Origin of the sequence: Paractinoplanes aksuensis (genome assembly GCF_024137025.1) — a bacterium.
GTDB classification, from domain to species: domain Bacteria; phylum Actinomycetota; class Actinomycetes; order Mycobacteriales; family Micromonosporaceae; genus Actinoplanes; species Actinoplanes aksuensis.
In genome coordinates this window covers 1-57,289 of record NZ_JAMYJR010000058.1, presented here as the reverse complement: position 1 = coordinate 57,289, position 57,289 = coordinate 1, and the positions used below count along the sequence as shown (strand labels likewise).

General features: G+C 70.5%; 52 protein-coding genes and 1 pseudogene. 37 read left to right on the top strand and 16 right to left on the bottom strand.

What is annotated here, in order from left to right; all coding sequences use genetic code 11:
- Positions 1-237: 237 nt before the first annotated feature.
- The 3 genes from M1L60_RS43425 (at position 238) to M1L60_RS43415 (ending at position 3,546) form a co-directional block, all read left to right on the top strand.
- Positions 238-1,089, top strand: coding sequence for a menaquinone biosynthetic enzyme MqnA/MqnD family protein (locus M1L60_RS43425; RefSeq protein ID WP_253243462.1), 852 nt, complete (start codon positions 238-240; stop codon positions 1,087-1,089).
- A gap of 66 nt (positions 1,090-1,155) precedes the next feature.
- Positions 1,156-2,637, top strand: a complete 1,482-nt coding sequence (locus M1L60_RS43420; protein WP_253243461.1) for an LPXTG cell wall anchor domain-containing protein — start codon at positions 1,156-1,158, stop codon at positions 2,635-2,637.
- Positions 2,638-2,730: 93 nt separating this feature from the next.
- Positions 2,731-3,546: a class I SAM-dependent methyltransferase gene (locus tag M1L60_RS43415; protein ID WP_253243460.1), complete on the top strand. Its 816-nt coding sequence runs from the start codon at positions 2,731-2,733 to the stop codon at positions 3,544-3,546.
- Here M1L60_RS43415 and M1L60_RS43410 read toward each other — a convergent pair.
- Positions 3,535-4,425 carry an AraC family transcriptional regulator gene (locus M1L60_RS43410; protein WP_253243459.1) on the bottom strand — a complete coding sequence of 297 codons (891 nt, stop codon included), beginning with the start codon at positions 4,423-4,425 and terminating at the stop codon, positions 3,535-3,537. The two genes, M1L60_RS43415 and M1L60_RS43410, sit on opposite strands and share 12 nt — an antisense overlap.
- Before the next feature lie 110 nt (positions 4,426-4,535).
- Between M1L60_RS43410 and M1L60_RS43405 the strand changes: the two genes are divergently transcribed.
- Entirely contained in the window at positions 4,536-5,309 is a 774-nt protein-coding gene (locus tag M1L60_RS43405) for an SDR family NAD(P)-dependent oxidoreductase (protein ID WP_253243458.1), read from the top strand.
- Here M1L60_RS43405 and M1L60_RS43400 read toward each other — a convergent pair.
- Positions 5,304-6,254 carry an aldo/keto reductase gene (locus M1L60_RS43400; RefSeq protein WP_253243457.1) on the bottom strand — a complete coding sequence of 317 codons (951 nt, stop codon included), beginning with the start codon at positions 6,252-6,254 and terminating at the stop codon, positions 5,304-5,306. The genes M1L60_RS43405 and M1L60_RS43400 overlap by 6 nt on opposite strands.
- 143 nt (positions 6,255-6,397) lie before the next feature.
- On the opposite strand from M1L60_RS43400, the gene M1L60_RS43395 reads away from it, so the two are divergent.
- The 3 genes from M1L60_RS43395 (at position 6,398) to M1L60_RS43385 (ending at position 8,881) form a co-directional block, all read left to right on the top strand.
- Complete coding sequence (locus M1L60_RS43395; RefSeq protein ID WP_438862218.1) at positions 6,398-7,990, top strand: beta-1,3-glucanase family protein; 1,593 nt, start codon at positions 6,398-6,400, stop codon at positions 7,988-7,990.
- A 61-nt stretch (positions 7,991-8,051) separates the two neighbouring features.
- Positions 8,052-8,657, top strand: a complete 606-nt coding sequence (locus M1L60_RS43390) for a Type 1 glutamine amidotransferase-like domain-containing protein (RefSeq protein WP_253243456.1) — start codon at positions 8,052-8,054, stop codon at positions 8,655-8,657.
- Positions 8,651-8,881: a hypothetical protein gene (locus M1L60_RS43385; protein ID WP_253243455.1), complete on the top strand. Its 231-nt coding sequence runs from the start codon at positions 8,651-8,653 to the stop codon at positions 8,879-8,881. Before M1L60_RS43390 ends, M1L60_RS43385 begins: the two co-directional genes overlap by 7 nt.
- 222 nt (positions 8,882-9,103) lie before the next feature.
- Here the strand turns inward: M1L60_RS43385 and M1L60_RS43380 are convergent, their stop codons facing one another.
- Positions 9,104-9,907 carry an alpha/beta fold hydrolase gene (locus tag M1L60_RS43380; RefSeq protein ID WP_253243454.1) on the bottom strand — a complete coding sequence of 268 codons (804 nt, stop codon included), beginning with the start codon at positions 9,905-9,907 and terminating at the stop codon, positions 9,104-9,106.
- A gap of 72 nt (positions 9,908-9,979) precedes the next feature.
- Between M1L60_RS43380 and M1L60_RS43375 the strand changes: the two genes are divergently transcribed.
- On the top strand, positions 9,980-10,624 hold the full coding sequence (locus M1L60_RS43375) for a winged helix-turn-helix transcriptional regulator (protein WP_253243453.1): 645 nt from the start codon (positions 9,980-9,982) through the stop codon (positions 10,622-10,624).
- Positions 10,625-10,636: 12 nt separating this feature from the next.
- Here M1L60_RS43375 and M1L60_RS43370 read toward each other — a convergent pair whose 3' ends face one another.
- Positions 10,637-11,467, bottom strand: coding sequence for an SWIM zinc finger family protein (locus tag M1L60_RS43370; protein WP_253243452.1), 831 nt, complete (start codon positions 11,465-11,467; stop codon positions 10,637-10,639).
- A 1-nt stretch (position 11,468) separates the two neighbouring features.
- Positions 11,469-14,534 carry a DEAD/DEAH box helicase gene (locus M1L60_RS43365; protein WP_253243451.1) on the bottom strand — a complete coding sequence of 1,022 codons (3,066 nt, stop codon included), beginning with the start codon at positions 14,532-14,534 and terminating at the stop codon, positions 11,469-11,471.
- Between the two features lie 110 nt (positions 14,535-14,644).
- On the opposite strand from M1L60_RS43365, the gene mqnC reads away from it, so the two are divergent.
- The 18 genes from mqnC (at position 14,645) to nuoN (ending at position 34,584) form a co-directional block, all read left to right on the top strand.
- Positions 14,645-15,886, top strand: coding sequence for a cyclic dehypoxanthinyl futalosine synthase (gene mqnC / locus M1L60_RS43360; protein ID WP_253243450.1), 1,242 nt, complete (start codon positions 14,645-14,647; stop codon positions 15,884-15,886).
- A gap of 277 nt (positions 15,887-16,163) precedes the next feature.
- Positions 16,164-16,859, top strand: coding sequence for a demethylmenaquinone methyltransferase (locus M1L60_RS43355; protein ID WP_308208631.1), 696 nt, complete (start codon positions 16,164-16,166; stop codon positions 16,857-16,859).
- A 57-nt stretch (positions 16,860-16,916) separates the two neighbouring features.
- Positions 16,917-17,186: a hypothetical protein gene (locus M1L60_RS43350; RefSeq protein WP_253243449.1), complete on the top strand. Its 270-nt coding sequence runs from the start codon at positions 16,917-16,919 to the stop codon at positions 17,184-17,186.
- 97 nt (positions 17,187-17,283) lie between these two features.
- Positions 17,284-18,579, top strand: a complete 1,296-nt coding sequence (locus M1L60_RS43345) for a geranylgeranyl reductase family protein (RefSeq protein WP_253243448.1) — start codon at positions 17,284-17,286, stop codon at positions 18,577-18,579.
- Between the two features lie 70 nt (positions 18,580-18,649).
- Positions 18,650-19,015: an NADH-quinone oxidoreductase subunit A gene (locus M1L60_RS43340; protein WP_253243447.1), complete on the top strand. Its 366-nt coding sequence runs from the start codon at positions 18,650-18,652 to the stop codon at positions 19,013-19,015.
- Positions 19,016-19,021: 6 nt separating this feature from the next.
- Positions 19,022-19,693 carry a NuoB/complex I 20 kDa subunit family protein gene (locus M1L60_RS43335; protein WP_253243446.1) on the top strand — a complete coding sequence of 224 codons (672 nt, stop codon included), beginning with the start codon at positions 19,022-19,024 and terminating at the stop codon, positions 19,691-19,693.
- A gap of 77 nt (positions 19,694-19,770) precedes the next feature.
- Complete coding sequence (locus tag M1L60_RS43330; RefSeq protein ID WP_253243478.1) at positions 19,771-20,388, top strand: NADH-quinone oxidoreductase subunit C; 618 nt, start codon at positions 19,771-19,773, stop codon at positions 20,386-20,388.
- A complete protein-coding gene (locus M1L60_RS43325) occupies positions 20,385-21,710 on the top strand; it encodes an NADH-quinone oxidoreductase subunit D (RefSeq protein WP_253243445.1) in 1,326 nt (441 codons plus the stop codon). The genes M1L60_RS43330 and M1L60_RS43325 overlap by 4 nt, the downstream gene beginning before the upstream one ends.
- Complete coding sequence (gene nuoE / locus M1L60_RS43320; RefSeq protein WP_253243444.1) at positions 21,710-22,735, top strand: NADH-quinone oxidoreductase subunit NuoE; 1,026 nt, start codon at positions 21,710-21,712, stop codon at positions 22,733-22,735. The genes M1L60_RS43325 and nuoE overlap by 1 nt, the downstream gene beginning before the upstream one ends.
- Positions 22,732-24,048 carry an NADH-quinone oxidoreductase subunit NuoF gene (nuoF, locus tag M1L60_RS43315; RefSeq protein WP_253243443.1) on the top strand — a complete coding sequence of 439 codons (1,317 nt, stop codon included), beginning with the start codon at positions 22,732-22,734 and terminating at the stop codon, positions 24,046-24,048. The genes nuoE and nuoF overlap by 4 nt, the downstream gene beginning before the upstream one ends.
- 1 nt (position 24,049) lies before the next feature.
- Positions 24,050-26,578, top strand: coding sequence for an NADH-quinone oxidoreductase subunit G (locus M1L60_RS43310; RefSeq protein WP_253243442.1), 2,529 nt, complete (start codon positions 24,050-24,052; stop codon positions 26,576-26,578).
- Entirely contained in the window at positions 26,575-27,942 is a 1,368-nt protein-coding gene (gene nuoH, locus M1L60_RS43305; RefSeq protein WP_253243441.1) for an NADH-quinone oxidoreductase subunit NuoH, read from the top strand. The genes M1L60_RS43310 and nuoH overlap by 4 nt, the downstream gene beginning before the upstream one ends.
- A 1-nt stretch (position 27,943) precedes the next feature.
- Positions 27,944-28,537, top strand: a complete 594-nt coding sequence (gene nuoI, locus M1L60_RS43300) for an NADH-quinone oxidoreductase subunit NuoI (RefSeq protein ID WP_253243440.1) — start codon at positions 27,944-27,946, stop codon at positions 28,535-28,537.
- Positions 28,537-29,280, top strand: coding sequence for an NADH-quinone oxidoreductase subunit J (locus M1L60_RS43295; RefSeq protein WP_253243439.1), 744 nt, complete (start codon positions 28,537-28,539; stop codon positions 29,278-29,280). The genes nuoI and M1L60_RS43295 overlap by 1 nt, the downstream gene beginning before the upstream one ends.
- On the top strand, positions 29,277-29,576 hold the full coding sequence (gene nuoK / locus M1L60_RS43290; protein ID WP_253243438.1) for an NADH-quinone oxidoreductase subunit NuoK: 300 nt from the start codon (positions 29,277-29,279) through the stop codon (positions 29,574-29,576). Before M1L60_RS43295 ends, nuoK begins: the two co-directional genes overlap by 4 nt.
- Positions 29,577-29,588: 12 nt before the next feature.
- Entirely contained in the window at positions 29,589-31,511 is a 1,923-nt protein-coding gene (nuoL, locus tag M1L60_RS43285; RefSeq protein WP_253243437.1) for an NADH-quinone oxidoreductase subunit L, read from the top strand.
- Complete coding sequence (locus tag M1L60_RS43280) at positions 31,508-33,049, top strand: NADH-quinone oxidoreductase subunit M (protein ID WP_253243436.1); 1,542 nt, start codon at positions 31,508-31,510, stop codon at positions 33,047-33,049. Before nuoL ends, M1L60_RS43280 begins: the two co-directional genes overlap by 4 nt.
- Positions 33,050-33,051: 2 nt before the next feature.
- On the top strand, positions 33,052-34,584 hold the full coding sequence (gene nuoN / locus M1L60_RS43275) for an NADH-quinone oxidoreductase subunit NuoN (RefSeq protein ID WP_253243435.1): 1,533 nt from the start codon (positions 33,052-33,054) through the stop codon (positions 34,582-34,584).
- 55 nt (positions 34,585-34,639) lie between these two features.
- Here nuoN and M1L60_RS43270 read toward each other — a convergent pair whose 3' ends face one another.
- The gene (locus tag M1L60_RS43270) at positions 34,640-35,674 is read right to left on the bottom strand and encodes a polyprenyl synthetase family protein (protein WP_253243477.1); all 1,035 of its coding nucleotides are present in this window, start codon (positions 35,672-35,674) and stop codon (positions 34,640-34,642) included.
- A gap of 188 nt (positions 35,675-35,862) precedes the next feature.
- Positions 35,863-37,041: an MFS transporter gene (locus M1L60_RS43265; protein ID WP_253243434.1), complete on the bottom strand. Its 1,179-nt coding sequence runs from the start codon at positions 37,039-37,041 to the stop codon at positions 35,863-35,865.
- A 152-nt stretch (positions 37,042-37,193) separates the two neighbouring features.
- Here M1L60_RS43265 and M1L60_RS43260 point away from each other — a divergent pair, with 152 nt between their 5' ends.
- Together M1L60_RS43260 and M1L60_RS43255 are read left to right on the top strand one after the other, a co-directional pair.
- Positions 37,194-37,988: an IclR family transcriptional regulator gene (locus M1L60_RS43260; RefSeq protein WP_253243433.1), complete on the top strand. Its 795-nt coding sequence runs from the start codon at positions 37,194-37,196 to the stop codon at positions 37,986-37,988.
- 125 nt (positions 37,989-38,113) lie between these two features.
- On the top strand, positions 38,114-38,800 hold the full coding sequence (locus M1L60_RS43255) for an anti-sigma factor family protein (protein WP_253243432.1): 687 nt from the start codon (positions 38,114-38,116) through the stop codon (positions 38,798-38,800).
- A 15-nt stretch (positions 38,801-38,815) separates the two neighbouring features.
- On the opposite strand, the gene rarD is transcribed toward M1L60_RS43255, so the two are convergent.
- The 4 genes from rarD to eccE all read right to left on the bottom strand — a co-directional run bounded on the left by rarD (position 38,816) and on the right by eccE (position 42,755).
- Positions 38,816-39,757: an EamA family transporter RarD gene (rarD, locus tag M1L60_RS43250; RefSeq protein WP_253243431.1), complete on the bottom strand. Its 942-nt coding sequence runs from the start codon at positions 39,755-39,757 to the stop codon at positions 38,816-38,818.
- 51 nt (positions 39,758-39,808) lie between these two features.
- Positions 39,809-40,258 (bottom strand): GNAT family N-acetyltransferase, encoded by a 450-nt coding sequence (locus M1L60_RS43245; RefSeq protein ID WP_253243430.1) that lies wholly within the window; start codon positions 40,256-40,258, stop codon positions 39,809-39,811.
- 196 nt (positions 40,259-40,454) lie between these two features.
- On the bottom strand, positions 40,455-40,835 hold the full coding sequence (locus M1L60_RS43240; RefSeq protein WP_253243429.1) for a phage holin family protein: 381 nt from the start codon (positions 40,833-40,835) through the stop codon (positions 40,455-40,457).
- A gap of 69 nt (positions 40,836-40,904) precedes the next feature.
- Positions 40,905-42,755, bottom strand: coding sequence for a type VII secretion protein EccE (gene eccE / locus M1L60_RS43235; RefSeq protein ID WP_253243428.1), 1,851 nt, complete (start codon positions 42,753-42,755; stop codon positions 40,905-40,907).
- Positions 42,756-43,063: 308 nt separating this feature from the next.
- Here eccE and M1L60_RS43230 point away from each other — a divergent pair, with 308 nt between their 5' ends.
- The 4 genes from M1L60_RS43230 (at position 43,064) to M1L60_RS43215 (ending at position 47,568) form a co-directional block, all read left to right on the top strand.
- Positions 43,064-43,393, top strand: a complete 330-nt coding sequence (locus M1L60_RS43230) for a WXG100 family type VII secretion target (RefSeq protein WP_308208630.1) — start codon at positions 43,064-43,066, stop codon at positions 43,391-43,393.
- Positions 43,394-43,410: 17 nt separating this feature from the next.
- Complete coding sequence (locus M1L60_RS43225) at positions 43,411-43,707, top strand: WXG100 family type VII secretion target (protein ID WP_253243426.1); 297 nt, start codon at positions 43,411-43,413, stop codon at positions 43,705-43,707.
- A 337-nt stretch (positions 43,708-44,044) separates the two neighbouring features.
- Positions 44,045-47,206, top strand: coding sequence for an SseB family protein (locus M1L60_RS43220; protein WP_253243425.1), 3,162 nt, complete (start codon positions 44,045-44,047; stop codon positions 47,204-47,206).
- Positions 47,203-47,568: a UCP033725 family protein gene (locus M1L60_RS43215; protein ID WP_253243424.1), complete on the top strand. Its 366-nt coding sequence runs from the start codon at positions 47,203-47,205 to the stop codon at positions 47,566-47,568. The genes M1L60_RS43220 and M1L60_RS43215 overlap by 4 nt, the downstream gene beginning before the upstream one ends.
- Here the strand turns inward: M1L60_RS43215 and M1L60_RS43210 are convergent.
- The 3 genes from M1L60_RS43210 to acs form a co-directional block, all read right to left on the bottom strand.
- Positions 47,565-48,488 carry an alpha/beta fold hydrolase gene (locus M1L60_RS43210; protein ID WP_253243423.1) on the bottom strand — a complete coding sequence of 308 codons (924 nt, stop codon included), beginning with the start codon at positions 48,486-48,488 and terminating at the stop codon, positions 47,565-47,567. The genes M1L60_RS43215 and M1L60_RS43210 overlap by 4 nt on opposite strands.
- A gap of 47 nt (positions 48,489-48,535) precedes the next feature.
- Positions 48,536-49,030: a hypothetical protein gene (locus M1L60_RS43205; RefSeq protein ID WP_253243422.1), complete on the bottom strand. Its 495-nt coding sequence runs from the start codon at positions 49,028-49,030 to the stop codon at positions 48,536-48,538.
- A gap of 119 nt (positions 49,031-49,149) precedes the next feature.
- Positions 49,150-51,135, bottom strand: coding sequence for an acetate--CoA ligase (gene acs / locus M1L60_RS43200; RefSeq protein ID WP_253243421.1), 1,986 nt, complete (start codon positions 51,133-51,135; stop codon positions 49,150-49,152).
- A gap of 214 nt (positions 51,136-51,349) precedes the next feature.
- Here acs and M1L60_RS43195 point away from each other — a divergent pair, with 214 nt between their 5' ends.
- Positions 51,350-52,081 carry a Fic family protein gene (locus M1L60_RS43195; protein ID WP_253243420.1) on the top strand — a complete coding sequence of 244 codons (732 nt, stop codon included), beginning with the start codon at positions 51,350-51,352 and terminating at the stop codon, positions 52,079-52,081.
- A gap of 68 nt (positions 52,082-52,149) precedes the next feature.
- Positions 52,150-52,623, top strand: a complete 474-nt coding sequence (locus M1L60_RS43190; protein WP_253243419.1) for a PH domain-containing protein — start codon at positions 52,150-52,152, stop codon at positions 52,621-52,623.
- A 370-nt stretch (positions 52,624-52,993) separates the two neighbouring features.
- Here the strand turns inward: M1L60_RS43190 and M1L60_RS43185 are convergent, their stop codons facing one another.
- Both M1L60_RS43185 and M1L60_RS43180 read right to left on the bottom strand, forming a co-directional pair.
- A complete protein-coding gene (locus M1L60_RS43185; RefSeq protein WP_253243418.1) occupies positions 52,994-53,794 on the bottom strand; it encodes an HAD family hydrolase in 801 nt (266 codons plus the stop codon).
- Between the two features lie 338 nt (positions 53,795-54,132).
- A complete protein-coding gene (locus tag M1L60_RS43180; protein WP_253243417.1) occupies positions 54,133-54,486 on the bottom strand; it encodes an STAS domain-containing protein in 354 nt (117 codons plus the stop codon).
- Between the two features lie 217 nt (positions 54,487-54,703).
- Here M1L60_RS43180 and ssd point away from each other — a divergent pair, with 217 nt between their 5' ends.
- The 3 genes and pseudogenes from ssd to M1L60_RS43165 form a co-directional block, all read left to right on the top strand.
- On the top strand, positions 54,704-55,777 hold the full coding sequence (gene ssd, locus M1L60_RS43175; RefSeq protein ID WP_253243416.1) for a septum site-determining protein Ssd: 1,074 nt from the start codon (positions 54,704-54,706) through the stop codon (positions 55,775-55,777).
- Between the two features lie 47 nt (positions 55,778-55,824).
- Positions 55,825-56,997: a TadA family conjugal transfer-associated ATPase gene (locus M1L60_RS43170; RefSeq protein WP_253243476.1), complete on the top strand. Its 1,173-nt coding sequence runs from the start codon at positions 55,825-55,827 to the stop codon at positions 56,995-56,997.
- Positions 56,994-57,289, top strand: a pseudogene (locus tag M1L60_RS43165) (hypothetical protein); the annotation flags it as partial. The gene M1L60_RS43170 and the pseudogene M1L60_RS43165, both read left to right, overlap by 4 nt.

Below are 57,289 nucleotides of genomic sequence, written 5' to 3'. Positions count from 1 at the left end.
CCGAATTACCGCCGTTGGAGATGAGGGCATGGCGGATGAGGGTGGTCGGGGTGGGGGCGGATCTCGGATCCGCAGGTTCTGCGGGCGCTGGCTCATCCGGCCCGGATCGCGATCGTTGAATACCTGAACAACATTCGGCCTGGTCGCGGCCGTGGTGGGCCGGTTCGTGGTGCGACGTGAGCCACCTTCGGATCCGGTCATGAGCGGTTCCCGGTCGGCCCGGGATAGCGTCGGGGCATGAGCGACAGCGCCGGTCGGCCCCGGGTCGGGCACATCCAGTTCCTCAACTGCCTCCCGATCTACTGGGGCCTCATGCGGTCCGGCGCCCTGCTCGATGTCGACCTGCGCAAGGACACGCCCGATAGGCTCAGCGCCGACCTCGTGGCCGGGGATCTCGACATCGGCCCGATCACGCTCGTCGAATACCTGCGGCATGCCGACGAGCTGCTGCTCCTGCCCAACCTCGCGGTCGGCAGCGACGGGCCGGTGCTCAGCGTCAACCTGATCTCGACCCGGCCGCTGGCCGAGCTGGACGGCCGGCCGGTCGCGCTCGGCTCGACCTCGCGGACGGGTGTGCTGCTGGCCCAGATGTTGCTGGCCGAGCGGTACGGCGCCGAGCCGGAATACTTCCGCTGCCCGCCCGAGCTCACCCAGATGCTGATCGAGGCCGACGCCGGCGTGCTGATCGGCGACCCGGCCCTGCGCGCCCTGTACGAGGCTCCGCGCAACGGCCTGCACGTCACCGACCTGGGCGAGGCGTGGAAAGAGTGGACCGGCCTGCCGATGGTCTTCGCGGTCTGGGCCGTCCGTAAGGACTTCGCGGCCGCCCACCCGGGCGTGGTCAAGGACGTGCACGAGGCGTTCCAGCGCTCCCGCGACCTCAGCCTGACCGAGCTCGACGAGGTCGCCACCGCCGCCGCCCGGTGGGAGCCGTTCGACGCGGCGACGCTGGCCAACTACTTCCGGGCCCTCGACTTCTCGCTCGGCGAGCGGCAGATCGCCGGAATCCGGGAGTTCGCCCGGCGTGCGGCGGCTCGCGGTGAGGTGCCCCCGTTGCCCGCTGAAGGCCCGCTTTTCGCCGAAGTTTGATCTTCGGGCGCGCAGACGCTACGTTCCGCGAACCTCTCAGCTGGTTCATAGGAAAACGGGGATCACATGCGCCTGCGCCCGATCGCTCTGCCGGCGGCCATCGCCGCTCTGGCTCTAGGCGGCCTGGCCGCCCCGGCGCAGGCTGCGCCCGTCGACGACGAGGAACAGTTCGTCGGCGTGCTGATCCCCGAGCAGATCGCCGTGATCGACGGCAAGACCAAGACCGTCCGGGCCGACGTCCTCAACATCGGGCCGGAGGCGGTCAAGGACGTCGTCGTGAGCTTCACGAACGTCGACCCGGCGGTGAAGCTGACGCTGCCCGCGGGCTGCGATGCCACCTCGTGTCAGATCGACGAGCTCAAGGCCAACGGTAAGAAGACCCTCTCGATCACTGTGGCGGTGACCAGCGACAAGCTCGTCTCCGGGTTCGACGTCACGATCGGTGCCTACACGACTGAGGTCTCCGTCGTGCGCTCCGAGGGCGGTGTCGACCTCGAGCTCGAGCCGATCGACGACCTGAAGCTCGAGCGCGGCCAGTCCGCCGCCCTGCCGATCACCGTACGGAACACCGGCAGCGAGCCGGTCGACTCGGTGGGTCTGCTGGTGCTGGGCGAGGAGGGGCTGACGGCGTACGGCGACTACCGCAATTGCCTCTCCCTCGAGGAGGTCGAGGAGGATCTCGCGCTGCCGGGCGTCCTCTGCAAGTTCGACGAGGAGTTCACGCCGGGCTCGACCTTCCAGGTGCCGGCGGACAGCCCCATCAAGGTCGGCCTCGACAAGGACGCGGGCGGCCCGTACACGTACGTCGGGGCCGTCCTGGCCGTCGGGGTGAACGACGCCGACGCCGCGCTGCTGGCCAAGCGCAAGGCCGGCAAGGTGCTCTCGCTCGACGCGGTCAGCAAGGCCACCGGCATCGAGGACGGCGATGCGCCGGAGGACATCAACGAAGAGGACAACGTCGCCGAGTTCGGCGTGGCGGTCGGCAAGTCGGCGGCGGACAGTGCCGCGGTCGGCGCCACCATCTCCGGGGCCGGCGGCGATCGCAAGACCTTCGAGGTCGGTGTGCGCAACCTCGGCCCGACCACGGTCATCCCGATCAGCCAGGACTTCGACTGGTTCCCGAGCGCGCGGGTCTCGATCCCGGCCGGGGTCAAGCTGACCGAGGTCGACGAGAACTGCATGCCGGCCGGTGGCGAGGGCGACGACTTCCCGAAGCCCGGCACGGTGAACGGTCAGGACTACGTCTGCATCCCCCTGCTCGGCCTGCGCGTCGGTGAGACCAGCAAGTTCACCTTCACCGGCACGCTGACCGGCGACAAGTCCGAGGCGGGCTCGGTCGTCGTCGACGGCGGGGTGCAGGACGGCAACGCCAAGAACGACAAGGCCGCGATCACCGTCGCGCTGACCGGCGACGGCGGCGAGGGCGGCGGGCTGCCGGTCACCGGCACGCCGACCGGGCTGGTCGCGCTGGGTGGCGCGCTGCTGCTGCTCGCGGGGGGCGTGGCGGCGTACGTCTTCCGCCGTCGCCGGATCGTCACCACCCTCTGATCCACCTTCATCAGGACCGTCCGGATGCCCGGGCGGTCCTGATCTGTGTGTGCCCCCATGGGGTTGCCGGTCCTTACTAGGATCCGACGGATCATGAAGAGTCCCGAGTTCGACGGGCATGAGCGCGCTCGCTGGGCCGGCCGTGCCGCCGCCTACGACCGCAGCTTCGCCCGTCTCTGCGCCCATCCGGCGGCCGCCCTGCTCGAGGCGGCCGGGGTCGACAAGGGGCACCGCCTGCTCGACGCGGGCACCGGCACCGGCACGGTGGCCGCCCTCGCGGCCTCGCAGGGCGCCTCGGTGCTGGCCGTGGACGCCGAACCCTCCATGCTCGACATCGCCGCGACCCGTCTCCCCGAAGGGGCGACCGTCCTGGCCACGCTGCCGGTGCTGCCGTTCCCGGCCCGTATCTTCGACGCCGCGGTGGCCAACTTCGTGATCAACCACGTCGGCAACCCGGCGTCGGCCGTGGCCGAGCTGGCCCGGGTGACCCGCCCCGGCGGACGGGTCGCGGTCACCGTCTGGCCGTCTCCGCCGCCGACGGCCCAGCGGCTGTGGAGTGACATCTTCGACGCCGCGGGCGCGGAACGACCGGCTGGTCTGCCCCGCCTCGACCCGGGCAACGACTTCCCGCGTACGCCGGAAGGGGTCTCGGCCCTGCTCGACGAGGCCGGACTGACCGAAGTGACCTGCACCACCCTGTCGTGGACGCTGCGCATCGATCCGGAGGACTGGTGGGCCGGTCCCGCGGCCGGCCTGGCCACCGCCGGCCTGATCCTCGACCACCAGCCACCGTCCGTCGTGGACGAGGTGCGGGCCGCGTTCGACGAGGTCACGGCCCCTTACCGCGGCGACGACGGCTTGCTCGCACTGCCCGCCTCGGCCCTGCTGGCGGCCGGGTCAAAGCACTGACAACGCCGGGGCGGCCGATGCGGAACGTAGGCGGGCGGCGTCGCGGCTCGGGGGTTCGCCGAACTGACGGCGGTATTCGCGGCTGAACTGCGACGGGCTGTCGTAGCCGACCCGGTGGCTGACCCCGGTGACGTCGTCGGGCCGGGCGGCCAGCATCAACCGCGCCTCCTGCAGCCGGATCCGTTTCTGGAACTGGATCGGGCTCATCGCGGTGACCGCCTGGAAGTGGCGGTGGAAGGCCGAGACGCTCAGGCCGGAGCGCCGGGCCAGGTCGTCGATGCGGAACGACTCGCGATAGTGGTCGCGGATCCAGCGCACCGCCTGCGCGACCTGGGTGACGCTGCTACCGGTCAGACCCAATTGGCGTACGGCGGCGCCCTGTTCCCCCGTGACCAGCCGCCACAGGATCTCGCGGCGGATCAGCGGCGCCACCACCGGGATGTCGCGCGGGGTCTCGAGTAACCGCAGCATGCGCACCGCAGCGTCGACCAGCTCGTCGGGGGCGTCACTGACCGCGATGGCCGAGGTCGGGCCGGTGGTCGGCGGGAGCGTGCCGGCCGGCGCCCCCACCAGCACGTCGGCGATCTCGGACGGGTCGAGCACCAGGCCGAAGCCGAGCGCCGGGGCCTCGGTGTAATGGCCGCTCACGGGCAGGTCGACCGAGGCCACAAGGTATTGGCCGGCTCGGTATTCGTAGACACGGTCGCCGAGGGCAAGCGTCTTGGCGCCCTGGGCGATGAGGGCAAGCACGGTGCCCGACATCGAGGCCGACGACTCGAAGGCCCGGGTGGCCCGGCCGATCAGGACGCCGTCGATGGCCGTGGTGACGCCGGACCGGGCGTGGCGGTCCAGCAGCGTACGCAAATCCTCGAGCGACACCCTTTGAGAGTAATAGGCAAGGATCGGCGAGGCTCGTTCTACTGACCGGGTCGGTGAGCTGGTGCCATGGAGAGGAGCAAATTTCACCGTACGAAACGAGGGGTTGAATCATGCGAGTCGCGATCGTGCTCGGGGGCAGTTCCGGTATCGGCCAGGCGACGGCGGTCGAGCTGGCGCGGCGGGGAACCGGCGTCATCGTCACCTACAACGGGAATCCGGCCGGCGTGCAGCAGACGGTCGCGCTGGTCGAGAAGGAGGGCGGCACGGCCGTCGCGCTGCGTCTCGACATCGGCCGCACCGAGGGTTTCGCGGCGTTCCGGGATCAGGTCGTCGTCACGCTGCGCGAGACCTGGCAGCGCGACACGTTCGACTACCTGGTCAACAACGCCGGCTTCGGCGGCAGCGCCATGTTCGCCGACACCACCGAGGAGCTGTTCGACCGCTTCCTGCGGGTGCTGCTCAAGGGTCCGTACTTCCTGACCCAGAGGTTGCTGCCCCTGCTCGCCGACGGCGGCGCGATCGTCAACGTCAGCAGCTCGTCGGCGCTGCCCACCGGTCATGTCGACGTCGGCTACTCGGCCTACGGGACCATGAAGGGCGGGCTCAACACGCTGACCCGGTTCTTGGCCAAGGAACTCGCGCCGCGGCGCATCCGGGTCAACGCGGTCTCGCCCGGGCCGACCCGCACCCGGCTGGCCGACGCCGACGGCGTGGTCGGCTTCGAGGCGTACCCCGAGGTCATTCCGATGCTGGCCGAGAAGACGGCGCTGGGCCGCCTCGGTGAGCCCGATGACGTCGGCGCGGCGATCGCGAGCCTGCTCTCGAACGAGAGCCGGTGGATCACCGCGCAGAACGTCGAGGTCTCCGGCGGTTTCGACCTATAGCAGGGCGTCCAGGGCGGCCACGTCGGCCGGTGAGAGCTCCCACGCGGCGGCCGCGGCGTTGGCGTGCACCTGTTCGGCGGTCGTGGCGCCGGCGATCACGCTGGTCACGGCCGGGCGCGCGGCGAGCCCGGCGATGGCCAGCTCGAGCAGGCTGTGACCCCGGTCGGCGGCGAAGTTCTTCAGCGCCTCGATGGTGTCCCAGTCGGCGCCGTCGATCCAGCGCTGGTAGCGGGGGAGCGACAGCCGGGTGCCCGCGGCCGGCTTCTGGTCGCGGCTGTACTTGCCGCTGAGCAGGCCCGAGTCGAGCGGGAAGAACGGCAGCAGGCCCAGCCCGAACTGCTCGCAGGCCGGCACCACCTCGGTCTCGACCTCGCGGTGGAGCAGGCTGTACTGGTTCTGCGCGCTGATGAACGGGGTCAGGTTGCCGGCCCGGGCCGTCCAGTCGGCGTCGGCGATCTGCCAGCCCGCGAAGTTGGAGTGGCCCAGGTAGCGCACCTTGCCCGAACGGACCAGGTCGTCGAGGGCGGCCAGCGTCTCCTCGATCGGGGTTTGCTCGTCGGGGGTGTGCAGCTGGTAGAGGTCGATGTAGTCGGTCTCGAGCCGGCGCAGCGAGGCCTCGACCGCGCGCACGATGTAGCGCCGGGAACCGCGGGCCCCGAAGTCGTTGCCGTTGAGCCCCTCCATGTCGAGCCCGAACTTGGTCGCCACCACGACCTCGTCGCGCCGGCCCTTGAGCGCCGCACCCAGGCATTCCTCGGAGGCGCCGTGCGGGGTGCCGTAGACGTCGGCCGTGTCGAACAGGGTGATCCCGGCGTCGAGGGCGGCGTCGACGACCTCGCGGGTGCCGTCGGCGTCGAGTTTGCGGCCGAAGTTGTTGCAGCCGATGCCGACGACGGAGACGACCAGACCCGAGGGGCCCAGCCGGCGGTAGCTCATCTCACTCATGAACAAAACCCTATGCCCGAAGGTGCCGACGTTTGCCCGGGACGCCACGACATCGGTCGGCATCTATTGACACAGTCCCGAAACAAAAAGGACTCTTTCCTGAGAGCGCTCTCCCCCATCCCGCCTCTGCGGAAGGTGTCACCGTGCGTACCCTTTTGCGAGCCTTGGCCGCGCTGGCCATGACCGTTCCGGTCGTGGCCGCGATATCCCCGCCTGCGGCCCAGGCCATCGGACCGAACCTGCTGCCCGTCACCGTCTCCAACAACTCCGGTCGCGGCGAGGCGGTGCACATCTACGTCATCGGCGTCCAGCTGTCGTCCGGCCGCCTCGGCTACGTCAACCAGGGCGGCACCTTCTCGCCGTGGACCGGCGGGGCGCTGCCCCCGGCGCCCGCGCCCGACGTCTCCATCCCCGGCGCCGGCAACGGCGGCAGCACCACGATCAACTTCCCGCGCGGCTTCTCGGGCCGGGTCTACTTCTCGCTCGGCGAGAAGCTCAAGTTCTTCCTCACCCCGGACGGCCTGGTGCAGCCCGCGCCGTGGGCCGGCGGGGACGCCAACGCGAACATCCTGTTCGACTGGAGCGAGTTCACCTACAACGACGCCGGGCTGTGGCTCAACAGCTCGCAGGTCGACATGTTCGCCGTGCCGCACGCGGTCTCGGTGACCGGGGCCTCGGGCGCCACCAAGCGCACGGGTGACCTGGTCGCGAACGGCCGGGACAACATCATCAACACGTTGCGCGGCACTTCGGGGTGGGCCAACACCGTGCGTACGCGGTCCGACGGAACGGTGCTGCGGGTGCTCGCGCCGGGCAAGGCCGCGGGCGCCGGGCTCTTCAGCACCACCTACCTGGACTCGTACATCGCGTCGGCCTGGAACGCGTACACGAGCAAGACGCTGACCGTGGTGCCCTTCGGCGACCAGCCCAACCTGAAGTACTTCGGCCGCACCTCGGGCAACGTCATGCGCTTCACCAACTCGGCCGGCGCGCAGGTGGCCCAGTTCAACCGGCCCTCGTCGTCCTCGGTGTGGGGCTGCGACGGTGATCTGCCGGCCCCCAACGACCAGGTTGTCGGACCGATTTCCCGTACGCTGTGCGCCGCTCTCAACCGCGGCACGCTCGGCACCATCGACACCCAGCCCAGCCTCAACGCGGCCGACTTCTACAAGAGCAACCCGACCAACGTGTACGGCAAGGCGATCCACGCCAACATGCAGGACGGCAAGGCCTACGCCTTCGCGTTCGACGACGTCGGCGCGTTCGAGTCGCTCGTGCACGACGGTGACCCGCGTCGGGCCGGCATCCACCTGACCGCGTTCACCGGCGGGGGCGGCCCGACCAACCCGCAGCCGACCGGCGTACCGGTGATCAGCTCGCTCAACAACAAGTGCATCGACGTGCCGAGCTCGAACTTCGTCGACAGCGCCCCGCTGCAGATGTGGACCTGCAACAACAGCGGCGCCCAGAAGTGGACCTTCACCGGTGGCACGCTGCAGGCCGGCGGCAAGTGCATGGACGTGCAGGCCGCGGGCACCGCCAACGGCACGGCGATCCAGCTCTACACCTGCAACGGCACGGCGGCCCAGCAGTTCGTGCTGAGCGGCGCCGGTGACCTGGTCAACCCCCAGGCCAACCGGTGTGTCGACATCAAAGAGGTGAACCCGAACGACGGCGCCCGCCTGCACCTGTGGGACTGCGTCGGCGCCAGCAACCAGAAGTGGCGCAAGGGCTGATCCGGCGTCTCCGCCGCGGACCGGTTGGGGCCGGTCCGCGGCGGAGAACTACGTTGTCCTGGTGATCTACCTCGGCGGTGGCGGCAGCGAACACGACGAGTCCCGCCTGTGGGACGAGGTGTTCGTCCCCGGCGCCCGCCTCACCGTCTGGCCCGACGCCATGCCGCGTCCACAGTGGCCGGCAACGCTCGCCTGGTTCCGGCAGGCGCTGGCTCCCCGCGGCGACTTCGAGTTCGTCGAGACCGGGGCGGACGTGCTCGTCATACCGGGCGGCAACACCTTCGACCTGCTGTCCGCCGTGCGGGACCGGCTGGGCGGGGTGTCAGCTCTTCTCGAGCGCGGCGGCCATGTGTACGGCGGAAGCGCCGGCGCCATCCTGCTGGGCGCCGACATTTCGATCGCCGGCCTGCTCGACCCCAACGACATCGGCCTGACCGACACCACCGGCGCCGACCTGTTGTCCGGCCACTTGGTGCTTCCGCACTACACCCCGGGCCAGGTCATCGGTGCCCAGGACGCTTCGGTGCTGGCGATCCCCGAAACGGCCGGCGTCGTCGTCGACGGCACCCGGGCCCGCAACGTCGGCCCCTCACCCGTCCACGTCATCACGCCCGATGCCGTCACCCCCTACGCCGCCGGCGAAACCTTTACGCTCGGCCCGTGCTGATCCCGACGCGCGAGCTGACCGCGGACAACCTGGAGCTGATCGAGTTCGCCCGGGCGGTCGTCGACGAGAACACCGACGGCGAGGACGGCGTGCACACCATGGGCGCCGCCGTCCGGGGAGCCGACCGGCGCATCCACGGGGGTATCAACCTCACTTCACCGGCGGGCCATGCGCCGAACTGGTCGCGCTCGGAAACGCGCGAGCCTCGGGGGCGCGAGAGCTGACGACGATCGTTGCCGTCGGCAACTACGGGCGTGGGCCGATCGATCCGTGCGGCCGCGACCGTCAGATCCTGCTCGACTACCACCCCGGCATCCGGGTCATCCTGCCCACGGCCGAGGGTCCACGCAGCGTGGCCATCACCGACCTGATGCCGCTGGCCGGCCGGTGGAGTCCCGAAACGGGTGCACAGCCCTTCAACGGCTAGGTGGCCGGTCGGCGAGGCGTCAGCCGGCGTAGAACGCGCTGAGGATGGGGCCGAGCACGGCCGGGTCGGCGATGTGGCCTTCGACCTCGAGGGTTTGGCGCCGCGCGTCGGGCAGGGCGGCGGCCGCAGCGTCGGCCGCCGCACCGAAGAAGTCGGCGGGCAGCCCGGCCATTTGCGCGTCGACCGAGATGCCGGTGGTCAGGAGCACCGGCTGCCGCACTGTCGCGAGACGGCCCGCCGGGGGTGGACCGTCGCCGAGGCAGGCCGCGTCGTAGCGCAAGGTCGGGGCCAGTGCCCGCAGCGCGGGCCACACTGGCGCGGCCTCGGCGGCCGCGAGGTCCTGGTCGGAGGATCCGGCGAGCCGCATGAACAGCCGCAGCGCCTGGTCGCGGTCGCCGGCGTCGAGCGCCAGGCCGAGATCGAGCCGGTACGCCCGCCAAGCGGCGGCCATTGTGGCGTCCACCTGGTACGGCACCTCGTGGACGGCGATCCGGTCGATCGGCAGCCCCGCGGCCGCCGCCTCCAACGCGAGCGCCCCGCCGGTCGACGCCCCGAACAGGTGCGCCCGCCCGCCGGCGGCCTCGATCACCGCGGCGAGATCCTCGACCTCCCGCTCGACGGCGTAGACCTGACCGTCGCCGCTGTCGCCGCGGCCGCGCCGCCGGTAGTTCACGACCGTGAAGCTCTGGGCCAGGTGCTCGCCCAGCGGGCGGTTCTCCGCGCCGTCGTCCAGACCGCCCCCGACGAGTACCAGCACGGGCCCGTCGTCGCTGAGCCGGTCGTAGCCGATCGACGTGCCGTCGGCCGAGTTCACATGCGGCATTTCGAGCTCCCTTGATCGCCGTTACTCCTAAACTAGGAGTAGTAGGTGCTAAAGGCAAGGTACGATCAGCGCATGCGGAGCTACGGGGATCTGTGCGGCATCGCCCGGGCGCTCGACGTCATCGGCGAACGTTGGGCGCTATTGGTGGTGCGTGAGCTGTTGTTCGGCCCCAAGCGGTTCGCCGATCTGCATCGTGGCCTGCCCGGCATGAGCCAGAACGTGCTGACCCAGCGGTTGCGCGAGCTCGAGGAGTCCGGGGTCCTGGCCCGGCGTCGCGCGCTGCCCCCGGCGGCCGGGCTGATCTACGAGCTCACCGATCGCGGCCGCACCCTCGAACCGGTCCTGCTGGCGCTGGGCCGGTGGGGCAGCCCGCTGTCGCCGCGGCCCGACTCGGCCGAGGAACTCAGTCCGGACGCGCTGATCGTGGCGCTGCGCACCACCTTCGTCGCTGCCGCGATGGGATCTGTCCGCGGCACCGTCCAGCTCCGACTGCCCGGGGATGCGTTTCTGCTCACGGCCGGCCGGGACGGGCTGGAGGCGGTGCGGGGCGAAGCTCGCGCCGATGCCACCCTGACGTCCACCGTGCGCACCGTGCAAGACCTGGTGTTCGACCGGCGTGAACTCGACGATGCCGTCCGAGGCGAAGCCGTGAGCGCCGAGGGCGACCTGCGGCTGCTGCGGCGACTGCTGGCCGCGTTCGACGACCACCGCTCCTGAGGCCGCGGACGTCTAGGCGTCGGGTGGGGCGGCCAGGTCGCGGTAGGCCGGGCGCAGCAGGTCGACCAGGGGGATGTGGCGGACCCGGACCGGCGGGGCGTCGAGGGCCCGGAGCAGCAGTTCGGGTGGAGCGGTGACGCGGGCCGGGCGTTCGCGTAGGCGGCTCAGGCTGATCGCGGGCGTGTAGAAGTCGGCCAGGCGATCCTCCAAAGGGGACTCCTCGACGGCCAGCGGGTCGATCGGGGCGGCCGGTTCGGCGGTGCCGCGCAGGGCGTCGAGCAGCACGTCGCGGGGGCGGCCGCGCCAGGCCAGGATCAGGAACGGGTCGTCGTCGAAGGCTTCGGCCAGCACGTACAGCACCGCGGAGCCGTGCTTGCAGGGCACGCTCCAATCTGGACAGCTGCAGTGGAGGTCGAGGCGATCGGGAAACAGCGGCGCCTCGTGGGCCGCGAACAGGTCAACGATCTCGTGCGGCATCTCGCCCGCGAGCAGCGCCGCTCGATAAAGAGCTTGGGAGCCGAGCGCCTCGGTCAATTCGGTCCACTGTGTTTCGTCGAAAGCGTCGAGCGAGATCGTGACCTCGTACGGCTGAGGCCGTGAACCCTGCACGCGGCCGGTGACCCGCCCGGCCGAGAGTGCGAAGTCCATCACCTGGCCCTTGCGCGCGTAGGCCCGGCCGCGAGCCAGGCGGCCGCCGTCGCAGATCTGCTCGAGCACCTCGACGAAGCGGCGCGACCACCACTGTTCGCCGATCTTGCCGCGCTTGGCCCGGACGGCGATGCCACCCTCGACCGCGATCGCCTTGCCGCCCTCGAAAAACCGTCCATTTTGGTCGATCGGCATGTCAACGCACCGCCGCGGGGTCGAGCGCGAACAGTTCGCGCAGCTGGTCGGTGTTGAGCTCGCTGATCCAGTCCTCGCCGGTGCCGACGACCGAGGACGCCAGCGCCTTCTTGCGCTCGATCATCGCGTCGATCTTCTCTTCCAGCGTGCCGGTGCAGATGAACTTACGGACCTGGACGTTGCGCGACTGTCCGATGCGGAAAGCGCGGTCAGTGGCCTGGTCCTCGACGGCCGGGTTCCACCACCGGTCGAAGTGGACGACATGGTTGGCTGCGGTGAGGTTGAGGCCGGTGCCGGCCGCCTTCAGCGACAGGAGAAACAGCATCGGCTCGTCGTCGGTCTGGAAGCGCTCGACCAACTCGTCGCGCTTGGCCTTCGACAGTCCACCGTGGAGCCACAGCACCGGGCGGTCGAGGTGCGCGGCGAGATACGGCTGCAGCAGCGAGCCCCACTCGGCGTACTGGGTGAAGACCAAGGCCTTGTCGCCATCCTCGATGATCTCTTCGGCGAGTTCCTCGAGGCGGGCCAGCTTGCCCGAGCGGGCAGGCAGGCGCGAGCCGTCCTTGAGCAGGTGGGCCGGGTGGTTGCAGACCTGCTTGAGCTTGGTCATCGCGGCCAGCACGTTGCCCCGGCGCTGAATACCTTCGCTGCCCGAGATGGCATCCATCATGTCCTCGACGACAGCCTGGTAGAGCGTCGCCTGCTCGGGAGTGAGCGTGCACCAGACCTTCATCTCGTTCTTCTCGGGCAGGTCCGAGATGATGGTCTTGTCGGTCTTGAGGCGGCGCAGCACGAACGGGCCGGTGGCGCGTTTGAGGGCGGCGGCCGCGTCCTCGTCCTGGCGCACCTCGATCGGCTCCTGGAAGCGGCGGCGGAACCGCTTGGCCGGTCCGAGCAGTCCCGGGTTACAAAAGTCCATGATGGACCAAAGCTCGGCCAGGTGGTTCTCGACCGGCGTTCCGGTGAGGGCCAGTCGCGAACGGGCCGGCACCGCACGGACGGCCTGGGCCTGCCGGGTGCCGCTGTTCTTGATGGCCTGCGCCTCGTCGCACACGACGCGTCCCCAGTGGACATCGCGCAGTGTTGCGAGGTCGCGCACGGCCGTGCCGTACGTCGTGACCACGAGATCGGCGTTCTGCACGGCCGCGTCGAAATCGGCCCCGCGTTGCCGGGTGCCACCGTGGTGCACGTATACCCGCAGGCTGGGCGCGAACTTGGCCGCCTCCTTGAACCAGTTGCTGACCAGAGACATAGGACAGATGAGCAGCGTCGGCGCGACCTCGGGCGGCCGGAGAAAGTCCGGCACCGTAGCGTCCACAACGGACTCGCGCTCAGCCAGCAGCAGCGAGAGAGTCTGCGCGGTCTTGCCCAGACCCATGTCGTCGGCCAGGATTCCGCCCAGCCCCAGGCGCGACAAGAAATGCAGCCAGGAAAGACCGCGTTCCTGGTACGGGCGGAGGGTGCCCTGGAAGGTGGGCGGCGTCGGCACCAGCGCGAGTCGCTCGGCGGCCTGACCGGAGAGCAGGTCGCCCAGCATGCCGTCGGCGTCGACCTCGACCAGCGGCAGGTCCTCCTCACCGCCGTCGACGACCTGTTGCAGCACCTCGCCCGCGGTCAGCTCGCCCTCGCGGCGTTTGCCGACAGCTTTCAGCGCCGCCTTGAGCTGCCGGTCGTCGAGTTCGACCCACTGCCCGCGTACGCGGACCAGCGGAACCTTGAGGCGGGCCAGCTCGGCCAGCTCCTCGGCGGTGACCTCGCTGTCGCCGATGATCAGATCGATCTTGAAGCTGACGATCTCGTCGAGCCCGAAGCCGGAATCGGCCACGGCCCGCGACGACGTGCCCTTCTTCGATTTGGACCGCGTGGTCAGCTTGAGCCCGACCCCCTTGCGCCCGGCCCACGACGGCAGTTGCACGCCGAAGCCGGCCGCCTGGAGCAGCGGCGCCGCCTGCCGCAGGAACTCGTGCGCCTCCGACGTGTCGATCTCGAGGCCGACCGGCTCCTGGTCGCGCAGGGCCACGTGGAGCAGCCGGAACAGCCGTACGGCCCGGCCCAGCCCGGCCAGCAGCACCTCGTCGGGCCGCGGCGGCAGACCGGGGAACGAGCCACCGGTCCACACCTCGGCCGCCGGCAGATAGAGGCTCGGGTCCTCGGCCGACTGCAGCGCGAACTCGAGCCGCCACATGTCCGTCTCGGGTTCCGGTTCGAACAGCCGGAAGCTGACCCGGATCGGCCCGTTGGCCTCGTGCGCGGCGTGCAGCCAGTCGTCGAGCGCCTTTCGCAGATCGCGCTGTTCGTCCGGCTTCGCCCCGGGCAGGGTGGGGTCGTCCGCGGTCAGCGCGGCGATCCAGCGGTCGGGCAGGGGCGCCTTGGGCCCGGCGCGGTGGCCGATCAGAATCCGTTCCGGCATCACCGTGCGGGCGGCCCCGTCAACCAGCGAGTCGAGCGCGTCCCGCAGCGTGGCGCTCACCCCGCCGTCGTCGGCGGCCCGGACCACCGGGGGCATGGCCGCGGCGAAGTCACGGTAGGTGGCGGCGTCGGCCCCGGTGACCACCGGACGCCAGCGGGCGGTGGGCAGGCCGGCCTCGGTGACCAGCTGGGGCAGCATGCGGCCGCGGCGGGCCAGGTCGCAGGCGTGACCGGCCAGGACGCTGAGGTAGCGCAACGAGGACCCGGGCGACCAGTCGTCACCGGGGTCGGCCAGGGCACTCAGCGCGGCCAGCGCGGCGTCGCCCGGCAGGAGCAGGGCCGGCACCTCCCACTCGGCCAGCCGGAGGCCGCGGGTGGCCGGCTCGGCGCCCGTGTCGGGGGAGGGGAGAGGGCCGCGGGCGGTGCTGGGCAGGCGCAGCGTGTGCGCACCGGGCTCGGCTTGGGCCAGCTCATCGCGTACGTAATCGGAAGTTTCGGTTAAAGCGGTCAGCAAGCTTTCGGCGGTCACGGCGAACGGGTGCGACCGCTCCCGTGCGCGCGAGTTGGTGGTGAGAGGAAGAGACGGGTCCTCGGCCCAGAGCGCGAGCTGACCCGGCCGGCCCGCGCCCGGCAGCCAGCCGCCATGCACGACAAGCACCTACACCCCCTGGAGAACCCATCGAGAGTAACGAGGTGGCGACCGGAGTGCTCATAACCACGCCACCGGCACGCTGACGACCGGGGAGACGGGGACGTAACCTCGACTACGTGACGGCGAACCCGGAGATCGACAGCGTCCTGCAGCGAGCCGCCGACGGCGGGCGGATCACGCCTGAAGAGGCGCTGCTCATCTATACCGAGGCGCCCTTCCACGCGCTGGGCGAGGCGGCCGACGCCGTGCGCCGACGCCGGCACCCCGAGGGCATCGTCACCTATCTGATCGACCGCAACATCAACTACACGAACGTGTGCGTGACGGCGTGCAAGTTCTGCGCCTTCTTCCGGGCCCCCAAGCACAAAGAGGGCTGGTCCCACCCGATGGAAGAGATCCTGCACCGCTGCGGGGAGGCGGTCGATCTCGGCGCCACCCAGGTGATGCTGCAGGGCGGCCACCACCCCGAGTTCGGCGTGGAGTACTACGAGAACCTCTTCTCCTCGGTCAAACAGGCCTATCCGCAGCTGGCCATCCACTCGATCGGCCCCAGTGAGATCCTGCACATGGCCAAGGTCTCGAACGTCTCGATCGAGGAGGCGGTCGTGCGGATCAAGGCGGCCGGGCTCGACTCGATCGCCGGGGCCGGCGCCGAGATGCTGCCCGACCGGCCGCGCAGGGCCATCGCTCCGCTGAAAGAGAGCGGCGCCCGCTGGCTCGAGGTGATGGCGGTCGCGCACCGCAACGGCCTGTCGTCGACGGCCACGATGATGATGGGCACGGGCGAGACGCACACCGAGCGCATCGAGCACATCCGCATGATCCGCGACGTGCAAGACCTGGCTGTCGCCAACGGCTACCGCGACGACGCCGTCGAGACCTCGCACGCGGTGGGGGGCTTCCGCGCGTTCATCCCGTGGACCTACCAGCCCGAGAACAACCACCTCAAGGGCCGCACCCAGGCCACGACGATGGAATACCTGCGCTTCCTGGCCATGTCGCGGCTGTTCTTCGACAACGTCTCGCACCTGCAGGCGTCGTGGCTGACCACCGGCAAGGACGTCGGCCAGCTCTCGCTGCACATCGGCGTCGACGACCTCGGCTCGATCATGCTGGAGGAGAACGTGATCTCCTCGGCCGGCGCCCGGCACCGGTCCAACCTGCACGAGCTGATCTGGATGATCCGCACCGGCGACCGCATCCCGGCCCAGCGCGACACGCTTTACCGCCACCTGGCGGTGCACGAGACGCCGGCCGACGACCCGACCGACGACCGGGTGGTCTCGCACTTCTCATCGATCGCGATGCCCGGCGGCGGCGCCGGCCGCACGCAGCTACCGCTGGTTGAAGCGTCCTGACAGCCAGTCGCGGTTGACCGTTCGGTCAGGTCCCCCTCCCCGAACCGGGGAGGCCGGGTTGCTCCTCGATAACGAGGAGCGTGAACCTCTGTTGCCGGTGTTGGACGCCTGGTTACGTTGCCTGCGTAACACCGAAAACTTCATCCCCGGGACCTGATCAGCCCGGTGATGGCCGCAGACCCGACCGATGGCGGTCGTATATATAACGCACAAGGAACGGGCGGGATGGGTCACCATCCCGCCCGTTCTGTTTTGCCCATGGGGGAGTATTGACCCCGTGACGCGCGCAGACCTGGACAAGCAGCCGCACGAGGTCGCCGAGATGTTCGACGGCGTGGCCGAGCGGTACGACCTGACCAACACCGTGCTCTCCTTCGGGCAAGACCGGGGATGGCGACGGGCGACGCGCGCGGCGCTGGCCCTGCGCCCGGGCGAGCGGGTGCTCGACGTCGGCGCCGGCACCGGCATCTCCACCGAGGAACTGGCCCGGTCCGGGGCGTACGCGGTGGGGGCCGACCTCTCCACCGGCATGCTGCGGGCCGGTCGCCGGGCCGGTCGCCAGGTGCCCCTGGTCGCCGGGGACGCGCTGAAGCTGCCGTTCGCCGACGAGACGTTCGACGCCGTCACCATCTCCTTCGCGCTGCGCAACGTGGTCGACGTCGAGGGGGCGCTGCGCGAGCTGGCCCGGATCACCCGGCCCGGCGGGCGGCTGGTGGTCTGCGAGTTCAGCCACCCGACCCTCGCGCCCTTCCACACCGTCTACATGCAGTACGTCATGCGCTCGCTGCCGGCGGTGGCCCGCAGCGTGTCGAGCAACCCCGAGGCGTACGTGTATCTGGCCGAGTCGATCCGCGCCTGGCCCGACCAGCCGGCCCTGGCCGCACGTATCGCCGCCGCCGGGCCCTGGAGCCGGGTCGGCTGGCGCAACCTGACCGGCGGCATCGTCGCACTTCACCGGGCCACCAAGGCCTGAAGAGTGTAAAACCGGGCTTTCGCCCCTAAATGCGCCGAATGGTGCTTGGCTCGGTGTATGACGACGTTCGGGCAACTCGAAGACACCGACATCGACATCGCGATCGACGAGAGCGACGCCGACGAACGCCGCGGCATGGAGCTCGCCACCCGCCTCCGCCTGGTCGCCGCGCAGGACCCGGATCTGGCCCAGGAGCTGGTGGACAGCCTGATCGTGGCCCTCGACAAGGCCATGGACGGCAACTTCCGGGAGTTTCTGGACGGTGAGGCCCGCACCGCGGCGGACAGAGTTCTCGCACAGGGCAATTCACCCAGCCGAAACAGTTAGGGTTCCCTTACCGGAACGACCTTCGATGGCCGTCCTAGACTCCGACTTGGGCTGCTTGTGAACTGTTTCACGAGCCGCTGCGAGACGGAGGTGTGGTGTGCGCAACCAAGTACCATCCGGGCTTATCGCCGACGAGGCTGACGTCATCGTTGTCGGAGCCGGTCCGGGCGGATCAGCGGCGGCTTATCACCTGGCACGGCACGGACTCAGAGTCCTGTTGCTGGAGAAGACCGAATTCCCGCGCGAGAAGGTCTGCGGCGACGGGCTGACCCCGCGCGCCGTGCGCCAGCTGGTGCGGATGGGCATCGACACCTCGGAGAAGGCCGGCTGGCTGCAGAACAAGGGCCTGCGGGTGATCGGGGGCGGCGTCCGCCTCGAGCTCGACTGGCCCGATCTGGCCAGCTTCCCCAACTACGGCCTGGTCCGCACCCGTCTCGACTTCGACGACATGCTGGCCAACCGGGCCGTCGAAGCGGGCGTCATCCTGCGGACCGGCGTGAACGTGACCGGTCCGGTGCTCGACGAGGACGGGCACGCGATCGGCGTCGAGGCCAAGAGCGGCCCCGAGAAGGAGCCCGTGCAGTTCCGGGCCCCGCTGGTCATCGCGGCCGACGGCGTCTCGGGCAAGCTCCCGATCGCGATGGGCCTGACCAAGCGCGACGACCGCCCGCTCGGCGTGGCCGTCCGGCGCTACTACCAGTCGCCGGTCCGGGCCGACGACGACTACCTCGAGTCCTGGCTCGAACTGCGCAGCTCGACCGACCGCGAGCGCCTGCTCCCCGGCTACGGCTGGATCTTCGGACTGGGTGACGGCCGGGTCAACGTCGGCCTGGGCATCCTCAACAGCTCCAGCGCGTTCGGCAAGACCAACTACCGCGCGATGCTCACCGACTGGCTGGCCGGGACGCCGGCCGACTGGGGGCTGCGCGACGAGGCCAACGCGGACGGCCCGATCCTGGGCGCGGCGCTGCCGATGGGCTTCAACCGGGTGCCGCACTACACCCGCGGCATGATGCTGGTCGGCGACTCCGGCGGCATGGTCAACCCGATGAACGGCGAGGGCATCGCGTACGCGATGGAGAGCGGCGAACTGGCGGCCGAGGTCGCGGTGCAGGCGCTGGCCCGGCCGGCCGGCCCCGACCGGGAGCGCGCGCTGCGGGCGTACCCGACAGAACTCAGCCTCAGGTTCGGCGGCTATTACCGGCTCGGTGGCGTGTTCGTGAAGTTGATCGGCAACCCTCAAATCATGCGGATCGCCACCAAACACGGCATGCCGCATCCGACACTGATGCGGTTCGTTCTGAAACTGCTGGCCAACCTCACCGACCCGCGGGGCGGTGACGCGATGGACCGGGTGATCAACGGTCTGACCAAGGTCGCACCCGCGGTATGACGACCCCGCGCGACCGTCGGACAAATCGGACTAATAGTGTGCACGGGTTAATAGTCGAGCAGGAGAGATCATGACGGTCAACCCTTATGTCCCGATCGTCGGGTTACTGATCCTCGGCGCGCTCTTCGCGTTGTTCTCGGTGTCGATCGCCCCGATCGTCGGCCCGAACCGATACAACCGCACCAAGCTCGACGCGTACGAGTGCGGGATCGAGCCGGCGCCGCAGCCGGTCGGTGGTGGCCGCTTCCCGGTCAAGTTCTATCTGACCGCGATGCTCTTCATCATCTTCGACATCGAAACCATCTTCCTTTACCCGTGGGCCGTCTCGTTCGGAGCGCTCGGCCTCTTCGGATTCGTCGAGATGGTCCTCTTCATCGTCACCGTCTTCATCGCCTACACATATGTGTGGCGACGCGGCGGACTCAACTGGGACTGATGCGCCATGGGTATCGAAGAGAAACTGCCTGCTGGAATCCTGCTCACCTCCGTCGAGAAGGTCTCGAACTGGGCCCGTAAGTCCTCGTTCTGGGGCGCGACCTTCGGCCTGGCCTGCTGCGCGATCGAGATGATGGCGGCCGGTGGCCCCCACTACGACCTCGGACGCTGGGGCATGGAGGTCTTCCGGGCCTCGCCCCGCCAGGCCGATCTGATGATCGTCGCGGGCCGGGTGAGCCAGAAGATGGCCCCCGTCGTCCGGACGATCTACGACCAGATGCCCGAGCCGCGCTCGGTGATCTCGATGGGCGTGTGCGCCTCGTCCGGCGGCATGTTCAACAACTACGCGATCGTGCAGGGCGTCGACCACATCGTGCCGGTCGACGTCTACCTGCCCGGCTGCCCGCCGCGGCCCGAGATGCTGATCGACGCCATCCTCAAGATGCGCGAGAAGGTCATGGCGGCCCCGCTCGGCCCGAACGGCAAGAAGATGCTCGAGGCGCGCAAGGCCGAGGGCAAGGTGCCGATCGTGGCGCCGGGCGCGATGCCGTCGTCGTACCGGGTCGACAAGGTCCGGCGGGCCGAGTGGACCCAGGCGGTCAAGGAAGGCCGCGAGGAACAGCTGCGCATCGAGAACTGGATGAAGCTTCAGCCCCACCTCCGAGGGGAGGGCAAGTGACCGTCGAACCCACCAGCTCGCCCGAGGGCGCCAACCTCGGCGCCCCGGCCCAGACCCCGTCCAGCCCGCAGAAGGGCATGTTCGGCATCACCGGCACCGGCGACGTCTCCGGCTTCGGTGGCCTGGTCCGCCGGCACCCCGAGACGGCCGGCTCCGCCAAGCCCTACGGCGGGTACTTCGACGAGGTCACCGACGCCCTCGAAGAGGCGTACCCGGGCTTCGCCGACGCCATCGAGAAGGTCGTCGTCGACCGCGGTGAGCTGACCCTGCACATCAAGCCCCAGCGGATCCTCGAGGTCGTGCAGATCATGCGCGACGACGAGTCGCTGCGCTTCGAGCTGTGCTCCTCGGTCTCCGGCGTCGACTACCTGAACAGCGACGCCCGCCGGCTGCACGTGGTCTACCAGCTGACCTCGATGACCTACCGCCGCCGGGTCCGCCTCGAGGTGGCCATCGCGGCCGACGACAGCATTCCCAGCATCACCAGCGTCTATCCGACCGCCGACTGGCAGGAACGGGAGACGTACGACATGTTCGGGGTGATCTTCACCGGCCACCCGAACCTGACCCGGGTGCTGATGCCGGACGACTGGGAAGGCTTCCCGCAGCGCAAGGACTACCCGCTCGGCGGCGTGCCCGTCGAGTACAAGGGCGCCGAGATTCCGCCTCCTGACCAGCGGAGGGTCTACCAATGACACAGTCCGGATACGCCAGCGAACGAGAGACCACCGAGGGCCGCGTCTTCACGGTCACCGGCGGCGACTGGGACACCGTCACGGGCAGTGTCGACCCGCTGAGCAACGAGAAGATCGTCGTCAACATGGGTCCGCAGCACCCGTCCACGCACGGCGTGCTGCGGCTGGTGCTCGAGCTCGAGGGCGAGACCGTCCAAGAGGTCCGGCCCGTGGTCGGCTACCTGCACACCGGCATCGAGAAGAACCTCGAGTACCGCAACTGGACGCAGGGCACGACCTTCGTGACCCGCGCCGACTACCTGGCGCCGCTGTTCAACGAGGCCGGTTACTGCCTCGCGGTCGAGAAGCTGCTCGGCATCACCGACGACATCACCGAGCGGGCCAACACGATCCGGGTGCTCTTCATGGAGCTCAACCGGATCTCGTCGCACCTGGTGTGGCTGGCCACGACGGGCATGGAGCTCGGCGCGATCTCGATGATGCTGTACGGGTTCCGCGAGCGGGAGTACATCCTCGACATCTTCGAGGAGACCAGCGGCCTGCGGATGAACCACGCGTACTTCCGCCCGGGCGGCGTCGCGCAGGACATCCCCGAGTCGGCGATCAAGAAGATCAAGGACTTCCTGGTCTACCTGCCCAAGAAGCTCAAGGAATACGAGGACATGCTCTCGGGCCAGGTCATCTGGCAGGAGCGTACGCAGGGTGTGGCCGTCCTCGACGTCACCGGCTGCCTGGCCATGGGCGTCACCGGTCCGGTGCTGCGCTCGGCCGGGCTGGCCTGGGACCTGCGCAAGACGATGCCGTACTGCGGGTACGAGAACTACGAGTTCGACGTGCCGACCGCCACCACGGCCGACGTCTGGGGCCGCTACCAGGTGCGCCTGGCCGAGATCCGGGAGTCGCTCAAGCTCGTCGAGCAGGCGCTCGACAAGCTGCGGCCCGGCCCGATCTTCATCAGCGACAAGAAGATCGCCTGGCCCGCGCAGCTGGCCGTCGGCCTGGACGGCATGGGCAACTCGCTCGAGCACGTGGCCAAGATCATGGGCCAGTCGATGGAGTCGCTCATCCACCACTTCAAGCTCGTCACCGAGGGCTTCCGGGTGCCGCCGGGACAGGTCTACGTCTCGATCGAGCACCCGCGGGGTGAGCTGGGCGTGCACGCCGTCTCCGACGGGGGCACCCATCCCTACCGGGTCCACATGCGGGACCCGAGCTTCGTGAACCTCCAGGCCATCCCCGCGATGGCCGAAGGCGCGCTGCTGGCCGACGTGATCGCCGGCGGCGCGTCCCTCGACCCCGTGATGGGTGGGTGTGACCGTTAATGACTGACACCGAGGTGGAATTCTCCCCCGCCGCCGCCCCGCTGGCCGAGCGCTTGCTGCCGGCCGCGCTCGAGATCATCGCCCGCTACCCGGAGGGCCGCAGCCGCTCGGCGCTGCTCCCGCTGCTGCACCTCGTGCAGACCGAGGAGGGGCACGTCAGCCCGAACGGCGTCGCCTTCTGCGCCGAGGTGCTGGGCATCAACAAGGCCCAGGTCGGCGCCGTGGCCACGTTCTACACGATGTACAAGCGCCGCCCGACCGGTGAATACCTGGTCAGCGTCTGCACCAACACGTTGTGCAACGTGCTCGGCGGCCAAGAGGTCTACGACCAGCTCTCCGAGCACCTCGGGGTCGGGCACGACGAGACGACCGGCGACGGCCGCATCACGCTGGAGCACGCCGAGTGCCTGGCCGCCTGCGACTACGCGCCGGTGGTGACGGTCAACTACGACTTCGCCATCGACGAGGCGACCCCGGCCTCGGCCGTCGAGCTGGTCGACCAGCTGCGCGACGGCCGGCGGCCCACGCCCAGCCGGGGCGCGCGCATCTGCTCGCTCAAAGAGATGCAGACCCAGCTGGCCGGTTTCGCCGACCCCCGCGAGGGCGCGGTGGCCGACGGCCTGGCCGGAGCCCCGACGCTGCGCGGCGTGACGCTGGCCCAGGAGCACGGCGTCGCCGTCCCGAACTTCAACCTGGACACGCCGATCACCAAGACCAAGCCTTCGCCCCGCGAGGAGAGCAAGGGCACGGTCACGACCGTGGTCGACAAGGTGAAGAGCGCGGTCAGCACCGTCACGCCCGGCCACGCCGGGAAGACGACGCGGGCCGGCGACGTCAAGGACCCCCAGACCCGTACGGCGGAGCAGCGCAACCCCGACGCGAGCACGCCCGACAAGACCGGCACGGCCGAGGCCAAGAAGCCGGTCGCCTCGAACCCGGCCGAAGCGGCCGGCACCGCGTCCAATGAGCCTGCCGGCGACGGCAAGCCCGCCGGGGACACCGCCCGTACCGAGGAGGCGAAGTGACTCAGCCGCGGCGTGAGATCCTGCAGAAGCTGACCCCCGTCCTGACCAAGCGCTGGCTGTCGCCGGACGCCTGGAAGATGGACGTCTACGAGCGGCTCGACGGCTACGCGGCGCTCCGCAAGGCCCTCGACGTCCACCCCGACGACCTGATCCAGTTGATCAAGGACTCGGGTCTGCGCGGCCGCGGCGGCGCGGGCTTCCCGACCGGCCTCAAGTGGGGCTTCATCCCGCAGGGGGACGGCAAGCCGCACTACCTCGTGATCAACGCGGACGAGGGCGAGCCGGGCACCTGCAAAGACCTGCCCCTGATGACGTACGACCCGCACTCGCTGATCGAAGGGGCGATCATCGCCTCGTACGCGATCCGCGCCAACCGGGCCTTCATCTACATCCGCGGCGAGGCCGTGCACGCCGCCCGCCGGCTGCGCAGCGCGGTGGCCGAGGCCAAGGCCAAGGGCTACCTGGGCACCAACATCCTGGGTACGGGCTTCGACCTCGAACTGGTCGTGCACAGCGGCGCCGGCGCCTACATCTGCGGCGAAGAGACGGCGTTGCTCGACTCGCTCGAGGGCTTCCGCGGCCAGCCCCGGCTGCGCCCGCCGTTCCCGGCCATCGCCGGGCTCTACGCCAGCCCCACGGTGGTCAACAACGTCGGCACGATCGCTTCGGTGCCGTACATCGTGCTCGGCGGGGCCGACTGGTGGAAGAGCATGGGCACCGAGAAGTCGTCGGGCCCGATGATCTATTCGCTCTCCGGCCGCGTCGCCAACCCGGGTCAGTACGAATGTGGCCTCGGCATCACGCTGCGGGAGCTCATCGAGCTGGCCGGCGGCATGAAGCCCGGTCACAACCTGAAGTTCTGGACGCCTGGCGGCTCGTCGACCCCGCTGCTCACGGCCGAGCACATCGACACCGCGATGGACTTCGAGGGTGTCGCCGCGGCCGGCTCGATCCTGGGCACCACGGCCATGCAGATCTTCAGCGACCAGGACTGCCCGGTCTACGCGACCTGGCGGTGGCTCGAGTTCTACCACCATGAGTCGTGCGGCAAGTGCACCCCGTGCCGCGAGGGCAACTACTGGATGGTGCGGACCTACCGCCGCATTCTCAGCGGCGAGGGCACGTACGCCGACCTGGACACCCTGCAGGACACGGCCGACAACATCTTCGGCCGGTCGTTCTGCGGCCTCGGCGACGGCGCCGCGACCCCGGTGATGTCCACGCTCAAGTTCTTCCGCCAGGACTACCTGGACTACATCGAGGGCCGGACCGCTCCGCGGCTGTCCGCCAAGGCCCTGGTTGGAGCGCACTGACATGACCGACGTCGCCAAGAAGGTCGACACCGTCACGCTCACCATCGACGGGATCGAGGTCACCGCCGAAAAGGGCGAGCTCGTGATCCGCGTCGCCGAGCGGATGGGCATCGCGATCCCGCGCTTCTGCGACCACCCGCTGCTGGCCCCGGCCGGCGCCTGCCGCCAGTGTCTGGTCGACATCGAGGGCCAGCGCAAGCCGGTCGCCTCGTGCACCCAGACGGTGGCCGAGGGCATGGTGGTCAAGACCCAGCTCACGTCCGAGGTCGCCGCCAAGGCGCAGGGCGGCGTGATGGAGCTGCTGCTGGCCAACCACCCGCTGGACTGCCCGACCTGCGACAAGGGCGGCGAGTGCCCCCTGCAGAACCAGGCCATGACCAACGGGCGCGCCGACTCCCGCTTCAAGGAGCACAAGCGCGAGTACGAGAAGCCGATCCACATCAGCAGCCAGGTGCTGCTCGACCGTGAGCGTTGCATCCTCTGCCAGCGCTGCACCCGGTTCTCCGAAGAGATCGCGGGCGACAAGTTCATCGACCTGATGGACCGCTCGTCGGGCGAGCAGATCAACGTCTACCGCGACGACTTCTTCGGCGGCCGCGGCACCGGCGACGGTCAGGCCGGCGAGGGCGAGGGCGACGTTCCCTTCAACTCGTACTTCTCGGGCAACACGATTCAGATCTGCCCGGTCGGCGCGCTCACCGGCGAGCAGTACCGCTTCCGCGCCCGCCCGTTCGACCTGGTCTCCACGCCCACCACCTGCGAGCACTGCGCGAGTGGCTGCTCGATGCGGGCCGACCACCGCCGCGGCAAGGTGCTGCGCCGGCTGGCCGGTGACGACCCGGCGGTGAACGAGGAGTGGAACTGCGACAAGGGCCGGTGGGGCTTCCAGTACCAGACCTCGAGCGAGCGGATCCTGAACCCGCTCGTGCGCGACGCCGACTCCGGTGAGCTGCGCGAGGCGTCCTGGAGCGAGGCCCTGCTGGCCGCGGCCGAGGGGCTGACGGCGGCGCGGGGCAACGGCGGCGTCGGGGTGCTGGCCGGTGGCCGGCTCACGGTGGAGGACGCGTACGCGTACGCGAAATTCGCCCGGCTCGCCCTCGGCACCAACGACATCGACTTCCGGGCCCGCCCGCTGAGCGCCGAGGAGGCCGACTTCCTGGCGGCCACGGTGGCCGGGGTCTCCGACGTCACCTACACCGACGTCGAGAACGCCCCGTCGGCGGTGATCGCCGGACTCGAGCCCGAGGAAGAGAGCGGCATCCTCTTCCTGCGCCTGCGCAAGGGTCATCTGCGCAAGAAGCTCCAGGTCACGGCGGTTGCGCCGTACCTGACCCGGGGTTTTGACAAGATGGGCGCGGCGCTGATCCCGACCGTGCCCGGCGACGAGGCCCGGGTGCTGGCCGAGGACCCGGCGGTCGCCGCCGCGCTGTCCGCGCCCGGCGCCCTGCTGCTCGTCGGCGAGCGCCTGGCCACCGTGCCCGGCGCGCTCTCGGCCGCCGCCGCCCTGGCCGCCCGCACCGGCGCCCGCCTCGCGTGGGTGCCCCGCCGGGCCGGTGACCGCGGCGCGATCGACGCCGGCTGCCTGCCCAACCTGCTGCCGGGCGGACGCCCGGTCGGCGACCCGGCGGCCCGGGCCGAGATCTCGCTGGCCTGGGACACCGACGCCGGCGCGCTGCCCAGCCGGCCGGGCCGGGACACGAACCAGATCGTCGCGGCCGCGGCCGCCGGTCAGCTCGGCGGCCTGCTGGTCGCCGGCGTCGACCCGGCCGACCTGGCCGACCCGCGGCTGGCCGAGCAGGCGCTCGACGCGGCCGGCTTCGTGGTCAGCCTCGAACTGCGGCACAGCGCGGTCACCCGCCGGGCGAACGTCGTGCTGCCGGTCGCCCCGGCCGCCGAGAAGTCCGGCACCTACCTCAACTGGGAGGGCCGCCTGCGGTCCTTCGACACGGTGCTCAAGACCACGGCCATGACCGACGGCCGGGTCCTCGAGGCGGTCGCCGCTCTCATGGACGTCCCGTCCAACCACCCCACCGCCGCCCAAAACCCGACTAAAGGCATTCTGCTGGGGACCGGCGACGTGATGGCCATCCGCCGGGAGCTCGGCACGATGCCGCCCAGCCGGGCCGACCGTCCGGTCGCCCCCGCGGTCGCCCCGGCCGCGCTGCCCGCGACCGGCGAGCACGAGGCCGTCCTGGCCACCTGGCACCACGCGATCGACCAGAGCACGCTGCTCGAGGGCGACGACGTGCTGGCCGGCACGGCCCGGCCCCCGGTGGCCCGGATCGGCTCGGAGCTGGCCGCGGCGCTCGGCGTGATCGACGGGGACGCGGTCACCGTCGGCACCGACCGCGGCGCGATCACCCTGCCGGCCGAGGTCACCCGTGACCTGCCGGCCCGCGTGGTGTGGCTGCCCACCAACTCGCCGGGCTCGACCGTCGGTCGCAGCCTCGGCGTCACCGCGGGTGCGGTCGTCCGGCTCTCCGCCGGTAAGGCCGGTCCGCTCCTCGCCTCGTCGGAGGTCACCGCATGAACACGTCGATTCTCGCGGCCACGGCCGTGGACCCGACGCTCGAGACGTTCGAGAACGACGTCTGGTGGATCTCGCTGATCAAGCTGTTCGGCCTGTTCGTCGTGCTGCTCCTGCTGACGCTCATCACGATCAACTATGAGCGCAAGGTCGTGGCCCGGATGGCGGTGCGGCCCGGTCCCAACCAGGTCGGGCCCAAGGGCTGGTTCCAGAGCCTCACCGACGGCGTCAAGCTGCCGTTCAAGGAAGAGATCATCCCGAAGACGGCCGACAAGGTCGTCTACTTCATCGCCCCGGTGATCTCGGCGACGGTCGCCTTCACGGCGTTCTCGGTCATCCCGTTTGGCGGCGTGGTCACCATGTTCGGCCAGCGGACGGCTCTGCAGCTGACCGACGTGCCGGTCTCGGTGCTCGTGCTGCTGGCCTGCTCGTCGATGGCCGTCTACGGCGTGGTGCTGGCGGGCTGGGCGTCCGGCTCGACCTACCCGCTGCTGGGTGGTCTGCGGTCGAGCGCACAGATGATCTCGTACGAGGTCGCCATGGGCCTGTCGATCGTGGCGGTCTTCATGACGGCCGGCTCGATGAGCACCTCGCAGATCGTGGCCGCCCAGGCCCACGGCAACCCGGTCGACCTGTTCGGCTGGGAGGTGACGACCCCGAGCTGGTACGCGGTGCTGCTGCTGCCCAGCTTCGTCGTCTACTGCATCGCCGCCGTGGGTGAGACCAACCGCGCCCCGTTCGACCTGCCCGAGGCGGAGTCCGAGCTGGTCGGCGGCTTCCACACCGAGTACTCGTCGTTCAAGTTCGCGCTGTTCTTCCTGGCCGAGTACATCAACATGATCACCGTCTCGGCCTTCGCGACCACGCTGTTCCTCGGCGGCTGGCGGGCCCCGTGGCCGATCACCGGCTGGTGGGAGGGCGCGAACTCCGGCTACTTCCCGCTGATCTGGTTCTTCGGCAAGGTGTTCCTGCTGCTGTTCGGCTTCATCTGGCTGCGGGCCACGCTGCCCCGCATGCGCTACGACCAGTTCATGCGCTTCGGCTGGAAGGTCCTCATCCCGGTCAACCTGGTGTGGATCCTCTTCCTGAGCTACGTCAAGGTCGCCAACAACGAGCTCTCGCAGCAGGCCAAGTGGTTCTCGATCGTCGGCATCGTCGTGGTGATCCTGCTGATCGCCATGCTGTGGCCGGCCGCGCGCAAGCCCCGTCAGATCTCCATCGAGGAAGAGCTGGCCTCGCGACCACCGGGCAGCTTCCCGGTGCCACCGATGGACCTGCAGGTTCCCCCCAGTCCACGGGCCCGCCGGGCCGTGGCCGAACGCACTCCGGCCGCGGTCGGGTCGCCCGACGAAAACAAGGAGGTGTGACGTGGGTACGTTCACCGGCTCCTTCAAGGGCTTCGGGGTGACCTTCGCGCACATGTTCCGCAAGGTCATCACGACCGACTACCCCTTCACACCGCCGACCCCGGCCCCGCGCTACCACGGCCGGCACATCCTCAACCGGCACCCGGACGGCCTCGAGAAGTGCATCGGCTGCGAGCTGTGCGCCTGGGCCTGCCCGGCCGACGCGATCTATGTCGAGGGCGCCAACAACACCGACGAGCAGCGGTTCTCGCCGGGTGAGCGCTACGCCGGGATCTACCAGATCAACTACGCCCGCTGCATCTTCTGCGGGCTCTGCATCGAGGCCTGCCCGACCCGGTCGCTCACCATGAGCAACGAGTACGAGCTGGCCCGCGACAACCGGCAAGACCTCATCTTCACCAAGAAGGAACTGCTGGCCCCGCTGCTGCCCGGCATGGAGCAGCCGCCGCACCCGATGCGCCTGGGCGACACCGACAAGGACTACTACGTCGGCGCGCTCGAGAACCCGGGCACCTCGGTCGGCGCCGAGCGGGCTCCCTGGGCCACCAACGAGGCTGAGGACGCCACGGGTCAGGCTTCGAAGGAGGCCGTCTGATGGACACCGTCTCCACCGGTGAAGCCGTCGCCTTCTGGATCCTGGGCTCGCTCGCCGTCATCGGCGCGCTCGGCATGGTGCTGGCCCGCAACGCGGTCCACTCCGCGCTCTGGCTCGTCGTGACGATGCTCTGCCTGGGCTTCCTCTACGTGGTCAACTCGGCCCCGTTCCTGGGCGCGGTGCAGATCATCGTCTACACCGGCGCGATCATGATGCTGTTCCTCTTCGTGCTCATGCTGGTCGGCCGGGACGCCTCGGACTCGCTGATCGAGACCTTGCGCGGCCAGCGGATCGCCGCGGTCCTGCTCGGTGTCGGGTTCGCCGCGCTGGTCGGCACCGGGTTGGCCCGCTCGCTCGGCGACACCACCGCGGTCGGGCTGACCGACGCGAACGCCGGCGGCAACGTGCAGGGGCTCGCCTCGCTGCTGTTCACCCGGTACGTGTTCGCCTTCGAGGTCACCTCGGCCCTGCTGATCACGGCCGCGGTCGGCGCCATGATCCTGGCCCACGTCCAGCGCGACAAGGCCGACACCGTGGACCAGGCGACCCGGATGAAGGAGCGCTTCCGGCCCGGCAACTACCCGGGGGCCAAGCCCGGCCCGGGTGTCTACGCCAACACCATGTCGGTGGCCGCGCCCGCGCGACTGCCGGACGGCAACGGCTCCGAGCGCAGCATCTCCCCGATCCTGCCCGTCCGCGAGTTGACTTCGGACGAGGCGGCACCGAAGGGAACCGAGAAGTGACTCCCGACTACTACCTCGTACTCGCGGCGATCCTGTTCACCATCGGTGCCGCCGGGGTGCTCATCCGCCGCAACGCGATCGTGCTGTTCATGTGCATCGAGCTCATGCTCAACGCCGCGAACCTCGCGCTGGTCACCTTCAGCCGCATCAACGGCAACCTGGACGGCCAGATCATCTCGTTCTTCGTGATGGTCGTGGCCGCCGCCGAGGTTGTGGTGGGGCTCGCGATCATCATGTCGATCTTCCGTACGCGACGCTCCGCGAGTGTCGACGACGCGAACCTTCTGAAGTACTAAAGGGGCCTTCACGTGGAACAGACAGTGGAGTACGCCTCCGCGACGGGGGCGCTGAGCGGAATCTGGCTGCTGGTGGCCATTCCGCTCGCCAGCGCCGCGATCCTGCTCCTGTTGGGCAAGCGCGCCGACAAGTGGGGGCACTGGCTCGGCGTCCTCGCGGTGGCGGCCTCCTTCGTGCTCGGGCTGGTCTTCTTCATCAGCCTGAGTGGTCTCGAGGAGGGGCAGCGTTCGGCTCAGCAGAGCCTGTGGGACTTCATCGCGGTCGGGAACCTGCACGTCGACTTCGGGTTGCTGTTCGATCCGCTGGCCGGCGTCTTCGTTCTGCTGATCACGGGCGTCGGCTCGCTGATCCACCTGTACGCGGTCGGCTACATGGAGCACGACCCGGGCCGTCGTAAGTTCTTCGCCTACTTCAACCTCTTCGTCGCGGCGATGTTGCTGCTGGTTCTCGGCAACAACTACGTGATGCTCTACTTCGGCTGGGAGGGCGTCGGTCTCGCCTCGTACCTGCTGATCTCGTTCTGGACGACCCGGCCCTCCGCGGCCACCGCCGGTAAGAAGGCGTTCCTGATGAACCGGGTCGGCGACGCCGGCCTGGCCATCGGCATCTTCGTGATGTTCGCGACGCTCGGCACCACCCAGTACGACGAGGTCTTCGGCAACGTGAGCGCGCTCAGCTCGACCACGGTGCTCATCCTCGGGCTGCTGTTGCTGCTCGGCGCGGCCGGTAAGTCCGGTCAGTTCCCGCTGCACGCCTGGTTGCCCGACGCGATGGAGGGCCCGACCCCGGTCTCGGCCCTCATCCACGCGGCCACGATGGTCACCGCGGGCGTCTACCTGATCGCCCGCTCCAACGCGATCTTCTCGGCCAACACGACGCTGCAGGTCGTGGTGGTCAGCGTCGGCGCCCTGACGCTGTTGATGGGCTGCATCATCGGCGCGGCCAAGGATGACATCAAGCGGGTGCTGGCCTGGTCGACCGTGAGCCAGATCGGTTACATGTTCCTCGGTGTCGGGCTCGGCGGCGGGGCGTACGCGCTGGCGATCATCCACCTGCTGGCGCACGGCTTCTTCAAGGCCAACATGTTCCTCGGGGCCGGCTCGGTCATGCACGGCATGCACGACCAAGTCGATATCCGGCGCTTCGGCGGGCTGCGCAAGTACATGAAGTTCACCTGGCTCACCTTCGGGGCCGGATGGCTCGCGATCATCGGCATCCCGCCGCTGTCCGGCTACTACTCGAAGGAGCCGATCATCGCGTCCGCCTTCGAGCGGGGCGACTGGACGGCCTGGCTCTTCGGCTGGGCGGCCCTGCTCGGCGCCGGCCTGACCGCGTTCTACATGACGCGGCTGTTCGTGCTGACCTTCCACGGGCCGGAGCGGTACACGGAAGACAACAAGCACCCGCACGAGTCGCCGTTCATCATGACGGTGCCCCTGATCCTGCTCGGCCTCGGCTCGCTCGTGGCCGGTTACCTGATGCACACCTCGGTGGCGGACTGGCTCGTCCCGGTCTTCGGTGAGCACGAGGAGCACCACGCGGTCATGCCGCACGGGGTGATCAACATCCTGGGCATCGCGCTCACGGTGCTCGGCGCGGGTCTGGCCTGGCTGCTGTTCCGTAAGGGGACGGCGCTCGAGCCGCAGCCGGCCGGGGTCGTGGTGACCGCGGCCCGCCGCAACCTCTACACCGACGCGATCAACGAGGCGGTGTTCGAGCGGCCGGGGATCTACCTCACCCGGGCGCTGGTCTTCCTCGACAACAAGGGCATCGACGGGCTGGTCAACGGGATCGCGGCCGGTATCGGCGGCACCTCCGGGCGGCTCCGCAGGCTGCAGACCGGCTTCGTGCGGTCGTACGCCCTATCGATGCTCACCGGTGCCGTACTTGTCGTCGGCGCCTTCCTCGCGATCCAGCTTGGGTGGTTGGCGTGAACGACTTTCCGTTCCTGTCCATTCTGACGTTGCTGCCCTTGGTGGGCGCCATCGTCGTGGCGCTCGTGCCGAAGGCGAAGGCCGAGCTGGCCAAGACGATCGCCTTCGGGTGGTCGCTGGTCGTGCTCGTGCTGAGCATCGTCATGTGGATCGCCTTCAACGCGGGCGGCGACCGCTTCCAGTTCCGTGAGTCGTACGCCTGGATCCCGTCCTGGGACGCCCGGTTCACGTTCGCCGCCGACGGCATCGCGCTGGTCATGCTCATGCTGATCGCGATCCTGTTCCCGGTCGTGATCCTGGCCTCCTGGCACGACGTCGAGAAGAGCAACCGCTCGGCCCCGATCTACTTCTCGCTGCTGCTGGCCTTCGAGTTCACGATGATCGGCGTCTTCGCGGCGGCCGACATCTTCCTGTTCTACGTGTTCTTCGAGATCATGCTGATCCCGATGTACTTCATCATCGGGTCGTTCGGCGGGCAGCGCCGCCAGTACGCGGCGGTCAAGTTCTTCCTCTACAGCCTCGTCGGCGGTCTGTTCATGCTGGCCGCGGTGATCGGGCTGTGGGTGGTCGGCGGTCACACGTTCGACTGGACCAAGCTCACCGAGGCCGCCTCGTCGATCGACCAGAACACGGCCCGCTGGCTGTTCCTCGGCTTCTTCGTGGCCTTCGCGATCAAGGCGCCGTTCTTCCCGTTCCACACCTGGCTGCCGGACGCGGGTGGTGCGGCCCCGGCCGGCGCCGCCGCGCTGCTCGTCGGCGTGATGGACAAGGTCGGCACGTTCGGGATCCTGCGCTACTGCCTCTCGCTGTTCCCGGAGGCGTCGCGCTGGTTCGCCCCGGCGGCGCTGGTGCTCGGCGTCATCGGCATCATCTACGCCGCGCTGCTGGCGGTCGGCCAGAACGACCTCAAGCGGCTGGTGTCGTACACGTCGATCGCGCACTTCGGCTTCATCGGCATCGGCATCTTCGCCTTCACCACGCAGGCAGGCACCGGCTCAGTGCTCTACATGGTCAACCACGGTCTCGCGACCGGTCTGCTGTTCATCGTGGTCGGCATGTTCGTGGCCCGTCGCGGCTCCAACCTGATCAGCGACTTCGGCGGCGCCGGCAAGCTCGTCCCGGTGCTGGCCGGGGTGTTCTTCTTCGCCGGTCTGGCCTCGCTGGCCCTGCCCGGCACGGCCCCGTTCATCAGCGAGTTCCTGGTGCTGATCGGCACGTTCACGGTCCACCCGGCGTACGCGGTGGTGGCCACCGCCGGCATCATCCTGGCCGCCGCCTACGTGCTCTGGATGGTGCAGCGCACCACGCAGGGCACCCTCAACCCGGCCCTCGCCGAGGTGCCGGCGATGAAGAAGGACATCACGCTTCGCGAGAAGGTCGTGGTGGCCCCGCTCATCCTGCTGATCATTCTGCTCGGCTTCTATCCCAAGCCGGTCACCGACGTGATCAACCCGGCGGTCGAGGCGACCATGTCGGACGTCGGGGTCCAGGATCCGGGGCCGACGGCGGTCGTCGCTAACGAAAGGGTGGCGCGCTAGCCATGGAGGACCTGAAACTACCCGGCATCGACTACGGCGCGCTGTTGCCGATGCTGATCCTCTTCGGGGCGGCGTGCATCGGCATCCTGCTCGAGGCGTTCACCCCCCGCCGCTCGCGGCAGGTGGTCCAGCTCAGCCTGGCCTTCCTGGCCGTCACGGCGTCGTTCATCGCGGTGATCTTCCAGCACGACACCCGGAAGATCACGATCGGCGGCGCGGTCGCGGTCGACGGGCCGACGTTGTTCCTGCAGGGCTCGATCCTGGTCCTCGGTCTGGTGTCGCTGATGCTGATCGGCGAGCGTCAGATCGAGCGCGGCGGCCCGTTCGTCTCGCAGGCCGCGATCACCGTGGGTTCGCAGAAAGACGTCAAGCAGGCGGGCGACCAGCCCGGCGCCACCGAGGTCTACCCGCTGACCATCTTCGCGCTGGGCGGCATGCTGCTCTTCGTCGCGGCCAACGACCTGCTCACCATGTTCATCGCGCTCGAGGTCTTCTCGCTGCCGCTGTACCTGCTGTGCGCGCTGGCCCGCCGCCGGCGCCTGCTCAGCCAGGAGGCCGCGCTCAAGTACTTCCTGCTGGGGTCGTACGCGTCGGCGTTCTTCCTGTTCGGCGTCGCCCTCATCTACGGCTTCTCGGGCGGCATCGCGCTCGGCCAGGTGCACGCGGCCGTGGCCGACCCGCAGCGCAGCCAGGTGCTGCTCTACGGCGGCCTGGCCCTGATCGCCATCGGCCTGCTCTTCAAGGCCGCGCTGGCCCCGTTCCACGTGTGGACGCCGGACGTCTATCAAGGCGCGCCGACGCCGGTCACCGCGCTGATGGCGGCCTGCACCAAGGTCGCCGCGTTCGGCGCCCTGCTGCGCATCCTGTACGTGGCCTTCGACGGCGTGCGCTGGGACTTCCAACCCGTCCTGGGCACCATCGCCGTGCTCACCATGCTGGTCGGCGCGATCCTGGCGATCACCCAGACCGACATGAAGCGCCTGCTCGCCTACTCCTCGGTCGCGAACGCCGGCTACCTGCTCGTGGGCGTCCTGGCGCTCAACGAGGAGGGGCTCAGCAGCACGATGTTCTATCTGGTGGCGTACGGCTTCGCCGTGCTGGCCGCCTTCGGCATCGTGACCCTGGTCCGTGACGGGGACGGCGAAGCCACCCACCTCGCCCGGTGGGCCGGCCTCGGCCGCAAGAGCCCGCTGGTCGCGGCGGCCTTCACCTTCATCCTGCTGGCCTTCGCCGGCATCCCGCTGACCAGTGGCTTCACGGCCAAGTTCGCGGTCTTCGGGGCGGCTGTGGAGGGCGGTCAGACCTGGCTGGTCGTGTTCGGCGTGATCACCAGCATGCTGCTGGCCTTCCCGTACCTGCGGGTGGTCGTGCTGCTGTGGCTGTCCGAGCCGTCCGAGACGACGCCCACGGTGTCGATCCCGGGCTTCCTCACCTCGGCCGCCCTGGTCATCGGGGTGGCCGCCACGTTCGCCCTGGGCGTCGTGCCGGCCCCGCTGATCGACCTGACGAGGGATGCGGCGCAGTTCGTCCGCTGATCTTCCGTACGAGAAAGGGCCCCGGCGTGATCGCCGGGGCCCTTTCTCGTACGTCTCAGCTCGTGCGGTCGGCGATGAAGTTGCAGAGGCCCTCGAGTGCGCGCTTGGCGTCGCCCTCGGGCAGCGGGGCGAGCGCGGACCGTGCCTCTTCCGCGTACGTGCGTACGGTCTCGCGGGCCTTCTTCATCGCGGCCGACTCGCGCAGCAGCGTCAGCGCCTCGGCGTGCTTCTCATCGTCGGTGATCGGGCCGTCGGCCAGCAGCTCGCGCAGCCGCACGGCCGACGCGTCGGTGTCGTCGCCGGCCAGCGCGTAGAGCACGGGCAGGGTCGGGACGCCCTCGCGCAGATCGGTGCCGGGAGTCTTGCCCGACTGCACCGACTCGGAGGCGATATCGAGCAGGTCGTCGGAGAGCTGGAAGGCGATGCCGATCGTTTCGCCGTACGCGGCCAGGGCCTCGACGAACTCGGCCGGGGCGCCCGAGAAGAGCCCGCCGAAGCGGGCCGAGGTGGCGATCAGCGAGGCCGTCTTCTCGGTGATGACGTGCAGGTAGTGCTCGATCGGGTCGGTGCCGCGCGGGCCCACCGTCTCGGCGATCTGGCCGTGCACCAGCCGCGCGAACGTGCGCGCCTGCAGGTGGACGGCCTCGGGGCCGAGCGAGGCGGCCAGATCGGCGGCCTGGGCGAACAGGTAGTCGCCGACCAGGATGGCCACCGAGTTGCCCCAGCGGGCGTTGGCGCTGGGAGCGCCGCGCCGCTTGGGCGCCTCGTCCATGACGTCGTCGTGGTAGAGCGTGGCCAGGTGGGTCAGCTCGACCACGTTGGCGGCGGCGATGATCTCGGCCGCGGTCGGGTCGCCGAACTGGGCGCCCAGCGCCACCAGCATCGGGCGGAACCGCTTGCCGCCGGCGTCGGCGAGATGCCGCGCGGCCTCGGCCACCAGGGGGTCGGCGCTGGCCACGTTGGCCCGCAAGGACTCCTCCACAGCGACCAGCATCGCCGACACCGACGCATCGACCGCGGGATCGATGTCGAGGCCGAGCGACGACAGCGTCAGATCACCGGTGCTCACCACACTTTCACGATGCCACATGGAGCTGAGCAGCACGGCCCCAGGGGTCTTGCTCACAAGATCAAATCAACTTCTGGCACGCGCTTGTGGATATCTGGCCACCGGCGCCGCCCGGCCTGTGGACAAGGCAACCGTCGTTCGCCCTTGATCGCGCTAGATTCGCCCCTGTCCCTTGGGCGGGCGGGGGAGGTGGTGGCACCCCCGCATGATCAGCTTGGGGCGGTTGTCCGGCGGCGGAGCAGCGAACTGCCGAGCAACATGGCTCCGGCCGAGCCGAGCATTAGTACGGCCGCCACGGCCCACATGGTGGGGTAGCTCGTGTGCGTGGCGAGGGTGCCCAGGCCGAGCGGTCCGAGGCAGCCACCCGCGTAGACGCCGGTCTGGGTGATCGAGGTGGCGGCGGCCGGGGCTTGCGGGTGCAGCCGCACGACGGCGAAGTTCATCAGGCCGGGCCAGGCCCAGCCGAAGCCGAAGCCCAGCACGACGCCGGCCACGAGGGCCGGGCGGCCGGGCACGGCCAGCAGGGCGAGTCCCAGCGCCCCGGCCAGCAGCAGGCCCGAGATCATGGTGATCGCGCGGCCCGGCCACCGGTCGGCCAGCCAGCCACCGAGAACACGCGACGTCACACAGACCGCGCTACCGAGGGTGAGCGACAGTCCGGCCGGCCCCGGGGCGATACCGCGAGCGACGGCCGAGTCGACCAGGAACGTGCCGAGCGCGTTGGCCGCCGCGGCGGCCAGGGTGGCGCCGATGCCGACCACGATGAGCGCCCCGGTCGCCCGCTTGGCCACTTTTGCCGGCTTCTTCGTGGCCGCCGTGGGCTCGTTCGGAACCAGCAGCAACGCAGCCGCGGCCAGGCCGGCCACGAAGACGAAAGCCCACCGCCAGCCCAAGGTCAGCGCGACCGCCGGCACGGCCGCGCCTGACAACAGCGTCGCGACCGGGATGGCGGCCTGCTTGATGCCGAACGAGAGACCCTGGCGCCGCTGCGGCACGTGCCGGGACAGCGCGGTGTTGCTGGCCAGTTGCCCCATCGCGTTGGCTGCGGCGCCCAGCGCCAAGATCAGGATGAGACTCCACAGTGTATTTGCGAAGGCTGCTACGGCCAGCAACGAGGCGACGGCGAGCGCGATGCCGGCCCGGGAGACGCGGGTCGCGCCGAACCGCTCGACCAGGTAGCCCGCGGGCACCGAGGCGAGCGCGCTGGCGCCGAAGTAGGCCGACACGGCCAGTCCGAGTCCGGCCGGCGAGAAGTCGAGCTCGTCGCCGATCTGCACGGCGAGGCCACCGACGAGGAAGACCGGGACGCTGACGGCGATGGTCGTCGTCAGGGCGCCGATCGATGCTCGTAAGGCGCTGGTGGGCGCGTTCGGCGGCGAGTGGATCATCCCTCGCAGACTAGGCCGGGAGAATGCATCCGAGCGCGCTGAGTGCTAATGACCACACGGGTCGTGTAAATCGACCGTGATCCACATGCTTTTGGCATTCCCTCCGAGGAAGATTATTCATATGGTGTAAGTCCCTGGCGTCGGAGGTAGCAGTGCGCGACCCCCTGGCGGAGCCGTCCGACCTGATTCGGAGCGTGTCACGCGCCCTGCGCGTGCTCGAGTCGGTTGGCCGGGCGCCCCGCGGACTCACCGTGAAGCAGATAGCGCGACGGTGCGAATTGACCGTCGCGACGACGTATCACCTTGTGCGCACCCTGGCCTATGAGGGCTACGTGATCCGCCGCGAGGACGGCACGTACATCGTGGGCCTGGAGATCGCGGATCGCTACCGCGAGCTGGTGTCGGCCTTCCGGGGCCCACCCGCCGTCGGTGAGGCGTTGCGCCGGGCCGCGCTCGACAGTGGCTACACCCACTATCTCGGCCGGTTCGTCGGCGGTCGCATCGCGGTGACCGCGTCGGCCGAGGGTGCCCGGTCGCCGTTCGTCGACGACATGTCGCCCGGTTTCGACGAGGGCGGTCACGCCACGGCGCTCGGCAAGGCCCTGTTGGCGACGCTCACCCCCGATCAGCGGGCGCGTTATCTGCGCGACTACGGCATGCGGCAGTTCACGCCGGCCACGCTGACCACCCCCGAGGCGCTCGAGGCCGACCTCGCCGCGGGGGAGAGGCGGGGCATGCAGCTCGAGATGGGCCAGTTCCGGCAGGGCCTGGCCTGCGCGTCGGTGCTGGTCACCGCCGATCGTGACATCGAGCGGCGGCTGGTGCTGGCGTGCGCCCTGCCCGCGGCCGAGATGCTCACTTCGGCCCGGGTCGTGCGGGCCAAGCTCACCGCGGCCGCCCGAAATGTCGCGGAAGCCCTCTCTGCGGGCGAGTCGGCCACGGCCTGACTTGCGTATCTAAGACTCCGTTGAACCTCCCGCCGACCCGGCCCGTAAAACAGGTTGCAGGCGGGTGATCAGCGGAGGGTGGTGACGGGGTGCACTGCGAGCACGAACACGATGACGGAGCCTATGTGCTCGGCGCCTTGTCACCGGCAGAGCGTGCCGCGTACGAGAGCCACCTGGCCACGTGCTCGTTCTGCCGCGAGGCGGTGGCCGACATCTCGGCCCTGCCCGACGTGCTCTCCCGGCTCGACGCCAAAGAGTTCGCCAAGCTGCTCGACCCCACCCTGACCAGCGGGTCGGGGCACCCGGGGGCCGAGCTGCGGGACTGGGCGACGAGCGAGTGGGCCACCCTCAACCCCGACGCCAAGCGCCGGAAGAAGAAGCGCAAGACCTTCAGCGTACGGATGGTGAGCACCGCCGCCGCGGCCGTGCTCGTGGCGTTGATCGGGGTCGGGCTGTTCGCCTGGACCCGCGACAACGCCGCCCCGGCCGCGCCGCCCGCCGGCCCCGCGATCGCGATGACCTCGATCCAGAAGTCCTCGCCGGTCAGCGCGTCCGTGCGTCTGACCAGCACCGCCGGCGGCACGAAGATCGACCTGGTCTGCTCCTACAGCAAAGCCGCGTCCCGCCCGTACACGTTCCGTTTGGTGGCGTACGGGCCCGACGAGCAGTCCGAACAGCTGGGCTCCTGGCAGGCGTCACCCGGCGCCGAGTTCACGATGCCCGGCGTCACCCACTTCGGCCCGGGTAGCCTGTCCCGGCTCGAGCTCGTGCAGTTCGACGGGAAGGCGTTGCTCGCCTACGACGTCCCCTGATCCTCTGATTCCGGGTCAGCGGGGTGGCAGGGTGGTGGCTGGTTCGACGGTGGCGGCCGTCGGACCGGCCGCCGTCTGACCGGCCCGGGCGCGGCGGCGCAACGCGTCGAACGTGAAGATGATCAGGGCGACCCAGACCAGGGCGAAGCCGGCCAGGCGGGCCGGCGGCATCGGCTCGTGATAGATCAGCAGCCCCACGGCGAGCTGGATGATCGGCGCCACGTACTGCAGGATCCCGATGCCGACCATGGGCACCCGGTTGGCCGCGGCCGCGAACAGCAGCAGCGGCAGCGCGGTGGCCAGCCCCGAAAAGATCATGAGCACGGTGTGGGTAGCCGACACGTTCCCGAACTTCGCGTCGCCCGACACGGTGAGCCAGCCGACGAAGACAAGAGCCGGCAGCGCCAGCACGGACGACTCGACGAACAAGCCCTCGGCCGGCGGTAGCGACATGCGCTTCTTGACCAGGCTGTAGCTGCCGAAGCTGGCCGCCAGCAGCAGAGCGATGTACGGCAGGTGCCCGTAGTCGATGGTCAGCACGACCACGGCGACCGTGCCGATACCGACCGCGACCCACTGCAGGACGCGCAGGCGCTCCCGCTGCACGGTCACGCCGAGCAGCACGATGACCAGCGGGGTGATGAAGTAGCCGAGCGCCGTCTCGACGACCCGGGACGAGTTGACGCCATAGATGTAGGTGCCCCAGTTGATCGCGATCAGCGCGGCGGCCAGCGCGAGACCGCCCAGCAGTTTGGGGCTGCGGGCGAGACGCTTGAGAAAACCCCAATTGCGTACGACGGCGAGCAGCAGACTGACGAACACGACCGACCAGATGACCCGGTGGGCCAGGATCTCCAACGGCGACGCGGGCTGCAGGTGCTTGAAGTAGATCGGGAAAAATCCCCACAAAACGTACGCCGCGAGGCCGTAGACGTATCCGCGTCGCTCGTCGCTCATGCCCTCACCGTAAGGCCTGTACGCGGAACCGGTCCTTGCCTATGGCTGACCTCACGGCCGCGCGTCCGCTATGGCCCGCAGGTCGCACTGCATCCAGCGGCCGGGCTCGACCTCGGTGAAGCCGTGACGGGCGTAGACGGCGTGCGCGTCCTTGGTGACCAGCACGAACCGGGACAGGCCGCGGGCGGCGTAGTGGTCGCGGAGATGCTGGACGAGCCAGCCGCCCAGGCCGCGGCCACGGTGGGCCGGATCGACGTAGACGTCGCAGAGATAGGCGAAGACCGCGCCGTCGGTGACGACCCGTGCGATCGCCACCTGCTCGCCGTCGGGCCCGTAGATCCCGTACGGCTCGGAGCCGGCCAGCGCCGCTCGCATCTGTTCGAGGGGGCGGCCCAGGGCCCAGTAGGCGTCGGTGGAGATCCACCGGTGCACCCGGGGCAGGTCGACGCGCTCCCGCTCGGAGCTCAGCTCATAACCGTCATCGCGAAGTTCGTGCAGCACGCGCCCGATCTAAACGCGGCCATGGCCCCGTGGCCAGTCCATTCCCACGGCGCCGGCTTTCGTGTGGCACCGGTCCTCGTGTGGCACCGGTCCTCGTGTGGCACCGGTCCTCGCGTGGCGCCGGTACGACGAACGGCCGGCGCGCAGGCCAGTTGCCTGTGCGCCGATCGCCTCGTGCCGGCTGCGGGACTATGGGTCAGTCGTCGCCGTCGGGGACGAGCATGTTGAGCAGCCAGCTCACGACGCCGACCAGCAGGGCGCCCAGCACAGCGCTCGGCCAGAAGCCGTCGACGTGGAACGGCAGGTCGAATTCGCCCGCGATCCAGCTGGTGAGCAGGAACAGCGCGCCGTTCACGACGAGCGCGATCAGCCCGAGCGTGAGCACGTAGAACCCGCACCCCACGACCTTGATGATCGGCCGGAGAATCGCGTTGATCACGCCGAAGATGACGGCGACGATCAACAGCGTGATGATCTTTTCCGACGTGGAGTCGGTCGTCAGCTCGATCCCGTCGATCAGTACGGTGGCCAGCCACAACGAGAACGCAGTGATCAGAAGCCGGATGATGAGGCCCATGGCCCGGAATGGTGCCACGATCATGCAAGGACCAGCGGCGACACACCCTGACCCGGTCGATGTTTGTCGTCAGCGACCGGGCGGCCCGATCAGCTGCAGCTCGATCGGGGTGTGGGCCAGCGCCGCCCACCGGACCGCCCGCCGGTTGACCACGCCGACCATGTCGGGGCGGATCCGGGTCATCCACTGGGCGACCTCGCCCAGCCCGAGCGCCCCGCCGAGCAGGGTCGCCTCTTCGGGGCGCAACGGCTGAAGGATCAGCAGGTCGGCCCGGGACGCCACGTCGACGTCGGCCGCCGAGAACTCGTCCCGGACGACCAGGGTGGCCTGCCAGCCGTCACCCGGGCGGTTGTCCGCCCCCACCGGCCCGATGTCGACCACGATCAGCAGCGGGTGCAGGGCCGAGCCGGGCGCGATCTCGATCGGGCGGCCCGGCGGCACCACGGCGATCGACTCGCCGGGGACGGCCGCGCCCCGTACGAACGGCTCCCAGGCCCGCGGCCGCGCGGTCTGCACGACCACCCGGGCCCCCAGGGCCATCGCGCGCAGGGCGACCAACTGGGCGCAACGGACGCCGCCGACCACGAGCGCGCGAGTCTGCTCGGGCCGGAAGAGCCGGGTCACCACCGGATTGCCGTGGCGGTTGCGCCCCAGCATGAGCCCGGACATCCCGGCCTGCAGGTGCAAACCGTCCACTAGCGCGGCCGGCTGCACACCGTCGAGGGCCAGGCCGGGCACAGCGTTGGGCCGGCCGCCGAGCGGGAGCGTGGCGAAGAGACCCTGGACGTGTTCGCCGTCGAGCCGCTGAGCCCCGGCGTGCTCGGCCGACAGCAGCTTGCGCAGGGCCTGGGCGGCGGCGCCGAGAGAGGCCGGCTCGGGCGCGGCCAGCCGGACGGTCACGTCGATCGGGGTGGGGTCGTGAGCGGCCTGCGGACCCGCGGTCAGCGACACCGTCGTGGCCGCCGAGGGCAGGGTGAGCATGCGCGACACCAGCCGCCGGGAAGTCTCGACCCGCAAGTCGGGCCAGCGCCGCAACCGGAACGTGGTCTGGGTCAGCCCGCCGACCCGCAGGCCGGGCCAGGACTCCTGGGCCGTGCCGGCGCCGTCGTCGTGCGCCAGTTCGGCGATGACCCGCAGCGCGGCCGCCTCACCGAGCGGACGGGCGGGCACCGCGGCGAGCCGGCGCACCAGCTTGCGCACGAGGCCGGACAGCGCGCGCCGCAACTCGTCCTCGGACCAGCCCTCGGACCGCAGCACCCGCACGGCCAGCAGCGCGCGGCTGTGCCCGAGCAGGCGGCCCTCGGTGAGCTGGCGGTACGAGTTGGCCGGCGTGCCCGCCCCGGCCCGCAGCGAGGGGGCCGGGGCGCCCGTCAGCAGCAGCTGGATCAGGACGGGCGGCACCTCGGCCTCGGCCGACGGCAGCAGGGTGGCCGGCGCGGGCAGGTCAGGCGCATCCTCGGCGAGCAGGCCCGCCGGGTCACCCAGCTCGAGCACCGCGGTGAGGCCGTGCCCGTCGACGACGATCGCGGCCGGGTCGCCGGCCAGGTCGGTCTGCTCGACCCGCGCGCCCGGCGCGAGGAACTGCAGCAGCGCGGTCGAATGGTCGAGCGGGACCGAGCGCCGCCGGCCGCTGAAGCGCAGGCCGATGCCCAGCCACTCGAACGCCCAGCGGCCGCGCATTCGCAACCAGGTCAGGGCGAGGACGGCCAGGGCCAGAACGCTGCCCGCCACCAGCCCGATCGGACCGTTCACGACACCGACAGCGACCGCGACCGCGGCGACCTGGGTGGCCACCAGTTGACCGACCCGCACGCCGAGCAACCGTCCACGCCGGAGCGGGCGAGTGTTGACCTTGGGTAATGGCCGGGCCGGGCCGGAGAGCTCGCGGTAGTCCCGGTCGCCTGCCACGCCAACCGTCACGACACACCGCCCCTCGACCCGCATCTGTCCTCGTGCGGGCCCATCGTATGGGCTCCGGTCACGCTGCGGGGCGCCCCTGTGGACAACCGGAAGTTATCCACAGGCTCCGATTCGCGAGGCGGCACGGCTTGACGACTTTCGCTACGGTCGGCTACGTCATGTAAGAGTGATCGGCCGCTCACGGCCCGCCCCCCGCCGCTTGTGGACAGGGGTTAGCCTGGTGGCCAGCGTCGATATGTCGAGGGCGGTGCTCACCGTCCGTCCACAACGGATCATGGCATGGTCGACGACCCGAACGAGGAAGCGGGGTGACATCCGGGGTGGCCGGAACGCAAGCTGAATCCCAGGTGATGGCGGATACCGCCGTCAAGTTCGACCAGGTCAACGAGCAGCTCCAGACGATGCTGAGCACGCTCATGAACGAGCTGTCGGCGCTCGGCGGGCAGTGGAAGGGTCTCGGCGCGGTGGCGTTCGAGCAGGTCAAGGTTCAGTACGAGCAGGACCTGAAGAAGCTCAACTCGGCCCTTGCCGTGACTGCCGATTCGATCAAGCAGTCGGGCACCAGTTACGACGCGACCGACACCGAGGCGGCCAGCCGGGTGTCCGGCACCGGCGGCAACTTCTCGCTGCCGCTCTGACCCGGGGGAGACCAGACATGCCCAACGACGGAGTGCTTCTCGTCAACTTCGCCGCCCTGCAGCAGGCGGGGTCGGACATCCAGAAGGCGATCAACACGCTGCGCTCGCAGCTCGACCAGCTCGAGCGGGACGCCGCGCCGCTGGTCGCCACCTGGGACGGCGAGGCCCAGCAGGCCTACCAGCAGCGCCAGGCGACGTGGCGCTCGGCCTCGGAGAATCTGACGAACATCCTGCAGAACATCCACGGTGCCGTCGGCCAGTCCGCCGACGACTACATCAGCACCGAGAAGCAGGCGACCGCCCGCTTCCAGTGAGCCACACCGAACGGCCGGAGCAGTCCTGAGGGGCTGAGCCGGCCGTTTTGCGTACCCAGTTGCAACTAATGTCGCGTACGCCCGGTTGGTCCGTTCTTGCGAAGCTTGTTGTCCCTCGAACGCGTACTGGCCCGACTGGCCGATATCGCTACGATCGGTTGTTGTTTGATCGCTTCATGCGACCGAAAAGGGCGCTCCTCTGTGCTTCTGGGCGCTTACGGACGGCCTCTTATCCACAACTTGCACGTATGCCGACCGCCGCCCATTGTGATCGCGGGCTGACCTTGTAGGTTGTACGCGTTGAGATGGCCTCGTCGCGCGGTGGGGAGAGGTGGACGTGTCCGAGTGGGAGCCGGCTACGGACGCCGAGGTCGCGATGCGCGATGCGTTGCGCACCGATGACCAGGAGTCTTACTTCCGCATTCTGTCTGGCGTTGACCTGCTCCTACCGGTCTCCGCCGATGCTCTGGCCGGTCTGGCCCCGCTCGGCTGGGGCACCTGGAGCACGGGTGGCCGCACGCACGTGCTGGCCTTCACGTCGACCGCCTCGTTGCAGTCGTGCCTGGCCGACTACACCGGTTCGGCCCGGCGCGTCCCGTACGCGGAACTCGCCAACACCTGGCCCAACCTCGAGTGGTGGCTGGCGGTCAACCCCGGCCTGCCGATCGAGGGCTACCTGCCGGCCTGGTTCGTGGCTCAACTGTCCCGCGGTGATCTGAGGCTGCCCACCCGTGGGCCGGGTCGCGCCGACTCGAAGATCCAGGATCTGCAGTCCGCCGCGATGGCCGCCAACGCCGCGGCCGCCCAGCAGGACGCGGGCCGTCCCGGCGGGCCGACCCACGAGGACGCGCCGCTCACCGCGGCCACCGGTGCCTACCCGCAGTACCCGTCCGGCACGTACGGGCAGCAGACCCCGGCCGCATCCCAGCCGGCTCCGGCCGCGCCCGCGGCTTATGGGCAGCCGGCCGCGCCTGTGCCTGTGCCTGCGGCCTACGGTCAGCCGGCGCCCGCGTCCCCGGCCTATGGTCAGCCGGCTCCGGCCACGCCTGTGCCCGCCGCCTACGGGCAGTCGGGTCCGGCCGCCCCCGCGGCTTACGGTCAGGCCGCCGCCAACACGTACGGCGGCGCCTACGCCCAGCCGGCCGGTCAGCCCCCGGCCGACACCCTGCCCGCCCGTACGCCGTCGCTGCCCGAGAGCCTGCCCGCGCGGACTCCGGCCGCCGCCGACGGTCTGGCCGCTCGTACCTCGTCCGGCCCCGGCGGCCTGCCGACCCGCACGCCCTCGGCGTTGGACGCCCTGCCGCCCCGCACGCCGTCGATCGCGGACGCGCTGCCGTCGCGGTCGCCCGCGGGTGGTCTGCCGACCCGCACGCCGCCCGCTTCCGACGGCCTGCCGGCCCGGTCGCCGTCGCCCGCCTACGGCCAGCCCGCCGCGAACGCGCCGGCCAGCGCTCCGCCCGCCACCAACCAGCCCGCGAGCGCCCCGCCCGCGATGTACGGCCGCCCGGCCGGCGCCCCGCCCGCCTACGGTCAGTCCGTCAGCGCGCCGCCCGCGTACGGTCAGCCCGCGAGCACGCCGCCCGCCTACGGCCAGTCTGTCAGCGCGCCGCCCGCCTACGGCCGCCCCGCGGACGCGCCCCCGGCGTACGGCCAGCCCACGAGCCCGGCCCCGGCCGAGACGACCGGCCCCGGCGGCCTCCCGATGCGTACGTCCAGCACCGGCGGCGCGGCCAACGGCACGCCGAACGGCCTGCCGGTCCGCACCCCGGGCGCGACACCCGCCTCGGGCCCGGCCGCGCCGACAACGCCGCCCGCCAATCAGCCCCCGGCCGCGTACCAGCCTCCGTCGATGCCGTCCGCTCCGCCCGCGACCCCGGGTGAGGACCCGCGCGGCGCCCTCCAGAACCCGAGCGGCCCGCTGCCGGTCCGCACTCCGATGGCGCAGACGCCTCCGGTGCCCGAGCACATCACGCCGCACAACCCCGACGAGACGCCGTTCAACCCGAGTTGGTCGAGCGCGTCCGGCGCCCCGTCCGGCGCCCTGGCCGACCTGCCCCGCCGCCAGCCCACCGAGGGCCGCCAGCCCGGTGAGGGCGATCTGCCGCGCCGTCAGCCGGCCGAGGGCGGCCGGCCCGGGGGCTTTCCGCAGGGCCCGGCGTCCCCGCAGGCCGCCGCCGCCCAGCGCGCGCCCTCGTCGGCCATGCCTCCCATCTCGGCGCCGCCGGCTCCGATGCCCGTGCAGGCCCCGACCTCGCCGCCCATGCAGGCACCGGCTTCGCCGCCCATGCAGGCCGAGCCGAGCCCCGGCTTCGGCACCCCGCTGCCGCGTCGCCAGGCCACCTCGCCGGCCGAGCGTCCCGGCATGACCTCGTTCCCGGCCTTCCAGACCCGGTCCGAGACCCCGTCGCCGCCGTCCGCCCCGCCGGTCATCCCCGGCTCGCCCGGAAGCGACCGCCCGGCCCGGCCCGGTGGTCAGGGCGGCTTCGAGCCGCTCCCGCCGCTCGCGGCCCGGCCCGCCTCGGCTCCGCCCGCGCCGCCCGTGGCGAGCTTCGTCCCGGCCAACGACGTCGAGCGCGATCTGTTCGACGCCGCCGACGGCCACAACACCGACGCCTACCTCTCGACTCTGCTGCTCGCGACCGTCCTGGTGCCGGTGGCCAACCACTCGCGCCCCGGCAGCGCGCCCGGCGAGTCGGGCTTCGCGTTCCGCACCGAGCAGGTGGACGGCGAGACGTTCCTGATCGTCTTCACCAGCAAGGACAGGCTGGCCGAGCACTACTCGGAGCCGACCCGCACGGTCGGTGTCCGGTTCTACGAGCTGATCCGCAACTGGCCCGACCCGGGCTGGTCGTTCGTCGTGAACCCGGACGGCCCGATCGGCGCCAAGTACCCCGGCCCGCAGGTCATCGCCCTGGCCAGTTGGGCCGCGGAGTCCGGCCTGGGCCTCGACCCGGACGGCCCGGCCGAGGACGCCGTCCCGGTGCCCGCGCCCGAGCCGGCCAGCGACGACGCCCAGCACGCCACGGTCATGCAGAAGACACTCCCGCCGGAGCAGGTCGACTACTACCTCGAGCGCGGCTACGACCGGGTGGCCGGCTTCGTGCACCGCGCGACCGAGGTGGAACATCTGCGTACGCCCGCGGAGCTTCTCGGTGCTCTGGGCCTGAGCTACGACGGCTCGCCGCACCAGTCGGACGCCAAAGAGGCGTACGTGCTGCGCTGGCCGGCCTATCGTCCGAGCCTCTACCGCATCCCTTACGGCGGGCAGAACGAGCAGGCCTTGAAGGCGATGGACGGCTGGGTCATCGAGCGTTCGCCCTTCCGTGGCAACGGTTTCGCGCCCGGTGAGGGTCGCGACGTCATCGCCGAGTTCAAGGTGGACAGTGTGCGCCTGCCGCACGGCGCGCAGCTGTGGCGGATCGACGCCGACGGCGCCGAGCGCATGATCGCCATCTTCGACAACGACGGCCCGATGTGGCGCCGGGTGGGTGAGCAGTGATGCGGGACGGCTACGTGGTGGCATGGCAGGGGCGGGAGTACGACGCCTCGCCCGACGGCGACAACGTCCGGATCTACCACTCCGACCCGGTCGACGGCTTCGACGAGGTGCGCCCCGGCCGCTACGTGCGGGTGCTGACCCCCGAGGAGTACGACGAACTGATCTACGTCCGCACCACGTGCACTTGGCGCGGGGCGCCGTTCATCGTGCTGGCCGAGGCCAACTCGTGGCTGCGGGTCGAGTACGCGGGCGGCCGTGCCCCGATCGCCCGGCAGCTCGGCCTCGAAGAGTTCGACTTCGGCGTCTACCAGGGCTGGGCGCCTCTGCACGAGGTCTCCGACCTGAGCGAGCAGCGCATTTAGTTGGTCTTGAGCCAGCGCAACACTTCGCCGGTGACCACGTCGGTGGCCTCCTGGTGCAGGAAGTGGCCGGCCTCGGGGATCAGGCGCCATTCGTACGGGGCCAGGACGTATCGCCCCGAGCCCTGTGCCGTGCGGGGCAGGGTCGCGGTGTCGAGCTCGCCGTGCAGTTGCAGCGTGGGCGTGATGAGCGGGCGCTGCATGAGCTTCACGAACCGGTAGCCCTGCAGCCGGATGGCACTGCGGAACACCCAGCGGTACGCCTCGAGGGCGCAGAACGCCGCCTGCGGGATCTGCATGGCCTCGCGGCACCGGGCCACGTAGTCGGCGAACTCGGGCGTGTCCCTCCACTGGGGACTCGTCCAGCGGGTCATCAGCTCGCCCACCAGCGCCGCGTCGTCGCGGGTCAGCACGTGTTCGTAGCGCGGCACCTGGAACCGCAGCGCGCTCGACGAGGCCGCGAACTGACCGCGGGGGTCGGCGAACAGCGCCGCCCGCAGCCGCAGCGGGTGGGCCGCGCCCAGCACGACCAGCCGGTTGACGAGCTTAGGATGGAACGCGGCCGCGGCCCAGCCGATCATGCCGCCCGCGCCGGCGCCGACGATCGTCGCGTTCCGTTCGCCGAGGGCCCGGATGAGCCCGGTGACGTCGGCCGCCATCGTGTAGCCGTCGTAGCCGCGCGGGGGCTTGTCGCTCGCGCCGTAGCCGCGCAGGTCGATCGCGACCGCCCGGAAGCCCGCGTCGGCGATGCGGGGCAGCATGTCGTGCCAGGCCCACCAGAACTCGGGGAAGCCGTGCAGGAACAGCACGAGCGGCCCGGTGCCGGCCTCGACCACGTGGAAACGGCTGCCGTTGGCGCCGACGAAACGATGGGTCCACGGCCCGTCCACCAGCACGCACGACTCGTCAACCCGACCGCCCATGGACTCCAGGGTAGGCGCTGGGCGCGAGTGAGCCGGAGTGTGCCTGGTTACTTGGGGTTGATCAGGACCCGGACGAGGGTGGCCGGCTTGCCCGGACCGCAGTCGACCGGCGTCTTGCCGGGGGTGAGCCGCACCCGCACCTTGTCGCCCCGGCTCACCGGCACGTCCTTCTTCGAGTACGCGGCCCAGGTCGCGCCGTCGGCCGCCTTCAGCTCGTAGCAGGAGCCGCCGGCGCTGGTCACGGTCGCGGTGACCCAGCCGACGCGCTGGGCGCCGACGTCGGGCAGGGCGGGGGCTCCGGGACGGCTGGGCGGCCTCCCTGTCCCCTCGGCCGTGCCCGGCTGCGGCGGCGTTGTCGTCTCGGCGGGAGCGCCCGTCGCCCCCGCGGTCGGGGCCGAAGCGTCCGGAGCCGGGGCCGAGGCGTCGGTCGAGACCGGGGCCGGAGCGCCCGCGGCCGGCTTCACGTCGTCTTTCGAGCAGCCGCCGACCAGCAGCAGCGCCAGCGACAGCGTGCCTGCCGTCCCCGCGATGGACCTGAGCATGACCTTGCACCCCCGTGAGGCGAACCCGCGGTCGGGCGGACCGCGGCGCCAAAGCGTAACGGTTTCAGGTCTGGCGTGGGGTGCGGCGTCCGGAGGATCTCTCCGGACGCCGCGAACACTCAGTCCTCGGACTTACCCGTGTTCATGCCCTTGGAGATCAGATCCATCACGGCCGAGTCCTGCAGCGTGGTGACGTCGCCGAGCGAGCGGTTCTCGGCCACGTCCTTGAGCAGCCGCCGCATGATCTTGCCGGACCGGGTCTTCGGCAGCTCGGGCACGAGCATGATCTGGCGCGGCTTGGCGATCGGGCCGAGCGTCTTGGCCACGTGGTTGCGCAGGTCGACGTTGAGCTGCTCGCCCACGTCGCCCTCGGTGTCGACGTTCCCGCGCGGGATCACGAAGGCCACGATGGCCTGGCCGGTGGTGGGGTCGGTCGCGCCGACCACCGCCGCCTCGGCCACCGACGGGTGCGAGACCAGGGCCGACTCGACCTCGGTGGTCGAGATGTTGTGGCCCGACACGAGCATCACGTCGTCGACCCGGCCGAGCAGCCAGAGCGCGCCGTCCTCGTCCTTCTTGGCGCCGTCACCCGCGAAATAGATCCACTCGTCGCCGGTGCCCGCGCCGGCCCCGAAGCGCGACCAGTACGTGTCGAGGAACCGCTGGTCGTCACCCCAGATCGTGCGCAGCATGGACGGCCACGGGTCGCGCAGCACCAGGAAACCGCCGCCGCCGTTGGGCACCGACTGGGCCTGGTCGTCGACCACGTCGGCGGTGATGCCGGGCAGCGGGGTCATGGCCGAGCCGGGCTTGGTCGCGGTCACGCCGGGCAGCGGCGAGATCATGACGCCACCGGTCTCGGTCTGCCACCACGTGTCCACAATGGGGGCGCGGTTGCGGCCGATGTTCTCCCGGTACCACATCCAGGCCTCGGGGTTGATCGGCTCGCCGACGCTGCCCAGCACCCGCAACGACGACAGGTCGTAGCCGGCCGGGATGTCGTCGCCCCACTTCATCATGGTGCGGATCAGGGTCGGCGCGGTGTAGAGGATCGACACTTTGTACTTGTCGACGATCTGCCAGAACCGGTCGCGGCCCGGGGTGTCGGGCGTGCCCTCGTACATGACCTGGGTGGCGCCGTTGGAGAGCGGGCCGTAGACGATGTACGAGTGGCCGGTGACCCAGCCGATGTCGGCCGTGCACCAGTAGACGTCGGTGTCGGGCTTGAGGTCGAACACCGCGTTGTGCGTGTACGACACCTGGGTCAGGTAGCCGCCGGTGGTGTGCAGAATGCCCTTCGGCTTACCGGTCGTGCCCGAGGTGTAGAGGATGAACAGCGGGTGCTCGGCGTCGAAGGCCTGCGGCTTGTGCTCGGGGCTCGCCTGCTCGACGGTCTCGTGCCACCACTTGTCCTTGTCGGTCCAGGCCACGTCCTGCCCGGTGCGGCGCACGACGAGCACGTTCTCGATGCTCGGGCACTGCGCGACGGCCTCGTCGACGGTGGGCTTGAGGGCCGACGGCTTGCCGCGCCGGTAACCGCCGTCGGCGGTGATGACCAGCTTGGCGTCGGCGTCCTGGATGCGGGTGGAGAGCGCGGAGACCGAGAACCCGCCGAAGACGACGCTGTGGGTCGCGCCGACCCGGGCGCAGGCCAGCATGGCCACCGCGGCCTCGGGGATCATCGGCAGATAGATGGCCACCCGGTCGCCGGCCCCGACCCCGAGGTCGGTCAGCGTGTTGGCGGCCTGGCTGACCAGCTTGAGCAGCTCGGCGTACGTGATGGTGCGGGTGTCGCCGGGCTCGCCCTCCCAGTGGATGGCGACCTTGTCGCCGTGACCGGCCTCGACGTGGCGGTCGACGCAGTTGTAGGCGATGTTGAGCTCGCCGCCGACGAACCACTTCGCGAACGGCGGGTTGGACCAGTCGAGCACCTGGTCCCACTTCTTGGCCCAGGTGAGCCGGTCGGCCTGGGTGGCCCAGAACGCCAGGCGGTCGCCGGCGGCTTCCTCGTACGCGTCCGCCTTCACATTGGCGGCCGCAGCCAGCGCTTCGGGCGGCGGGAACTGCCGGCTCTCCGATGACAAGTTCGCCAATGTCTCGCTCATGAGGGCGGCTCCTCTTTTCACTGCTGACCGGGCATCTTCGTTGCACACTAGTTGCGCCAGTGGGTACCGGCGACACCTGTGGATAACTGCGCGCCAGATGGCGTCGTGGTCGCGCCGGATGACCAACAGGTGCTTGTTCCTGCGCGAATCTTGCCAGTTGCGAGCCTGTTTGCGCACCCCATGTTTCGCCCGATTTACCGGCTACGGTGTTCCCGTGGATCCGCTAGCCCCCCTTCTCGATCTTGCCGATGTCACGCCCGCCCTGGCCGAGGCCCGCGACCAGGTCGACGCGGCCATGCGCCACCGCGCCCTGCGCCGGCACGGTGGCCAGGTCGCGGCCGAGGCGAGCCTGCGTGCGGCGGTGGCCAGTGCCGCGCTCGAAGGCAACGTCCACGACCTCGATGACGTACGGGCGGGCACGATCACCGATCCGGTCGTGCAGGGCGCGCTGCGGGTCGCCGAGGGCGTGGGCGGGCTGGTCGACCTCTGGCCCCGGGCGCCGCGTCAGGTGCTGGCCAAGCTCCACGTCCTCGCAGCACGGGGCGTGGTGCCGCCGGCCGACCTGGGCCGCCTCACCGGGGATGCCGAGCGCATCGACATGCTGGCCGGTCTGGTCGCGGGCAACGACCGTACGCCGCCGTTGTTGCTGGCCGCGATCGTGCACGCCGAACTCGTCACGTTGCGCCCGTTCGCCGGCCCGGCCGGTGTCGTGGCCCGGGCCGCGGCCCGGCTCACCCTGATCAGCCGCGGGCTCGATCCGCGGGGTTTGGTCGCGGTCGAGGTCGGGCATCAGGCCCGCGAGCCCGAGTACGTAGGATCGGCCGGCGCCTATGCGACCGGCACGCCCGATGGGGTCCGCTCCTGGCTGCGTCACTACGCGGCCGCCGTGACCGTCGCGGCCGGCGAGATCACCAAGATCGGCGACGACGTGCTGGCATCGGTATGACGGATCGTCGGACCGTGCGTATGTGCGAACAGCACACTCGGTGATCAGGGGTTTCTAGACTTCCAGACGTGGAGTCCTGGACGCGCCCGTACACGCCCGGCACCGGACGCTGGCTGATCATCGGCTGGGAAGCCTTCGCGCTGGCCCTGCTGGGCTGGTCGTCGATCGAGACGTTCGAGCTGAACGATCACGGCCTGCGCCTGCTGGCCTGCGCGCTGGCCGCGGTGTGGGTGCTCGGCACCCACCGGATCCTGCAGATGGGGGCCTACGTCGGCGTCGGCGGCGTGCGCATCCACGGCCTGCTGCGCTCCCGCACCATGGCCTGGGCCGAGATCGCCCACGTGCACCTTCACGAGGCGAGCCACCGGCTGGGGCCGTTCCGCATCCCGAGCGGTCTGACCGTGCTCATCGAGCGGCGCGACGGCTCGACCGTGAACACGGAGCTGTGGGCGCAGGGGGTCGATTTCCACTCGCGGCCGAAATTGTTCCGGGCCGTCTATCACGAGCTACGCACCCGGCATCTGGCCGCGCATCGCAAGTAGTCGGAAAAATTTAGAGCCGGCGTCCCTTGAGGGGCGCCGGCTGCTGCGCGTCCGAACCGGGTTATCAAGCGTGCACCTGGGTCGTTGTCGACAGTCCGAGGCCTCACGGCTCCTCAAATGGAGCCTAGGGGGCCGCGGTCCCGCCGCAACGTGCCTGCCGTGGCTGATCGCGCGTGGGTTCCCGGTGGCCGTGCACGAGATTCGTGGCCGATCCGGGTGGGCAATCCCGCCCTTTCCGCTGCGATCCTCGCCAGTTCTTTCTACGCCCGTCGCGGCATGATCGCCAGAGCTTCGGCCCGGCAAATCTCACTTTCCGCATTAGTCAGACCAAAGCCATTCGTGCTGCTCATTGGCCCTCGGCAGAACCTGATCAGGCAGGTGTGCGGGTGCGGCGATGACGGGCGTAGATGGCGAAACCGATGGCCGCGCCGACGCCCACACTCAGGGCGGCCGCGGCCACCGGCACGGCCGGACGGTCGCGCAGCCGGCGGCTGAGCGGGATCGGGTGCCGGAACTCGAGAACCGGCCACTTGTTCTCGGCCGCGGCGCGGCGCAGGGCGCGATCGGGGTTGACGGCGCTGGGGTGGCCCACCGATTCGAGCAGCGGAAGGTCGCTGCTGGAATCGGAGTAGGCGTAGCAGTCGGCCAGGTGGTAGCCGCGCTCGGCGGCCAGCTCGCGCACGCCGACCACCTTGCTCGGGCCGGCCGCGTAGAACTCGACCTCGCCGCTGTACCGGCCGTCGACGATGCTCATCCGGGTGGCGATGATGTCGGTGATGCCGAGCAGTGCGCCGATGGGGCGGACCATCTCGTCGCCCGAGGCCGAGACCAGCACGACGTCGCGCCCGGCGGCCTGGTGCTCGGCGATCAGGGTGGCCGCCTCGGCGTACACGTAGGGGTTGATCAGCTCGTCGAGCGTCTCGGCCACGATCTGCTGCACCTGCTCCACCCGCCAGCCCTTGCACAGGGCGGCCAGGTAGTCACGGGTGCGGGCCATGGCCTGCTCGTCGGTGCCGCCGCCGAGCCGGAACATCAGCTGTGCGTAAGCGGATTTGACCATGTCACGACGGCTGATCAGGCCGTCACGATAGAACGGCCGTCCGAACGCCAACGCGCTGGACTTGGCGATGACGGTCTTGTCGAGGTCGAAAAACGCGGCGCTCAGGCCCACGCGCCGCAGTGTAGTCGCAAGTGGTTCATCACCGTCGTCCCCGGCGCGTCTCATCCGATCGGTCGTGACACGCTGTGAAATCGGTCAGACGGGCAGCAGTATCGCAGTGAGCGACAATCAGTACTCGACTGTGCTGCTTCCGTGAGGCATGCTTGTGCTGTTGCGACCGGGATTCATGTTGTGACCTGTCGCGCGCCACTACTTGAAACCCTCACCGGAACCCTCGGTGATTGCGCCCCCCGCGATCACCGAGTCGATTCGGCTCGACCCCCCCGGAGCCGAATCCTCGGACGGCCCCCGTCTCCCCCGACGGGGGTCGTTCCCTTTTCGATGTCGTCTCAGGCGCCTGTGGCCCGCGTCTGTTCGGCCTCGACCACGTCGCCCAGGCCGAAGAAGTCGCAGAGGCCGGTCACGTCGAGTACACGGCGGAAGGCCGGCGTCGGGTCGACCACAAGGAACCGAGCCTCGATCTCGCCGGCGGCGCGGTAACCCTCGATCAGCGCGCCCAGCCCGGTGGAGTCGATGAAGGTCGCGGAGCGCAGGTCGACCCGCACTGTCGCCGGGGACCACTCGGTGACGGCCTCGCGGACACAGCCCGCCAACTCGTCCGCGTTCGAGAAGTCGATCTCGCCCACGACGGTCACGACGGCGGAACCGTCGGCGTCGAGCGAACGGGTGATCGAACTGTCCATGCCAACCCCATCGATTCGTGTCGGCAACAACATACCCAACCTTGGCTGCTTCCACTCCTCTCGATGGTCCGCTCCCTAACAGATCGACCGGCTGCGTGGGCGATATCCACAGGCCGGGTCGTTGTCCACAGGCGGCGCCGGCGGGCCTGGCCGGTGGCTGCTCCGGTCGCGAAGGTGGGCGCTTCATCCGCTGCCACCCGAGCGCTGGAGCCCGCCGATGCCTGCTGCCCGTCTGCCCCTCGTCGTCACCGCCGACCCCGACCTGCTCGACGATCTGCTGCGGCTGGCCGCGGCCGGCGGCACCAAGGTCGACGTGGCCCCCGACCCGGCCGCCGCCCGCCCGCGCTACAGCACCGCCTCCCTGGTGCTGATCGGCGCCGACCAGTTGGAGGCCTGCCTGCGGGCCCGGCTCCCGCGCCGCTCCCGGGTGGCCGTGGTCGGCCACGGCGAGGTCGCCGAACCGATGTGGCGAGCGGCCAACGCGTACGGCGTCGAGCACATCGCCGAGCTGCCGACCGCCGAGTCCTGGGTGGTCGAGCGGTTCGCCGAACAGCTCGACCAGCCGGTGGGCCGGGTGCTGACGGTCATCGGCGGCCGGGGCGGCGCCGGCGCCAGCACGCTGGCCGCGGGCCTGGCCGTGACCTCGGCCCGAGGCCGGCGCCGCACCCTGCTGATCGACGCCGACCCGATCGGCGGCGGCCTCGACATGATGTTCGGCTGGGAACGCCGCGACGGCTTGCGCTGGTCGGCGCTGGCCGAGGCGGGCGGCCGGGTCGATCCGCCCAGCCTGCTCGGCGCGCTGCCCCGCGACGGCGACCTGGTGCTGCTCTCGTTCGACCGCGAGCACACGCCGGTCCTGCCGGCCGAGGCGATGGCCGCGACCATCGACGCCGGGCGCCGGGCCCGCGAGGTGATCATCGTCGACCTGCCGCGCCGGCTCGACGACGCCGGTGTGCTCGCGCTCGAGTGCGCCGACCACGCGGTGCTGATCGTCCCGGCCGAGGTTCGTGCCTCGGCCGCGGCGGCCCGGGTCGCCACCATGGTCCGGGCCCATCGTGACGATCTCTCGCTCGTGGTCCGCGGCCCGGCGCCGGGGCGGCTGCGGGCGCGCGAGGTCGCGTCGGCGCTCGGGCTGCCGCTGATCGGCACGCTGCGGCCGGAACCGGCGATCGCGCAGCAGATCGAGCACGGCCGGCCACCCACGGTCGACGGCAAGGGGCCGCTGGCCCGGCTGTGCCGGCGGGTGCTGAGCGACCTGACGCGGGAGACGGCCGGGGCGGTGGCGGCGTGACGGCGTACGTGGGTCTGGGCAGCCGGTTGGCCGCGAGCGCGCCCGAGATGGCCGGCCGGGTGCGCCACCGCTTCGCGCTCGAGGGCGTCGAGGCGACCCCGGCGGCCGTGGTTCAGGCCGTGCGCGGCGAGCCCGGGGCCGCGGTGCTGGGGGACACGGCCGTGCTGCGCCTCGCCGACCGGGTGCACGACCAACTGGTCGGGGCCGGGCCGCTGGCGCCGCTGCTCGCCGACCCCGAGGTGACCGATGTGCTGGTCAACGGCCGGGCGGTCTGGGTCGACCGGGGCGCCGGGCTGCAACGGGCGCCGATCGCGCTGGGCGACCACGAAGAGGTGCGGCGCCTGGCCCAACGGCTCGCGGCAGCATGCGGGCGCCGGCTCGACGACGGTCAGCCGTACGCGGACGCCCGCCTGCCCGACGGCACGCGCCTGCACGCCGTGCTGCCCCCGGTGGCGACCGACGGGCCGTACCTGTCGCTGCGCACCTTCCGCCACCGGCCGTTCCGCCTCGACGACCTGGTCGAGCACGGCACGGTCCCGCCCACGATCGCTCCCGTGCTGGCCGCGATCGTCGCCGCCCGGCTCGCCTACCTGGTCACCGGCGGCACGGGCAGCGGCAAGACGACGCTGCTGGCCACCCTGCTCGGCATGGTGCCGCCGACCGAGCGGATCGTGCTGGTCGAGGACGCGGCCGAACTGCGGCCGCTGCACCCGCACGTGGTCGCTCTGCAGGCCCGCACCGCGAACGTCGAGGGGGCGGGCGCGATCGGGCTGACCGACCTGGTGCGGCAGGCGCTGCGGATGCGGCCCGACCGGCTGGTCGTGGGGGAGTGCCGGGGCCCCGAGATCGTCGACCTGCTCGGCGCGCTGAACACGGGCCACGACGGGGGCGCCGGCACCCTGCACGCCAACACGCCGGCCGACGTTCCGGCCCGGCTGGAGGCGCTCGGGCTGCTCGGCGGGCTGCCCCGGGCCGCGCTGCACGCCCAGGTGGTGGCCGCGCTGCAGGTGGTGCTCCAGGTCCGGCGGACGGAAAGGGGGCGCGTCCTGGAATCGGTCAGCGTGCTGCTGCCGATCGGCGAGGAGCGGCTCGCGACCGTGGTCCCGGCCTGGCGTCACCGGCACGGGGCCGGTCCGGGGGCGACGGCGCTGGCCCGGATGCTGGCCGTGCGCGGGGTGACGGCGCCGGCCGTGCTGCGGCCACCGGTGGTGGCGGCGTGATCTGGGGACCGGTGCTGCTCCTCGTGGGGGCCCTGGTGATCATGTTGCCGGTCAAGTGGCTCGGGACCGTGCCGCGGGTGTCGGTGGTGGCCGTCGGGCAGCGGGTGGCCGCCTACGCCGGGGCGGCGCCGCGACAGGCGGTGGCTGGTGGGATCGCGGTGGCCGCCGTGCTGGGTCTGCTGCTGGGCGGGCCGGTGGCCGCGGTCATCGGCGGGGCGTACGCGGGGCTCGGCGGGCGGGCCCTGCGGCGGCGGGCCACCCGGCGGCGAGCGGCGGTCGAGCGGGCGGCCGC

Excerpts from the sequence above, each read along its gene's own strand:
- M1L60_RS43425 (WP_253243462.1), top strand. The coding sequence starts at position 238 with ATGAGCGACAGCGCCGGTCGGCCCCGGGTCGGGCACATCCAGTTCCTC.
- M1L60_RS43420 (WP_253243461.1), top strand. The coding sequence starts at position 1,156 with ATGCGCCTGCGCCCGATCGCTCTGCCGGCGGCCATCGCCGCTCTGGCT.
- M1L60_RS43415 (WP_253243460.1), top strand. The coding sequence starts at position 2,731 with ATGAAGAGTCCCGAGTTCGACGGGCATGAGCGCGCTCGCTGGGCCGGC.
- M1L60_RS43405 (WP_253243458.1), top strand. The coding sequence starts at position 4,536 with ATGCGAGTCGCGATCGTGCTCGGGGGCAGTTCCGGTATCGGCCAGGCG.
- M1L60_RS43400 (WP_253243457.1), bottom strand. The coding sequence starts at position 6,254 with ATGAGTGAGATGAGCTACCGCCGGCTGGGCCCCTCGGGTCTGGTCGTC.
- M1L60_RS43380 (WP_253243454.1), bottom strand. The coding sequence starts at position 9,907 with ATGCCGCATGTGAACTCGGCCGACGGCACGTCGATCGGCTACGACCGG.
- M1L60_RS43375 (WP_253243453.1), top strand. The coding sequence starts at position 9,980 with ATGCGGAGCTACGGGGATCTGTGCGGCATCGCCCGGGCGCTCGACGTC.
- M1L60_RS43370 (WP_253243452.1), bottom strand. The coding sequence starts at position 11,467 with ATGCCGATCGACCAAAATGGACGGTTTTTCGAGGGCGGCAAGGCGATC.
- M1L60_RS43350 (WP_253243449.1), top strand. The coding sequence starts at position 16,917 with ATGACGACGTTCGGGCAACTCGAAGACACCGACATCGACATCGCGATC.
- M1L60_RS43340 (WP_253243447.1), top strand. The coding sequence starts at position 18,650 with ATGACGGTCAACCCTTATGTCCCGATCGTCGGGTTACTGATCCTCGGC.
- M1L60_RS43335 (WP_253243446.1), top strand. The coding sequence starts at position 19,022 with ATGGGTATCGAAGAGAAACTGCCTGCTGGAATCCTGCTCACCTCCGTC.
- M1L60_RS43330 (WP_253243478.1), top strand. The coding sequence starts at position 19,771 with ATGTTCGGCATCACCGGCACCGGCGACGTCTCCGGCTTCGGTGGCCTG.
- M1L60_RS43325 (WP_253243445.1), top strand. The coding sequence starts at position 20,385 with ATGACACAGTCCGGATACGCCAGCGAACGAGAGACCACCGAGGGCCGC.
- nuoE (WP_253243444.1), top strand. The coding sequence starts at position 21,710 with ATGACTGACACCGAGGTGGAATTCTCCCCCGCCGCCGCCCCGCTGGCC.
- M1L60_RS43310 (WP_253243442.1), top strand. The coding sequence starts at position 24,050 with ATGACCGACGTCGCCAAGAAGGTCGACACCGTCACGCTCACCATCGAC.
- nuoH (WP_253243441.1), top strand. The coding sequence starts at position 26,575 with ATGAACACGTCGATTCTCGCGGCCACGGCCGTGGACCCGACGCTCGAG.
- M1L60_RS43295 (WP_253243439.1), top strand. The coding sequence starts at position 28,537 with ATGGACACCGTCTCCACCGGTGAAGCCGTCGCCTTCTGGATCCTGGGC.
- nuoN (WP_253243435.1), top strand. The coding sequence starts at position 33,052 with ATGGAGGACCTGAAACTACCCGGCATCGACTACGGCGCGCTGTTGCCG.
- M1L60_RS43270 (WP_253243477.1), bottom strand. The coding sequence starts at position 35,674 with ATGTGGCATCGTGAAAGTGTGGTGAGCACCGGTGATCTGACGCTGTCG.
- M1L60_RS43265 (WP_253243434.1), bottom strand. The coding sequence starts at position 37,041 with ATGATCCACTCGCCGCCGAACGCGCCCACCAGCGCCTTACGAGCATCG.
- rarD (WP_253243431.1), bottom strand. The coding sequence starts at position 39,757 with ATGAGCGACGAGCGACGCGGATACGTCTACGGCCTCGCGGCGTACGTT.
- M1L60_RS43240 (WP_253243429.1), bottom strand. The coding sequence starts at position 40,835 with ATGGGCCTCATCATCCGGCTTCTGATCACTGCGTTCTCGTTGTGGCTG.
- M1L60_RS43225 (WP_253243426.1), top strand. The coding sequence starts at position 43,411 with ATGCCCAACGACGGAGTGCTTCTCGTCAACTTCGCCGCCCTGCAGCAG.
- M1L60_RS43210 (WP_253243423.1), bottom strand. The coding sequence starts at position 48,488 with ATGGGCGGTCGGGTTGACGAGTCGTGCGTGCTGGTGGACGGGCCGTGG.
- M1L60_RS43205 (WP_253243422.1), bottom strand. The coding sequence starts at position 49,030 with ATGCTCAGGTCCATCGCGGGGACGGCAGGCACGCTGTCGCTGGCGCTG.
- acs (WP_253243421.1), bottom strand. The coding sequence starts at position 51,135 with ATGAGCGAGACATTGGCGAACTTGTCATCGGAGAGCCGGCAGTTCCCG.
- M1L60_RS43180 (WP_253243417.1), bottom strand. The coding sequence starts at position 54,486 with ATGGACAGTTCGATCACCCGTTCGCTCGACGCCGACGGTTCCGCCGTC.
- ssd (WP_253243416.1), top strand. The coding sequence starts at position 54,704 with ATGCCTGCTGCCCGTCTGCCCCTCGTCGTCACCGCCGACCCCGACCTG.
- M1L60_RS43170 (WP_253243476.1), top strand. The coding sequence starts at position 55,825 with ATGGCCGGCCGGGTGCGCCACCGCTTCGCGCTCGAGGGCGTCGAGGCG.